50 protein-coding genes (1 of these 50 only partly in view) are annotated in these 57,671 nt (G+C 32.6%); 42 read left to right on the top strand and 8 right to left on the bottom strand.

Annotation, left to right across the window (positions count from 1 at the left end):
• On the top strand, positions 1–2 hold a 2-nt sliver of the coding sequence (clpX, locus tag BM120_RS02550) for an ATP-dependent Clp protease ATP-binding subunit ClpX (protein WP_091992956.1). The gene continues 1,270 nt to the left of window position 1, outside the view; only 2 of the gene's 1,272 nt are visible here; its start codon lies off the left edge, out of view; its stop codon straddles the left edge of the window (only 2 of its three bases are visible, at positions 1–2).
• A 92-nt stretch (positions 3–94) separates the two neighbouring features.
• Here clpX and BM120_RS02545 read toward each other — a convergent pair whose 3' ends face one another.
• Both BM120_RS02545 and BM120_RS02540 read right to left on the bottom strand, forming a co-directional pair.
• A complete protein-coding gene (locus BM120_RS02545) occupies positions 95–763 on the bottom strand; it encodes a hypothetical protein (protein ID WP_091992954.1) in 669 nt (222 codons plus the stop codon).
• Positions 764–1,348 carry a TetR/AcrR family transcriptional regulator gene (locus BM120_RS02540; RefSeq protein ID WP_091992952.1) on the bottom strand — a complete coding sequence of 195 codons (585 nt, stop codon included), beginning with the start codon at positions 1,346–1,348 and terminating at the stop codon, positions 764–766. It abuts the gene before it with no gap.
• A gap of 246 nt (positions 1,349–1,594) precedes the next feature.
• On the opposite strand from BM120_RS02540, the gene BM120_RS02535 reads away from it, so the two are divergent.
• The 10 genes from BM120_RS02535 (at position 1,595) to BM120_RS02495 (ending at position 10,232) form a co-directional block, all read left to right on the top strand.
• Positions 1,595–2,113, top strand: a complete 519-nt coding sequence (locus BM120_RS02535) for a DUF1836 domain-containing protein (RefSeq protein WP_091992951.1) — start codon at positions 1,595–1,597, stop codon at positions 2,111–2,113.
• Positions 2,114–2,249: 136 nt separating this feature from the next.
• Positions 2,250–2,804 carry a ribonuclease M5 gene (gene rnmV, locus BM120_RS02530; RefSeq protein ID WP_091992949.1) on the top strand — a complete coding sequence of 185 codons (555 nt, stop codon included), beginning with the start codon at positions 2,250–2,252 and terminating at the stop codon, positions 2,802–2,804.
• Between the two features lie 4 nt (positions 2,805–2,808).
• Positions 2,809–3,690, top strand: a complete 882-nt coding sequence (gene rsmA, locus BM120_RS02525; RefSeq protein WP_091992948.1) for a 16S rRNA (adenine(1518)-N(6)/adenine(1519)-N(6))-dimethyltransferase RsmA — start codon at positions 2,809–2,811, stop codon at positions 3,688–3,690.
• Complete coding sequence (locus BM120_RS02520) at positions 3,683–4,519, top strand: hypothetical protein (RefSeq protein WP_091992946.1); 837 nt, start codon at positions 3,683–3,685, stop codon at positions 4,517–4,519. Before rsmA ends, BM120_RS02520 begins: the two co-directional genes overlap by 8 nt.
• 101 nt (positions 4,520–4,620) lie before the next feature.
• Positions 4,621–4,752 (top strand): hypothetical protein, encoded by a 132-nt coding sequence (locus BM120_RS11185; RefSeq protein WP_278335312.1) that lies wholly within the window; start codon positions 4,621–4,623, stop codon positions 4,750–4,752.
• 71 nt (positions 4,753–4,823) lie between these two features.
• A complete protein-coding gene (gene aroF, locus BM120_RS02515) occupies positions 4,824–5,834 on the top strand; it encodes a 3-deoxy-7-phosphoheptulonate synthase (RefSeq protein WP_091992945.1) in 1,011 nt (336 codons plus the stop codon).
• A 1-nt stretch (position 5,835) separates the two neighbouring features.
• On the top strand, positions 5,836–6,651 hold the full coding sequence (locus tag BM120_RS02510) for a prephenate dehydrogenase (protein ID WP_091992943.1): 816 nt from the start codon (positions 5,836–5,838) through the stop codon (positions 6,649–6,651).
• Positions 6,648–7,880: a 3-phosphoshikimate 1-carboxyvinyltransferase gene (aroA, locus tag BM120_RS02505; RefSeq protein WP_091992942.1), complete on the top strand. Its 1,233-nt coding sequence runs from the start codon at positions 6,648–6,650 to the stop codon at positions 7,878–7,880. The genes BM120_RS02510 and aroA overlap by 4 nt, the downstream gene beginning before the upstream one ends.
• A complete protein-coding gene (gene aroC / locus BM120_RS02500) occupies positions 7,877–8,977 on the top strand; it encodes a chorismate synthase (RefSeq protein ID WP_091992940.1) in 1,101 nt (366 codons plus the stop codon). The genes aroA and aroC overlap by 4 nt, the downstream gene beginning before the upstream one ends.
• A gap of 16 nt (positions 8,978–8,993) precedes the next feature.
• Positions 8,994–10,232: a shikimate kinase gene (locus BM120_RS02495; protein WP_091992938.1), complete on the top strand. Its 1,239-nt coding sequence runs from the start codon at positions 8,994–8,996 to the stop codon at positions 10,230–10,232.
• Positions 10,233–10,453: 221 nt separating this feature from the next.
• Here BM120_RS02495 and BM120_RS02490 read toward each other — a convergent pair whose 3' ends face one another.
• Both BM120_RS02490 and BM120_RS02485 read right to left on the bottom strand, forming a co-directional pair.
• Complete coding sequence (locus BM120_RS02490) at positions 10,454–11,026, bottom strand: manganese efflux pump MntP (protein ID WP_091992936.1); 573 nt, start codon at positions 11,024–11,026, stop codon at positions 10,454–10,456.
• An 8-nt stretch (positions 11,027–11,034) separates the two neighbouring features.
• Complete coding sequence (locus tag BM120_RS02485) at positions 11,035–11,772, bottom strand: PepSY domain-containing protein (RefSeq protein WP_091992934.1); 738 nt, start codon at positions 11,770–11,772, stop codon at positions 11,035–11,037.
• Positions 11,773–12,365: 593 nt separating this feature from the next.
• On the opposite strand from BM120_RS02485, the gene BM120_RS02480 reads away from it, so the two are divergent.
• From BM120_RS02480 to BM120_RS02465, 3 genes are all read left to right on the top strand, one after another.
• Positions 12,366–13,016 carry a hypothetical protein gene (locus BM120_RS02480; RefSeq protein ID WP_091992932.1) on the top strand — a complete coding sequence of 217 codons (651 nt, stop codon included), beginning with the start codon at positions 12,366–12,368 and terminating at the stop codon, positions 13,014–13,016.
• 708 nt (positions 13,017–13,724) lie between these two features.
• A complete protein-coding gene (gene trkA, locus BM120_RS02470; RefSeq protein WP_091992929.1) occupies positions 13,725–15,083 on the top strand; it encodes a Trk system potassium transporter TrkA in 1,359 nt (452 codons plus the stop codon).
• Between the two features lie 135 nt (positions 15,084–15,218).
• Entirely contained in the window at positions 15,219–16,670 is a 1,452-nt protein-coding gene (locus tag BM120_RS02465; RefSeq protein ID WP_091992928.1) for a TrkH family potassium uptake protein, read from the top strand.
• Positions 16,671–16,882: 212 nt separating this feature from the next.
• Here BM120_RS02465 and BM120_RS02460 read toward each other — a convergent pair whose 3' ends face one another.
• From BM120_RS02460 to BM120_RS02445, 3 genes are all read right to left on the bottom strand, one after another.
• A complete protein-coding gene (locus BM120_RS02460; protein WP_091992926.1) occupies positions 16,883–17,809 on the bottom strand; it encodes a diacylglycerol/lipid kinase family protein in 927 nt (308 codons plus the stop codon).
• 74 nt (positions 17,810–17,883) lie between these two features.
• Positions 17,884–18,273 carry an energy-coupling factor ABC transporter permease gene (locus tag BM120_RS11250; RefSeq protein ID WP_143076504.1) on the bottom strand — a complete coding sequence of 130 codons (390 nt, stop codon included), beginning with the start codon at positions 18,271–18,273 and terminating at the stop codon, positions 17,884–17,886.
• Between the two features lie 27 nt (positions 18,274–18,300).
• Entirely contained in the window at positions 18,301–18,678 is a 378-nt protein-coding gene (locus BM120_RS02445) for a CbiQ family ECF transporter T component (RefSeq protein ID WP_278335317.1), read from the bottom strand.
• 248 nt (positions 18,679–18,926) lie between these two features.
• Here BM120_RS02445 and BM120_RS02440 point away from each other — a divergent pair, with 248 nt between their 5' ends.
• The 16 genes from BM120_RS02440 to BM120_RS02365 all read left to right on the top strand — a co-directional run bounded on the left by BM120_RS02440 (position 18,927) and on the right by BM120_RS02365 (position 36,579).
• Positions 18,927–20,129, top strand: coding sequence for an FprA family A-type flavoprotein (locus BM120_RS02440; RefSeq protein WP_091992922.1), 1,203 nt, complete (start codon positions 18,927–18,929; stop codon positions 20,127–20,129).
• Between the two features lie 15 nt (positions 20,130–20,144).
• The gene (locus BM120_RS02435) at positions 20,145–20,609 is read left to right on the top strand and encodes a dCTP deaminase/dUTPase family protein (RefSeq protein WP_091992921.1); all 465 of its coding nucleotides are present in this window, start codon (positions 20,145–20,147) and stop codon (positions 20,607–20,609) included.
• Positions 20,610–21,002: 393 nt separating this feature from the next.
• Positions 21,003–22,436, top strand: a complete 1,434-nt coding sequence (gene gndA / locus BM120_RS02430; RefSeq protein WP_091992919.1) for an NADP-dependent phosphogluconate dehydrogenase — start codon at positions 21,003–21,005, stop codon at positions 22,434–22,436.
• Entirely contained in the window at positions 22,414–23,790 is a 1,377-nt protein-coding gene (gene zwf / locus BM120_RS02425) for a glucose-6-phosphate dehydrogenase (protein WP_242941531.1), read from the top strand. The genes gndA and zwf overlap by 23 nt, the downstream gene beginning before the upstream one ends.
• A 111-nt stretch (positions 23,791–23,901) precedes the next feature.
• The gene (trxB, locus tag BM120_RS02420; RefSeq protein ID WP_091992917.1) at positions 23,902–24,828 is read left to right on the top strand and encodes a thioredoxin-disulfide reductase; all 927 of its coding nucleotides are present in this window, start codon (positions 23,902–23,904) and stop codon (positions 24,826–24,828) included.
• A 363-nt stretch (positions 24,829–25,191) separates the two neighbouring features.
• Positions 25,192–26,469, top strand: a complete 1,278-nt coding sequence (locus tag BM120_RS02415) for an adenylosuccinate synthase (protein WP_091992916.1) — start codon at positions 25,192–25,194, stop codon at positions 26,467–26,469.
• A 105-nt stretch (positions 26,470–26,574) separates the two neighbouring features.
• Positions 26,575–27,999 carry an adenylosuccinate lyase gene (purB, locus tag BM120_RS02410; protein ID WP_091992914.1) on the top strand — a complete coding sequence of 475 codons (1,425 nt, stop codon included), beginning with the start codon at positions 26,575–26,577 and terminating at the stop codon, positions 27,997–27,999.
• 210 nt (positions 28,000–28,209) lie between these two features.
• Positions 28,210–29,034, top strand: coding sequence for a carbon-nitrogen hydrolase family protein (locus BM120_RS02405; protein ID WP_091992912.1), 825 nt, complete (start codon positions 28,210–28,212; stop codon positions 29,032–29,034).
• Positions 29,035–29,053: 19 nt separating this feature from the next.
• Complete coding sequence (locus BM120_RS10820) at positions 29,054–29,980, top strand: NfeD family protein (RefSeq protein ID WP_091992911.1); 927 nt, start codon at positions 29,054–29,056, stop codon at positions 29,978–29,980.
• A 149-nt stretch (positions 29,981–30,129) separates the two neighbouring features.
• Positions 30,130–30,723: a DUF3867 family protein gene (locus BM120_RS02395; protein WP_091992909.1), complete on the top strand. Its 594-nt coding sequence runs from the start codon at positions 30,130–30,132 to the stop codon at positions 30,721–30,723.
• On the top strand, positions 30,710–32,143 hold the full coding sequence (locus BM120_RS02390) for an RsmF rRNA methyltransferase first C-terminal domain-containing protein (protein WP_091992907.1): 1,434 nt from the start codon (positions 30,710–30,712) through the stop codon (positions 32,141–32,143). The genes BM120_RS02395 and BM120_RS02390 overlap by 14 nt, the downstream gene beginning before the upstream one ends.
• Before the next feature lie 38 nt (positions 32,144–32,181).
• Positions 32,182–32,784 (top strand): signal peptidase I, encoded by a 603-nt coding sequence (gene lepB / locus BM120_RS02385; RefSeq protein ID WP_278335311.1) that lies wholly within the window; start codon positions 32,182–32,184, stop codon positions 32,782–32,784.
• A 54-nt stretch (positions 32,785–32,838) separates the two neighbouring features.
• On the top strand, positions 32,839–34,494 hold the full coding sequence (locus BM120_RS02380; protein ID WP_091992905.1) for a nucleoside kinase: 1,656 nt from the start codon (positions 32,839–32,841) through the stop codon (positions 34,492–34,494).
• A gap of 35 nt (positions 34,495–34,529) precedes the next feature.
• Entirely contained in the window at positions 34,530–35,174 is a 645-nt protein-coding gene (nth, locus tag BM120_RS02375; protein WP_091992903.1) for an endonuclease III, read from the top strand.
• 46 nt (positions 35,175–35,220) lie between these two features.
• On the top strand, positions 35,221–35,691 hold the full coding sequence (gene trmL, locus BM120_RS02370) for a tRNA (uridine(34)/cytosine(34)/5-carboxymethylaminomethyluridine(34)-2'-O)-methyltransferase TrmL (RefSeq protein ID WP_091992901.1): 471 nt from the start codon (positions 35,221–35,223) through the stop codon (positions 35,689–35,691).
• Between the two features lie 33 nt (positions 35,692–35,724).
• The gene (locus BM120_RS02365) at positions 35,725–36,579 is read left to right on the top strand and encodes a DegV family protein (RefSeq protein ID WP_091992900.1); all 855 of its coding nucleotides are present in this window, start codon (positions 35,725–35,727) and stop codon (positions 36,577–36,579) included.
• An 81-nt stretch (positions 36,580–36,660) separates the two neighbouring features.
• On the opposite strand, the gene pepD is transcribed toward BM120_RS02365, so the two are convergent.
• On the bottom strand, positions 36,661–38,115 hold the full coding sequence (gene pepD / locus BM120_RS02360; RefSeq protein WP_242941530.1) for a beta-Ala-His dipeptidase: 1,455 nt from the start codon (positions 38,113–38,115) through the stop codon (positions 36,661–36,663).
• Between the two features lie 268 nt (positions 38,116–38,383).
• Between pepD and BM120_RS02355 the strand changes: the two genes are divergently transcribed.
• From BM120_RS02355 to BM120_RS02300, 12 genes are all read left to right on the top strand, one after another.
• A complete protein-coding gene (locus BM120_RS02355; RefSeq protein ID WP_091992896.1) occupies positions 38,384–41,710 on the top strand; it encodes a cell wall-binding repeat-containing protein in 3,327 nt (1,108 codons plus the stop codon).
• A gap of 293 nt (positions 41,711–42,003) precedes the next feature.
• Complete coding sequence (locus BM120_RS02350; RefSeq protein ID WP_091992895.1) at positions 42,004–44,427, top strand: endonuclease MutS2; 2,424 nt, start codon at positions 42,004–42,006, stop codon at positions 44,425–44,427.
• Between the two features lie 93 nt (positions 44,428–44,520).
• Positions 44,521–44,973, top strand: a complete 453-nt coding sequence (locus tag BM120_RS02345) for a 2-thiouracil desulfurase family protein (protein ID WP_091992893.1) — start codon at positions 44,521–44,523, stop codon at positions 44,971–44,973.
• Positions 44,974–45,135: 162 nt separating this feature from the next.
• On the top strand, positions 45,136–46,836 hold the full coding sequence (argS, locus tag BM120_RS02340; protein WP_091992892.1) for an arginine--tRNA ligase: 1,701 nt from the start codon (positions 45,136–45,138) through the stop codon (positions 46,834–46,836).
• Between the two features lie 270 nt (positions 46,837–47,106).
• Positions 47,107–48,561: a carbon starvation CstA family protein gene (locus tag BM120_RS02335; protein ID WP_091992890.1), complete on the top strand. Its 1,455-nt coding sequence runs from the start codon at positions 47,107–47,109 to the stop codon at positions 48,559–48,561.
• 403 nt (positions 48,562–48,964) lie between these two features.
• Positions 48,965–51,406, top strand: coding sequence for an endopeptidase La (gene lon / locus BM120_RS02330; RefSeq protein ID WP_242941535.1), 2,442 nt, complete (start codon positions 48,965–48,967; stop codon positions 51,404–51,406).
• Positions 51,407–51,445: 39 nt separating this feature from the next.
• Positions 51,446–52,060, top strand: a complete 615-nt coding sequence (gene yihA, locus BM120_RS02325; protein WP_091993031.1) for a ribosome biogenesis GTP-binding protein YihA/YsxC — start codon at positions 51,446–51,448, stop codon at positions 52,058–52,060.
• A 271-nt stretch (positions 52,061–52,331) separates the two neighbouring features.
• Positions 52,332–53,570 carry a GspE/PulE family protein gene (locus tag BM120_RS02320; RefSeq protein WP_091992887.1) on the top strand — a complete coding sequence of 413 codons (1,239 nt, stop codon included), beginning with the start codon at positions 52,332–52,334 and terminating at the stop codon, positions 53,568–53,570.
• On the top strand, positions 53,539–54,591 hold the full coding sequence (locus tag BM120_RS02315) for a type II secretion system F family protein (RefSeq protein ID WP_091992885.1): 1,053 nt from the start codon (positions 53,539–53,541) through the stop codon (positions 54,589–54,591). Before BM120_RS02320 ends, BM120_RS02315 begins: the two co-directional genes overlap by 32 nt.
• A 19-nt stretch (positions 54,592–54,610) precedes the next feature.
• Positions 54,611–55,027: a type II secretion system protein gene (locus BM120_RS02310; protein WP_091992883.1), complete on the top strand. Its 417-nt coding sequence runs from the start codon at positions 54,611–54,613 to the stop codon at positions 55,025–55,027.
• Between the two features lie 81 nt (positions 55,028–55,108).
• Positions 55,109–56,674 carry a hypothetical protein gene (locus tag BM120_RS02305; RefSeq protein ID WP_091992881.1) on the top strand — a complete coding sequence of 522 codons (1,566 nt, stop codon included), beginning with the start codon at positions 55,109–55,111 and terminating at the stop codon, positions 56,672–56,674.
• Between the two features lie 47 nt (positions 56,675–56,721).
• On the top strand, positions 56,722–57,183 hold the full coding sequence (locus BM120_RS02300) for a hypothetical protein (RefSeq protein WP_091992880.1): 462 nt from the start codon (positions 56,722–56,724) through the stop codon (positions 57,181–57,183).
• Positions 57,184–57,671: the final 488 nt, after the last annotated feature.

Raw genomic sequence — 57,671 nt, 5'->3', positions numbered from 1 at the left:
AGTGAATAAAAAACGGCAAACTCATATAAGAGTAAGCCGTTTTTTTACTGCATTATATATCAATGTTGTGATGCTGAGATACATCTCAGGTTTTTTATCGAATTGTGGTATATTGAGTTTTTTTACCAGAGCTAAAGTAGCTATATCCCAGCCATACAATTGCAAGATACGCAAGAGTTTTCGGCAACATTAGGGCTCCGATTGCCGGAATAAAATCACTAAATAAAACTACTGGTATATAAAAAGCAAAGCTTAGAAAAATCAGTAAGCTCATATGTTTCAAGCCTGGAGTATTTTTTTTCTTGTATGTCCAAGCAATCAAAAGTAATCCAAGTATGGCAAATGGAATATTTCTATATATACCAAACAAATAATTTCCATCAGTAGCTCCCCAATTATTTTGAGGTAGTAATACCAGAATTATTCTAGCCATTGCCAATATATAGACAGTGAATTTTTTTCTATCGTCAGTATCACAGCTCAGGTTTCTATAGTAGTGATAGAATAATACATAAAAGATTGTCATTGTGATACTAGTTACAAATTGTCCCCAAGATAAAGCCACAACGTTTTTCTCAAATCCATTTGGTGTAAAATGAGAAATTATTCGAGGCACCAAATGAAAGGCGTCTCCAGCTCCCAGTAGAATTGCCATTATACCAAAAAGTCTTTCTCCTGATTTTTTGTTATTCAACAAGTTAATTCCCAATGATATTACAATAAGTAAGTATGTGATATCAAATATACTTTCAAAAACTCCCATCTAATCAACTCCTTTTATTATCCAATTAACATATTGATTATACTTTACCAAAAAAGCTTCTTTACTAAAATTCTCTTGAAAAGCCCTTTTTATGATATTGTGAATTACTGCTTTGACAAAGTTTACTTTTTCATAATTTATGTCGATATTGTCAATACAATTTTTTGAATGGTGTTTACATTCCATGGCTTGTTTTTTGTAAAACTCGATCCATCTCTTTTCAAGATCTTCATTCCAATAAAGAAATCTGTATTTGTACAGAGAATATCTTCTTTCATCAAAAATGAGATTGGATATTCTGTTGCCAAATTTTTCTAATGATTGACATAAATCGAAATTATCATCCTTCAATATTTCAATAAATAGCGAATGTATATCAGTGGTTTCCTTTAAGAGAATGGTAAAATAACTTTCCTCCAAGTCCTCGAAATATTGATAAAAGCTTCCTCTTGAGATATTCAGATTTTCAACAATATTCTTTACACTAGCCTTATTAAAAGGGTTAGAATTGAACTCCTCACGAAGAGCCTCGTAAATTTTCTCTCTTTTTTCTGGTGGTAAATTATTAAATGTATTTTTTGGCATAATAACCTCCGTCAACAAAAAATTAATAAAGTATGTATAAATTATAAGTGACACTGTGTCATTTGTCAATAGTAGTTTAAAAAAATCAGATAGATTTAATTTTCTTTAAAATGTATTTTCATGGGTATTTATGATATAATAATTTTTATGATAAAGGTAACAAAGGGTGGAATATGATAGTAAGCCGATATTTTTGTATTTTGACCTATATATTAGATACCAATTAAGGTATAGTGGAGTGTTTTTATGTATAATATATATGAAATAATAGAAAGTATAATGGAAAAAGAGGATTTGAAGGTGGAAGAGATTCCAAATATTGATCTTTACATGGATCAGGTTTTGAATATTTTTGATAAATTTTTTCCATATAATGAACAAGAGCAGGCTTTGACAAAGACAATGGTAAATAACTATGTAAAAGCTGGTATTATCAAGCCTGCAATAAAAAAGAAATACAATAAAGAGCATATTTTAATGATAATAATCATTTGTATGCTTAAGAGGGAAATTAGTCTAACTGAGATAAAGGATGCGTTTGATGATTTTGACAATTATGAGAAAATATACAAGGGATTTTTAAGAAAAAAGGAAAATTTAAATAAATTAACTTTGAATTTTTTGTCAAATGATATTGAATCATTTAACAAAGAGGAGGATAGAGATACGACAGAAAAGATGATGGATGTTTTATTATTGTGCTATTACTCAAATGTTCTTAGTGAGGCTGCAAGGCTGATAATAAATAAAGAAAAAAATGAATAAGAGTGGATGACAAATTAAGTAAAGCAAAATACATAGGAAAAATTAAGAAAGATAAGAAAAAGTAAAACAAATAAGAAAAAGTAAAATAAATGAGAATAGATATAAATGAATTCTGTAGAAAATAAGTGAGGAAAAAATGATAAAAGAAGTAGTTGTTGTCGAGGGTAGAGATGACATAGATGCGGTAAAAAGAGCTGTTGACTGTGAACTGATTGCAACAGGTGGCTTTGGATTTCCAAGGGGTGTTATGGAGCGAATAAAAACAGCTAATGATAAGAGAGGGATCATAATTTTTACCGATCCTGATTTTGCAGGTGAGAAAATTAGAAAAAAAATAGCAAGTGAAGTACCTGGCTGTAAACACGCTTTTTTACCACGTGAGAGCGCATTGAAGGATGGAGATATAGGCGTTGAAAATGCTAGTCCAGAGAGTATAAAATTAGCACTTTCAAAAGTGAGGACCGAGGTTGTGAAAAAGGAGAAATCCTTTGACAATGGCGATCTAATGAGAAATGGGCTAGTAGGATCCAAAAATGCTTCAGTGTTGAGAGATGAAATAGGAAAAATATTGGGAATAGGATATGGTAACTCAAAGCAATTTCTGAGTAGACTAAATAATTATGGAGTTACTAGAGAAGAATTTGAAAAGGCATTAAAAGACGTATTGAAATGTAATAAAGAAGGTGAATAGATTAATGAATAAGAGGCTTTCGTCACATAAAGCTACTATGGAAATTGTGAAAAAACATGAATTTAGATTTAATAAGAGTCTGGGGCAAAATTTTTTAATTGACGACAGTATTATAGATAAAATAATATCGGGATCTGGCGTGAAAGAGGGCGATAAGGTTATTGAGGTTGGTCCTGGTATTGGAACCTTAACCAAAGAAATTGCGACTATAGCAGATAAGGTTATGGCTGTTGAAATAGATAAGAATCTTATTCCAATTTTGAAGGATACAATGGAGGATTATGAAAATTTCAATGCTGTAAATGAAGATATCATCAAAGCGGATATTAAGGGGCTAATAGAAAAATACCTAGATGGTGGTCCGGTAAAATTGATTGCAAATTTACCATATTATATAACTACTCCGATTATTATGAGATTTTTGGAGGAAGAGATAAATGTGACAGATATAGTAGTCATGGTTCAAAAGGAGGTCGCTGAAAGGATGAATGCTGCTCCTGGTGGAAAGGCTTTTGGAGCTCTTTCAGTTGCTGTGCAGTATTACTGTGATACAGAGATAATTGCAAAGGTGCCAAGGCATATGTTTATTCCACAGCCAAATGTGGATTCAATCGTTATAGCGTTGAGAGTTAGAAGTGAAAAAAAATATGATGTTGACAATGAGGAATTGTTTTTTAAGGTTGTCAAAGCAGCTTTCGGTCAAAGAAGGAAAACTCTTTTGAATTCTATTTCTAGCATGGGTGTCTTGAATAAAAAAGTCATATCTCAGATATTGCTAGAGTCAAATATTGACGAGAAAAGAAGAGGAGAGACTCTTAGTCTTGACGAGTTTGCAGTTCTTTCTAATAACATTAATAGAGCTGTAAGGGAGGGAAGTAATGTTTAATAAGCTGTCGAAATTAAACAAAACTTTGTTACTTCTATTAATCATCATACTGTTCTTTGTAATTTACTTTTTTTCATTTAAGCTTTCTAGAAACTATATTCAAAGTAAAACTGGGGAAGATGTTGTTTCTATAGATACGAGGGGTGAGAAAAACAAAATAGAGGAAGATATCGAGCTTAGAAACAAGGCAGAGAGTAAAATGCAACCACTACAGAAATTTAATCAAAGCAAGAAGCTATTTATTTCTGATGACTCTGTTGAAAATATAAAAATTGAAGGTGAAATGCTGGAAAATTTGAAGAGATTATCGACATCCTTTGTAAAGGTAAGAGCTATTGAGGGTGATTTCAATCCTCAAAATAGAGGTAATACTAATAATAATGTTAAGTTTGAAACAAATTTTAATTACTTTGTTGTAGAGAGTGATGGAAAAAAAGAGAGCTATAAGGTTCCGATTTCGGTTAAAGAAGATTTTCAAGGTATGTATAAGAGGATGATCTATACATCAGTAGATTACATAAAAAATAAAGATGGAGTCGGAGATATAAGAGTTTATAAGGGGAATGAGGAGAAGGGGATTTTTCCTTGGAAGAAGGATGATTTGATAAACAAAATTTTGTATAAGAGAGAGGTTGGCAAGATTCAGCCACAAAAAGAGTTCCATAAGACAAGGATTAATTTTACAATAAAAATAGAAAAAAATGGAAATAAAATCGATATACAAACGATGGGTAAGGATTTTATTCAGGTAACAAATAATGATAATGTGGCATATTACGAGGTATACCAAGATCTTTATAACTACTTGGATAATGAAGTGTTTAAATAAAAATGAAAATAAACGCTATTAAGTTGGTTATTTTTTTATTTATGCTTTACACTAATAATTAATGATGATACAATACTAAAAAAACGAAGGGAGAAATTGTCATGAATAAGTTAAACGCACAACTAAAGTCTTACAACTATTATTACTATTTTAACTTTACTAGCAGTGGTAAGGCTTTTTCTGATGTGCAAAAACTAGATACAGTTGACTTATTCTTAATAATAGACAATTGATATTTTAGTATTTTAGCCTCTTGGATTAGCCAAGAGGCTTTTTTTATTATTTTTTATGGAGGGATTTTGGTATGATAGTCAAACTTAGAAAAAACGTAAAGCTTGAGCAAATTGAGAAGCTGATAGGATTTATTGAGTCCTTGGGATTTGAAGTAGACTGTTCTTTTGGTGAGAATACAGCTCTTCTCGGATTAATAGGAGATACATCTAGACTTGATTCGAGTATTATTAAATCGTTTGAAGCTGTTGATGAAATTGTCAGAATTCAAGAGCCTTATAAGAGAGCCAATAGAAAATTCCATCCAGAGGACACTATTGTAACCTTGGAAAATGGAACAAAAATAGGTGGCGGTAATTTTTGTTTGATAGCTGGACCTTGTTCAGTGGAATCAGAAGAACAAATTATCGCGGTTGCAAAAAGAGTGAAGGAGGCTGGGGCAAATATATTAAGAGGAGGAGCCTTTAAACCTAGAACATCCCCATATTCTTTTCAAGGAAAGGGTGAGGCTGGTGTAAAGTTATTGCTAAAGGCAAAAGAAATAACAGGGCTGCCGATAATTTCAGAAATAATGGAAATTGGACAATTACCTCTATTTGAAGGTGTTGATATACTACAGGTTGGTGCAAGAAATATGCAGAATTTCGATTTGCTGAAGGTACTTGGAAAACAGTCGAAGCCAGTCCTTTTGAAAAGAGGGTTATCTGCAACATATGAAGAATTTCTGATGGCTGCAGAGTATATAATGTCGGAGGGGAATGATGATGTAATTCTTTGTGAGAGAGGTATTAGAACTTTTGAAACTGGAGTTAGAAATACTCTTGATATAACAGCTATTCCCGTTCTTCATGAAAAAACACATCTTCCAGTTATTGTTGATCCATCACACTCATCTGGAGTGTCGAGGCTAGTGAAGCCGCTTAGCTTGGCATCAGTTGGGGCTTCATGTGATGGCTTGATAATAGAGGTTCATAATGATCCGGAAAATGCATTGTGTGATGGGAATCAGTCTTTGAGACCAGATGAATTTGATGATATGGCAAGGTCAATATTTAGATTAAAGGAAGCGATGATGGTGGTGTAGTATGAATATAGGAATAATTGGTTTGGGTTTGATTGGAGGCTCCTTTGCTAAATCCTTGAAGAAAAATACGAAGCATATGGTGTTTGGGTTTGATATTGATGGACAATCGATAGACCTAGCGCTAAATGATAATAGCATTGACTTTAAACTAGATACCGATGACCTACTCAATATTGATCTTGTAGTTTTGGCATTGAGACCAAAGGATGCATTGAGATTTGTAAGAGAAAATAAAAATATTCGAGGCTGGGTGATGGATCTTTGTGGAGTGAAAAAGAATATTTCGAGAGAGCTTGAATATTTGTCATCAAGGAATAACTTCGAATATATTGGCGCACACCCAATGGCAGGAAGAGAGATAGGGGGATATACAAGCAGTCTTGATGATTTATTCGAAGGTGCATCTATAATACTCACAAAAAGAAATATACCCAATGAGATTTTGAATATCCTTTCAGAAATGGGATTTTCGGTACAATATTGTGATGCGGATACTCATGATAGAATGATCGCATACACCTCACAGCTATCTCATATTGTATCTAACGCTTTTGTAAAATCAAAGGTGGCTTTAAAGCATAATGGTTTTTCGGCAGATAGTCTCAAGGATTTAACTAGAGTAGCAATGTTGGATGAATCTATGTGGACAGAGCTGCTGCTGGAGAATGACTATATAAAAGATGAATTAGATTTTCTGATAGACGAATTAAAAAAATATAGCGACCTTTTGGAAAAGAGGGACGAAAAAGGCTTGGAATTATTGTTGAGAGAAGGTAAAGAAAGAAGGGATTTAATGTATCCCAGAGGTGTGAAATGAAAGTAAAGCCATCGAAATTAGAGGGGAGTGTCAAAGCAATACCATCAAAATCATTTGCTCATAGGGCTATTATTTGTGCCGCTATTTCAGACGGTGTGTCGCAAATAATTTTTGATAAAACATCTGATGATATAGATGCGACGGTAAATTGTCTTAGAGCATTAGGTGCAAAAATCGAAAAATTTGAATATGGAGTTATAGTACAGGGCATATCGAAATTAGACAATATACCCACTATAGACTCAAAGGAAAGTGGCTCTACCTTTAGATTTTTGTTGCCACTTGCTTCTACTATTTATGAGCAGGCAATTTTCAAAGGTGAGGGCAGGCTGCCAAAAAGACCAATAAAGGATTTGATGGATGCAATGAGACATAGAGGTGTGGAATTTGATTCGGAGTGTTTGCCATTTAAAACAAATGGGCTTTTGACACCAGGTAGGTATGAGATAAGAGGCGATGTAAGCTCACAGTATATTTCTGGATTGTTATTTGCTGCCTTGAATCTGAATGGAAGCTCTGAAGTAATTGTAAATACAAACCTTGAGTCCAAGAGCTATGTGGATATTACGGTTGAAGTAATGAGAGCCTTTGGTGCAGATATAATTGAAAATGAAAATGGTTTTTTAGTAAATACATCGAAATTGAAAGCGCAGACCTACAAAGTCGAAGGAGATTGGTCGAATTCTTCCTTCTTTTTGGTAGCAGGAGCATTCGGTAAAGTATCGGTGAAGGGGTTAAATGTAGAAAGTAGTCAAGGTGACAAAAAAATATTAAAAATATTAGATGATTTTGGTGCTGAGGTTATTATATCTAATGAAATTATGGTATCGTCATGTGGCAGAAATTCAATAGATGTCGATTTGGCGGATATACCAGATATGTTGCCTATATTATCGATATTGGCAGCTAGTGTTGATGGAGGCGTATCGCGATTTTATAATGCGTCGAGATTGAGGCTAAAAGAGAGCGACAGAATAAAATCGACTGTTGATTTAATCACTTCACTCGGTGGAAATGTAGAGGAAAGAAATGATGAGCTGTTGGTTTATGGAACGAATGGTTTAGTAGGAGGTATTGTTGACTCACACAATGACCATAGAATAGCAATGGCTGCGGCGATAGCTTCTATAATAAGCGAGAATGATATAGTTATTAAAAATTCGAAAGCTATAAATAAGTCATATCCAACTTTTTTTGACGATTTTGTAGATTTGGGAGGGAAAATATGAGTGCGACATTTGGAAATAATATTAAAACTACAGTTTTTGGTCAATCACATGGACATTATATAGGAGCTGTTGTTGACGGATTGCCACTGGGCTTTAAGATAGATATGGATAAGCTTGAAGAATTTATGCGAAGAAGGGCACCAGGGAAAAAGTATACGACAAAGAGAATTGAAGGAGATAATGTGGAATTTATCACTGGGGTTGAAAATGCTACGATAATATCCAATACAATATGTGCTGTAATAAAGAACAAAGACCACAATTCTGCTCACTACGAAATATTCAAGGATATTCCAAGACCGTCTCACGCCGATTATGTAGCAAATATAAAATACAATGGATTGATGGATATGAGAGGTTCAGGCTCGTTTTCTGGGCGATTAACAGCACCTATTTGTATTGTGGGTGGTATTGCAAAGCAGATTCTTCAAGAGAGAGGAATACAAATTGCTTCGAGGCTCAAGCAAGTTGGAGCTGAGATTGATGAAGAAATTGATATCGCAAAGCCGGATATGGGAAGGCTTGAAGAAATAAGTCGAAAAGATATTCCTGTTATTTCGAAGGAAGTCGAAGCTAGAATAGATAAATTATTAGAAGGTGTAAGAGAAGAAAAAGACTCAATCGGTGCTAAGATAGAATGCTTTGCAACCGGAATTCCAATTGGTCTGGGAGAGCCAAATCAGGATGGTATTGAATCTATTTTGTCGAGTAGAATTTTTTCCATTCCTGGAGTCAGAGCTATAGAGTTTGGATTAGGTGTTGAGGCTGCACATATGAAAGGCTCTGAGCACAATGATGAATTTGAAATTAGAGATAAGCGAGTATCAACCGTTACCAATAATGCGGGTGGAATAGTCGGTGGAATAAGTAACGGTATGCCGATTAACTTTACTGTAACTATGAAACCAACGGCATCAATTGGAAAGCGACAAAGGTCATTTTCTATGTCGAAAAAGGAATCTAAATATTTGCAAATAGAGGGAAGACACGATCCATGTATAGCTATTAGAGCATTGCCGGTGGTTGAAGCTGTATGCGCAATTGTCCTTCTGGATTTGATAGATATTTTTAAAGACTGTGAGTATATTTTTAGGTAATTATGTGGGGTATGATATGAAATACGGATTGTTGGGAAGAAAGCTGGGGCACAGCTTTTCGAAAAAAATACACAATTTGATAGATGGATACGACTATGATTTGTATGAAAAGGAGTTGGATCAAATAGAGCAATTTGTTAATGGGGATATAACAGGCTTCAACATTACTATACCATACAAGATAGAAGTCATGAAATATATTGATGAAATGACCAACAGAGCTAAGAAAATAGGATGTATAAATACAGTAATCAAAAAAAATGGAAAGGTAATAGGTGACAATACGGATTATTTTGGATTCGAGTATATGTTAGATAGTTTAGAAATCGGTGATATAAAATCTGCTTTAATTCTTGGAGATGGTGCAACATCCATGACAGTGGGGGCAGTGCTAGATGATAGAGGTATAACGTACACCAAGCTATCTAGAAAAACAGAGCCCTACTATTCGAGGTACTTGGATTACAAGGATGTCGAATTGCTGATAAATGCCACTCCTGTCGGTATGTATCCAAATAATGGAGAAAGGCTAATAGATATAAGTGAGTTCAATAATCTAAAAGGAGTTATAGACGTGATTTATAATCCAATGTGTACAAGGCTGCTTTTTGACGCAAAGGAAAAGAACATAAAATGCTGCAATGGACTTACTATGTTGGTTGCACAGGCTGCTGAGGCATATAATGTATTTTGTGGAAATAAGGTTGAGGATAGAAAAATGGAGAGGATAATAGAAAAGCTTTCGGTTGAAGGGAATATAGTGTTGATTGGAATGCCTAGTACAGGCAAATCTACCATTGGAAGGATAATATCAGAAAATACAGATAAACACCTAGTGGATTTTGATGAGGAGATTGTAAGAAAAACTGGTAAGAGTATTGAACGAATTTTTTTAGAAGATGGAGAAGCATATTTTAGGAAGCTAGAAAGTGAAATGTGTAGAGAATTTGGGAAAATGAATAATTTGGTAATAGCTACAGGTGGAGGCGTGGTTACTCAAATGGAAAATTATGAGCATTTAAAGCAAAATGGTAAAATATATCTTTTGAAGAGAAATTTGGAAGAGCTTGAGCTAGAAGGCAGACCACTTTTAAAGGATTTTGATAGTGTTTTGAAATTATGGGAGGATAGAAAGGACAGATATCAAAGCTTTTCTGACAAAGAGGTTGAAAACATTATGATAATGGAAGCCTCAAAAAAGATAATTGATGATTTTTACGGATATGATTATACAAAATGTGAGAATAGAATATAGTATTATCGTACTATGTATTTCTTGTGGATAAAGGAATCGTTGCGGAGCCAAAGTCAAAATAGTAGACTTGAGGGCAAAATATCTTTATGTAGAAGAAGTGAACGCTGAAGTATTAGATGATAAGGATGATGTTGCAGATTAATAAGCTACAAGCGAAGAAGCTCGCAAATTTGGGTAATTTCCCAAATAAATATTGCGAGCTGTCTTTGCTTGTATGTTTTTTAAAGTAAACCTTCCAATAAGATTTTTATTCCAATTATTATTAGAATTATTCCACCAAGTTTTTCTGAAGTATTTTTGTACCTCGAACCGAATTTGTGTCCAATATATACTCCAGCAGATGAAATGAAAAATGTTAGTATCCCAATGACAGAGGCTGCTTTTATAATATTAATATTTAGTAGAGCAAAGGAGAATCCAACTGCTAGTGCGTCTATGCTGGTTGCCACCGATAGCATTATCATATCCCTGATATCAATTTCCATAATTCCAGAAATATTGCAACAGACCTCCTCTTGGACAGATTCCTTTGATTCTCTAAGCATTTGGATTCCAATGATAGTCAGCAAAATAAATGCTATCCAATTGCTTATTCCGCTGACTAGGGAATAAAAATGACTACCTATAAAATATCCTATTATCGGCATTGCAGCTTGAAAAAATCCAAAAAACAGACCGATTATGATGGAATTTTTCCAGTTCATTTTCTTTTGACAGAGACCCTTACAGACGGACACAGCAAATGCATCCATGCTTAGTCCCACTCCAATACTGATTAAGTTGAAAAAGCTCATATTATTGTTTATTCTGCCTGAGAGCTTGTATCACTACTAGTAGATGTCGAACCAGAATCTTGTGTAGTGTCTGAATTTATTGATGTATCAGATGATGACTGAAGTGTGCTTGGATCTACAACTTTTCCAGTTTCAGCATCAATTGTTATTTTTTCGAAGCTTTTAGTTTGCTTTTCAGAATTGTCATTTTTGTTTTCGGTTTTAGTATCATTTTCGAATTTCACAGTACCATCGGCAAGCTCAAATTCATATAGATTTTGACCATTTTTTGAATATAGCTTGTAAGATATTACTTGTACATTTTCGTTTTTAGATTTTGAGATAGCGAATTTTGCTGCCTTATCAAGATCTAAGACTGGAACGAAATCTATTAAATTACGTTTTTTACTACTATCCAATGTAGCTTCTTCTGTATTTGTAATTTTGCCTGTTGATGCATCAATTGTTAGAATTACATTTTTTTTCTTTTTCGATATTGCATCAATCGTATATACATACTTTCCGTTTACAGGCTCAAGCTTGACAGAGCATATGCTTCCAGCCTTGTTTTCTGTGGTGAATTTCAGCATTGCAGATTGCATTGAAATGATCTTTGCAGTTCTAACATCCATGAAATTTTCAAGCTTTGGAGTGTTTACCTCCTTTTCTTCATTGTTATTGCTGGAGCATCCCATCAACGAGCCTCCAATCAATAAACAAACTGTAAATACTATAGCCTTATTTGAAATTTTGTTTTTTATATTCATATTTCTTCCCCCTCGAAAAAAATTATCACTATATAAGATTATACAATAAATTATGAAATAATTGAATGTTATTGAACAATGTTTTTTTATAATTAAGCTGAAATTTTGAATAGTATCTTGAAAAGAGAATATATCAATTTGCGAAAATAGGGAACAAAAGGCTGTTAAAGAGCTATATATTTGCAGATAAAGATTACGTACACACTCATAAGCCTAATAAAAAAGAGGAAGCATGAAAATTAACTACTTTGATAATTAGTATGAAAAAACTCCATAAAAAGTTGACACTATCACAAAATAACAACATATCAAATACGAAAAAATTGACCAATATTTATTTTGAATGATATAATAAAACAAATAAAAAGCTATATCAACATAATGTGAGTAACAAATTCATAGAAGTAAGATTAAAGAAGCAAGAGTTGACTCAAATTAAGCTATTAGATAAGCTTTTTCGATTTTTTGTTAAGATACATTAAGTGAGACGCAATTTATAAGAAACATAAAAAATCTAAGGAGGGAGACTTAGATCTGTACTTTACTTAAATTCAGTATTATTAATAAAAAAAATAATAGGGGTATTGTAGATTATGAGAAAAAAATTAAAAACAAAAATGAGAGTAGTCGCACTTACAGGGATAATTATGTCAACAACTCTGTCAACATCGGTGTATGCAGTTGATAATTATTATTACAAAAAATTAAAAAATTATGAAATAACTTCAGTAGATGATAGTAGTATAGTCGTTAATTCTGGAAATATAACCGAAAAAATCACAGTCATTGAAAATAATAATATGAGAAAAATAACGATTTATAATACGAACACTGGAGGGGAAAATTATCTGATTTTTAATAAAGCAGATAATTCAATTTATTCGTCAATTACAGATAAAACAACTTTTATCGAAGAACAAGATTCAAATATAACTACGTATGCAGACAGGCATTATAGTACGGTGTTTATTTCTTATGCAGAATTTAAAAACTCTATAGGAAATACTGCAACAGTTGGGGGTGTTCTAGGATTAATATTAGCTAAAGTTCCAGGGGCACAGGCAGCTGGTGGTGTAATCGGAACTATTAGTACACTAGTGGGTGGTGGCTCATTATTTATTCCTAATGATTCTAAACATGGACTGAAGTTTGGGATTGAAACAGTTAAACGTTATAGATACAGATTAGGGAAGAGACATGTGTATAGAATAGATAAATATATTACATCAGTTAGCCGTTACTAGGAAAGAGGTGTTTATGATTCAAAAAATTTTAGGTTTACTATATTTAATTGCTACAATCATGATGGCACTAATATTTAACAACAAAATAACTAACAACAAGAGTTTAGCTTTTATGATTTATATTTTGCAAGCTACAAGCTTCTTTGGATATATTTATCTGACTAATATAGAGAAAAAAATTAAGATATGTATAGGTTTGTCTTTGCTTGTTTTTAGCTGTATTTTCTTAAGATATATGCTGATAAAAGGATAGCTATAATAGTTAATCACGTATTTAAAAATCAGATAAATTTTACAAAAAGAGATAGTTGTGGTAATAAAATAAAATATAATTGGAAAAGAGCTCCTTTATAGGAAAACTTTGATAAAATTTTTAATGCTATGGTTTCAAGCCCATTTGAGCTTGATCTGTAGCATATTTTATTTATTTCATAACAATACCTTTGGTCTCAAAATTCTAAATCCAAGCGATTATTTTTAAGTATTTTATTTACTTTGTTTCGAATTGCATGGATTAATTTATTATTTTAAACTCAAAAACGATATAATCACAAAATAACAATTATTTAGAGATATTAATATACAACATATGCTTTACATGGTATAATCACTAATGAAAGAATTAAGTATGGTTACGATTAGATATAAATATTGAAATAATAATATTTGTGAATTTGTTTTTTAAAAAATATTTGAGGAGGATTTGTTTTGAAGATAGTAGTTATAGGTGGAGGAAAGGTCGGAAGAAAAATTTCTGAAGAGCTGTCTCAAGATATGCATGATGTGACTGTTATAGATCAAAATATGGATGTAATTAATAAAATTAACTCTTTTCAAGATGTAGCCTGCTTCAATGGTAATGCTATAGACTACGAAGTACAAAAGGAAGCTGGTATAGATAGTGCGGATTTGGTTATAGGCTGCACATCTTCTGATGAAATAAATATGTTTTCGTGTCTTTTTGCAAAGAAATTTGGGGCTAAAAATACAATTGCCAGAGTTAGAAATCCACTTTATTACAATCAATTAAATCATATTAAAAATGATTTGGGATTGAGCATGGTAATAAATCCAGAATTTGTGGCGGCAAACGAAATATCGAGAATTATCAGATTTCCATCGGCGCTGAAGGTAGAAACCTTTGCAAAGGGTAAGATAGAGCTATTGGAATTTAAAATTTATCAAAGCTCACCACTTGTGGGCAAAAATCTAAATGAGATAAGGAACGAATACAAAATCAAATTTCTTATCTGTGCAATCCAGAGAAAGGATGCAGTGATAATTCCAAAAGGAAACATAGAGCTAGAGGTGGGTGACAAAATAAGTATTGCAGCATCACACGAGGATTTGGAGTTGTTTTTAAAGCGAATCGGTGGATTGAAAAGAAAAATAAAAACTGTAATGATTATAGGTGCAAGTAAGATAACATACTATTTGTGCAAAAGTCTGGAAGGTATAAATATAAAGATAAAAATAATTGAAAAGGATATAGAATCATGTAGACAAATCGGTGAATTATTACCGAATGTCGATGTAATACATGGTGATGGAACAGATATACAATTACTGGAAGAAGAAGGGTTTGATGATGTTGATGCATTTATTTCATTGACAGGAATAGATGAAGAAAATATCATTCTTTCAATGCTTGCAAATGGAAAAAATATTCCAAAGGTCGTTACAAAGGTTAGTAACACAACGTTCAAAGATTTAGCAAATAATTTTCAGCTAGATACGGTCGTGTCTCCAAAGGATTTGACTAGTGCTATAATACTAAGATATGTAAAAGCAATGAATAATTCTTATGGTAGTAAATTGAATTATTTATACAGAATAGTAAATAACAGGATTGAGGTTCTCGAATTTACTGTTAGTAGAGAATGCAAAATAATAAATACACCTCTTAAGGACATGAAGATAAGAGATGATTTATTGATTGCGTGTATTGTAAGACAGGGAACATTGATAATTCCTCAGGGCAATGATACGATACAAGAGGGCGACAATATCATAATAGTAACTTCAAATCTGAATATCAGTGAAATTACCGATATTGTGAGCAAATAAAATAAAATTTATCCTATTCTTTGTATTTTTAAAATGGCTAAAATAGCAAAATATTTGTAAAATATTGAGTTAAATGAATTTATTATATTTTGTTTTTAGTGGAAATTTGGATAAATATTTTGTAGAGGTAAAAAAATGAATTATGAGATGATGAAATATGTTCTGATGAGCATATGTAAAATTGAAGGGCTTTTGTTGCTCATACCTGTTTTTGTATCCATTATTTATAAGGAATATCAAATAGCAGGGAAAATGGCAATAGTTGCAATAGCATTTGCTCTTATTGGTATGGTGTTTACTAGAAAAAAACCAAAAAAAATAGATATTTTTGCAAAAGATGGATTGATAATCGTAGGTATAACTTGGATAATATTTTCGATAATAGGAGCTATCATTTTTTATGTAACGGGTTCAATTCCAAGCTTCGTAGATGCATTTTTTGAGACTGTTTCAGGGTTTACTACAACGGGATCGACAATATTGACAGATATAGAATCTCTTTCCAAAGGAATATTGTTTTGGAGAGCATTCACTCATTGGATAGGTGGAATGGGGGTATTGGTGTTCGTTATGGCAATCATACCTCTTGCAGGTAGAAACTCAATGAGTATTATGAAAGCCGAAGTTCCTGGTCCAACTGTTGATAAATTAGTTCCAAAGGCAAAGCAGACAGCAAAATTACTGTACATTATCTATATTGGATTGACAGGATTGGAGGTTGTATTGCTGATGATAGGCAAAATGCCTCTCTATGACAGCATTGTTCATGCCTTTGCAACAGCTGGAACTGGAGGATTTTCAATAAAATCTGCTAGTGTAGGTTATTACCAAAGTGCATATATAGACTGGGTTGTTACAATTTTTATGGTATTGTTTGGAATAAACTTTAATTTATTTTATTTAGCAATTTTAAATAATTTTAATAGGATAGTTAGAAGTGAAGAGCTGAGAGTATATTTGGCGATAATAATAGTGTCGACACTATTGATATCAATCAATGTATACAATATGTATAACTCTATTTCAGATTCCTTGAGATATTCAGCGTTTCAAGTTGCATCCATTATCACTACTACTGGATTTATGAATACTGATTTTAATTTATGGCCACAATTTTCAAAATCAATTCTTTTGATTTTGATGATAGTTGGAGCCTGTGCTGGTTCTACTGGAGGTGGCATAAAGGTTTCAAGAATTATTATTATTGCAAAGCACATGAGAATAGAATTGAAAAAGATAATACACCCAAGATCGGTTTCAAATGTAAAGGTAGATGGAAAAATAGTTGAAAATAATGTAATCAGAAGTGTATCTGGATATATAATGATATATTTTATGCTTATTTTGTTTTCATTTCTGCTGATATCAATAAATGGATTTGATTTTGAGACATCAATAACATCTGTTATAACATGTATTAATAATGTTGGTCCTGGATTGGGTAGCTTAGTTGGTCCGGTTGGAAGCTTTTCAATGTTTTCAAGCTTTTCGAAAATTGTGCTGTCAATAGATATGCTACTTGGAAGACTTGAAATATTTCCTATACTGATATTGTTTAGCCCTAGAATATACAAGAGAAGATTTTAGACGATAAATTTATACATGATGAAAGAAAATAGGTTTGATTTGAGAGTATTTATGACTCGAAAGTAGTTCTATGCAAGAAGTATCCTACATTCTAAGGTATGAAAATGAATGTGGATACTTTTTTGTATAGAACTTTTTTGTTATAATTTTATAATTATTTTTAGATCGAAATCAACTTTTCATATAGTGTTATTTTCACTTTGTATATCAAATTACCTGCATATCCAAAACGGATATTTTTCAAGTTCGAATTTCATATTTATTATTTCAGGTGATTGTGATTCTCCGTCTGCTTGTATATATTGTGGAACTCTTGTTTTTACAATCATCGAGGCTGAACCAAGCCTATTTATTTTTTCATATCTTTCGAAATGATCTCCAAATTTAAGTATTCTATATAGAATCATAACAAGGTCAGTAAACTTTATTTCATTTGCCACAACAAACCCAAGCTCATTGTTATTGCTTGTTGAGTGTGGATCTATTTTAACCCCACCACCAAAATATGGATGATTGGTTACTAAAGCGAGTATACAGTTGTCAAACCTATACTCCTTATTATTAATTTCCAAGGCTACGTCAAAATTTTTGTGCTTTCTAACTGCACTTACAATATAGTGGAAATATGATAGTTTGCCAAGACCCATTTTTTTTAATAGGCTTTTTCCTGTGCTGACACTACTTAGATATATTATAATTGCATCAATACCAAATCCAATACTGTTTATTGAATAGCCAACATTATCAGAATTAAGATTTGTAAATTTGATTATTTCCAATTCTTCAGGCGCTTCTAGCTTTAAAAGTGAATCTATAAATTTCTCAGGATTGGAGGTTATTTTTAGTTCTCTGGCAAAATCATTACCTATGCCGCTTGGTAAATACGCTATTGGTTTTTTGCTGTCAATCATTTTAAGTGCATTAACTGCTTCGTGGAGAGTTCCATCTCCACCAATTAGCACAAGCTTTTCATTCTCAGTCGATAGCTTTTTTACCAGCTCAATGGTGTGACCCTTATATTCAGAAATATTTACCGAGTACGAAATGGATTTTTTGTCGCAGTATTCCAATAGGCTTTTTAGAGTTTTTTTCCCTGTATTTCCACCTGCTCCTATGTGTGAAACTATGTTTATTTTCATGTTATTCTACCTTACTTTATGTTTATTTTATTTTTTCTTCAGAAAGTTTCTTTTGATGAGTCCTTTCTACAAATCTACCCATGAAAAAAGCAATTATTCCAACTCCAATTCCGGTTTGAACACAAAACAGGAGATTTTCTAGTTACGCAATATGTAATCAGGTCGCCGAGGGCAGCTGCAAAAAAATTTGATATATGATTATTTATTTTTGCTTTTTTGCAGATATAATAAATGCCGTATGTGACAAAAGGTCCGGCTATAGTCATTGAGAATATACTTGCTCCCAATGTCTTCAATCTACAATGTGCCAAAAATGCTAGACAGACAACACTCCAGGAAATACAAAACATTGGTAGAAGGTATCCCTCCATAATGTACATTGCATTTGAATCAGGAAACATAAGTAATATAAATGTAATTGCGAGTGTAAAAATAATTGCTTTCCTTTCTCTACTATTATACATTTTTTACCTCCATTCTAAAATATTTTTTTATAATAAACTTGAAAAATCTGCCTTTATTTCTGTTTCATAAAAATTCAATCTGCCAGTGTAGCATCTGGAATCCATTGATCTGTTGTATAGCTCAAGTTTTTGCAGTGATGAAACAAATAGGCTACTCATGATATTTCCAAATGTTTTGCATGATGTAAAGAAGCCATTATATCCATTTCTTGATTTGGCTGAATATTTCATTTGTGTATATGTACTAAAAAAAATAAAAACAAATCTGTACATAAAATACATAATATCTACTATCAATTTTGGTATTTTAAATTTGTTTAGTGATACTATTATTCTATGCATTGGTGTTGTCAATATCAGCATCTGCATACAGCTAACTGCTTCAAATGCCTTGAAAAAAAAGATTTATAGCAATCCAAATTTGTGAATGAGATGTGGTTATATATATTCGTCCGATTTTGACAATGATAATCCCAGCTTGAGGTTGAGATTGCTATAATTACAATGTTTTAAGCAAGTAAGAAGCATATAGAGTATCTATATTTTGTGTTGTATAATGTGTTCATTCTATTGTATAATGTAAATTAAGTGAGATCGCATTTATTTATTAATTCACATAAGCTATAGAGCATGGAATTGAAAGGAGAGTATTAATGAATACAGTTTCAGTAGAAATATTAAAAGATTTATTTTACATGGGAGTAAATGATAGAGAAACAAATTTATTTGAGAATATGTGGCCACTTCCACAGGGTGTTTCTTACAACTCTTACCTGATAGTGGATGAAAAAACAGCACTTATGGATACCGTAAAGATTACAAAAGTGGATGGATTTATCGATTCGTTGAAGGATAATTTAAATGGTAAAAAGTTGGATTACTTGGTGATTCATCATATGGAGCCAGATCATTCTGGATGCATTAAGACTGTTAGAGAGCTATATCCCGATGTCGTTTTAGTTGGAAACAAAAAAGCAAGAGGAATGATAAGTGACTATCTTGATATTGAGATAGGGGATAATTTCTTGGAAGTCAAAGATGGAGATGTACTAGAGCTAGGTAGACGAAGGCTTACTTTTGTAAATACTCCAATGGTTCACTGGCCTGAATCTATGGTAAGCTATGAGCCAAATGATAAGATATTGTTTTCACAAGATATTTTCGGCGGATTCGGAGCGTTGAATGGAACTATTTTTGATGACGAAATGAATTTTGATTTCTTCCAAGATGAAATGAGAAGATATTATTCAAATATAGTTGGGAAATACTCAAAGCAAGCTGTAAAAGCATTGGAAAAAGTAAGAAATCTTGATGTAAAGGTGATTTGCCCTGTTCACGGTATTGTGTGGAGAACAAATCCAGAAAGGATAATTGAAGAATATGTGAGGTATGCCAATCAAATAAACGAAGAAGGTGTGGTAGTCGTATATGGTTCAATGTATGGAAATACTGAAAAAATGGCAGATATTCTAGCTAGATTCCTTGCTGAAGAAGGTATAAAAAACGTAAAAATATTTGACGTTTCAAAGACACATGATTCATATATTTTGAGTGAAATATGGAAATATAAAGGCGTTATTCTTGGTAGCTGTACTTATAATAACTCAGTTTATCCTAATATGAATCAGCTGTTGTATACTTTGAAGATGAACAAGATTAATAATCATATACTTGGTATATTTGGTTCCTATGGATGGAGTGGTGGAGCTGTTAAGGAGCTTTCTGAATTTGCTTCTGAAGGTGGTAATTTTGAAGTGCTACCAACAATAGTTGAAACAAAGGGTACTGCTAAAGATGAAGATATTGAAGCTTTAAGACAGCTAGCAAAAGAAATGGCTCAGGCTTTAAGAGCATAGATTGAAGGTAGAAATATGGTTAGAGGCTTTGAATTAGTGGATGATAAATTTAGAAAGCATCCAGATTTAGAAATAAATTTACCTGTAAGAGGTACTTCAAAATCGGCAGGATATGATATAGTTACACCAGTCGATATAGTTATTCCTCCGAGAGGCAATTCTGGTGTAATATTTACAGATATAAAGTCATATATGCTGGAAGATGAAGTTTTAACAACTCATGTCAGAAGCTCAATCGGTATGAAAAGAGGCTTGGTGTTGGCTAATACTACGGGTATTATCGATTCGGATTATTACTCAAATCCCGACAATGATGGGAATATTGGCTTTATGCTAAGAAATTTAACTGATAAAGAGGTTGTTATAAAGGCTGGAGAAAGAGTTATTCAAGGAATATTCATCAAATATCTCACAGCTGATGATGATATGCCTGCTTCGGATATGAGATTAGGTGGAGTAGGATCTACGGGTAGAAAATAACAATCACTTTGCTATAAAATGAAAATTATGATATAATGTAGCTAAGTTCATAATGATATGCCTAAAAACAAATATAATAGAGTGAACGATATCTCTATTATGTAAGCTTCTACGCAGATGCTTACACAGAAGAGCTTGCATATTCCGTGAAAAATACTGTCGGATGCTGCAAGCTCTTTTTATATTTTGGATTGTTTTAAAGAATGATGTTTTTTACAAAAAAATGAATTAACCTGCAAAATAGGTTTTGTGATTGAAAGCATATAAAAAAGTGTATCATATAATTGAGAAAAGCTTTTAATGTGTTTTAGGTTTTTTAATACAATTTAAAAAATGACATGATGTAAATAACAATAACGTATAAAAAATATTTGTTTAGATAGGAGAAAAATTATGAAAAATAATATAGGTGTAATTGGATTATCGGTAATGGGAAAAAATTTGGCATTCAATTTTGCAGATAATGGATACAGGGTTTCGATATTTAATAGAACTATAGCAGTTGTTGATACGGCAAAAAGAGAATACTCTGGAGAAAATATATATCCAACATATTCGCTAGAGGAGTTTGTAGGCTCTCTTGAAAAACCTAGAAGAGTTTTTATTATGGTAAAATCTGGACAGCCTGTTGATTCAATGATTCAACAGCTATTAGATTATATCGAGGAGGGTGACATAATAATCGATGGTGGAAATTCATATTTTAAAGATACTATCAGAAGAACGAAGGAGCTGAGCGAAAGAAGGATTAATTTTATTGGAGTTGGGATATCTGGAGGAGAAGAAGGCGCACGGTTTGGACCTGCTATTATGCCAGGTGGAAAAAAAGATGTGTATGATTATGTGAGCGAAATGCTTGAACGTATTTCGGCAAAGGCTTATGGTGAACCTTGTTGCAGATACATTTCCGAAGACGGAGCGGGTCATTATTTAAAGATGGTACATAATGGAATAGAATATGCTGATATGCAGCTTATTAGTGAGGCATATTGGATTCTTAAAAATTTGGGAAAAATGGATAATAAAGAGATACAAGAGGCTTTCAAGGATTGGAATAAGGGAGAATTAGAAAGTTATTTGATTGAAATAACTTCAAATATACTTGGAGAAAAAGACGGAGATGACTATTTACTGGACAAAATTTTGGATAAGGCGTATCAGAAGGGAACTGGTAAGTGGACAAATTTGGAAGCCATCAATCTTGGAGTGGATATTTCTGTAATAACATCAGCTCTTAATGCCAGATTTATGTCTAATCTAAAGGATGAGAGAAAAATTGGAGAAGAATTATTTGGTAGAAGCTTGGGTGTTTATAATGGTCAATTCAAAAATATCGATGCGAGTACAATAGATAGAGAATTACTTGTGAGACTTGTAAAAAACTCACTTTACATCTCAAAGATAGTAGCATACGCTCAAGGCTTTAAATTGCTACTGTCTGCTCAAAAGGAATATGGTTGGAGATTGAATTTTTCTGAAATAGCAAAAATATTTAGGGGTGGATGTATAATTAGAGCAAGATTTTTAAATGATATTTCTGATGCTTTTTTGAGAGCTGGAGATATAGATAATTTGATATTCACAGATATATTCTCAGAAGAAATAAGAAAAAGAATAGATGATTTTAGAGAATTGATGTCTAAAGTAGTGGCTCTTGGGATTCCAGCAAATGCCATGAATTCGGCTTTGGGATATATTTATTCTTATTCAAATGGAAATAGTAGTGCCAATTTGATTCAGGCTCAGAGGGATTATTTTGGAGCCCATACCTTTGAGAGAATCGACAAAAAGGGGGTACATCATAATGAATGGAATAATGAAAACTAAAGGAATAATTATATTCGGTGGAACTGGAGATTTGGCATATAGAAAATTATTTCCCTCGCTATTTAATTTATACAGCCTTAATCAATTGGAAGACGGCTTTAAAATAGTTGGTGTTGGTAGGAGAAGCTTCACAAATCACCAATATAGAGCTATAATAAAGGACTGGATTATTAAATTTTCCAGAGTTGGTCATACTGAAGAAAAAGTAGAGCTTTTTTTAGATATGATACATTATTATGAGATGGATATGAACGATATCGAGATGTATGATGGTTTGGGAGAATTTTTAGGAAAATCAAATATCAACACAGACAGCTTGATTTACTACTATGCTGTATCTCCTCAATTGTTTACTCCTATAACCGACGGATTGAAATTGTCAAATTTGACGAACGATGCAAAGGTCATGATTGAAAAACCATTTGGAGAAACCTTGGAACTTGCTGAGAAGCTATATTTTAATTTGAAAACCTATTTTTCAGACAAAAACATATTTCATATAGATCACTATCTTGGGAAAGAGATGATTATAAATATTATGACTTTGAGATTTTCGAATGCTGTTTTTTATGGTATATGGAATAAGGATTTTATTGAAAGTGTTGAAATTAATGCATATGAAACACTTGGAGTGGATAGCAGAGGTGGATATTATGACAAGAGTGGGGCATTGGCAGATATGATTCAAAACCACCTGTTTCAAATAATGTCGATTGTGGCAATGGAAAAACCAGCTGATTTTTCCAGCACCTCTATAAAGGCTTCTCAGAGCGAAGTATTTAAATCCTTGAAAAGAATTGATTTTCGTAAAATTGATGAAAGTATAGTTATGGGTCAGTATAAAGGCTATTTAGAGGAATCAAAAGTATCCAAGGATTCTAAAACTGAAACGTTTGTGTCTATGAAGCTTGAAATACAAAATGATAGGTGGAATGGTGTTCCATTTATTCTGAGAACTGGAAAAAAGCTGGAAAGACGTGAAAGTGAAGTAGTGATAAATTTCAAAGCTATTGACAATAGAGAAAAAGGAAATACATTGGTAATAAAAATTCAGCCTGATGAAGGTGTAAAATTTGATTTTAATATTAAAAAGCCGGGAACTGAAAACAGCATTCAAGAGGTAAGTATGGATTTTTGTCAGAGCTGTATTTTGGAAAATAGAATGAATACACCTGAAGCCTATGAAAGACTGATAAAAGCTTGTATGGATTCTGATAAGAGTCTGTTTTCAATGTGGGATCATATTGAGTTAAGTTGGAAATACATAAATGAAATCGTATCAGCCTATAAAAAATACTCAAACAAGCTATACATTTATGAGCAGGGCAGCTTGGGACCTGATGAAAGTTTATAAATAAGTGTGTTCTATATGCTAAAAAAGGGTATAATTTAGTTATAGAATATAAAAAGTTGTGGAACATATTGATCTATATAATATAAAATTAGTTGCTTTGGAGGTAGAAAAATGAGTGATAGACAAATTTATGATATAATTATTGTTGGAAGTGGACCAGGTGGAATGACTGCGGGGATATATGGTGGAAGAGCGCAGCTGAAGACGTTGATACTAGAAAAGAATTTTCATGGTGGTCAGATGGTTTCAACTAGCGAAATTGAAAACTTCCCTGCCTTACCAGATACAAATGGAATAGAGCTATCAAATAAGATGCTTGAGCATGCCAAGAAATTTGGTGCAGAGATAGAATATAAAGGAGTTGACTCAATAGAAGTATTAGAGAATGGGTTAAAAAAATTGATATCTGGAAATGATGAATTTTTAACTAGAACTGTGATTTTATCGATGGGTTCTACGTCGAGAAAATTGGGAATTGATAATGAAGAAAAATTAACTGGAAGGGGAATTGGATATTGTGCTATATGTGATGGTGGCTTCTACAGAAATAAGGTGGTAGCTGTAAACGGTGGTGGAGATACTGCGGTTGAAGATGCCCTATATTTATCAAGAATCGCATCGAAGGTATATATTATTCACAGAAGAGATGAATTTAGAGCGAATAAAACTCTACAGACTAGATTATTTGAATCAGGTGTTGAGCCAGTATTAAATAGCACAATCAAGGATATTGCAGGTCAAGATAAGCTTGAATATATTACTACAGTAGATAAAAATAATGGAGAAGAAAGAAGATTAGACATTGACGGATTATTCGTTGCAATAGGAGGTATTCCTACTTCTGATCTAGTTAAGGATTTGGTTGAATTAAATCCACAGGGATATGTAATTACGAATGAGGATTGTGAAACTAGTGTTCCAGGAATTTATGCTGTTGGAGATATAAGACAAAAATCTTTAAGACAGGTTATAACAGCAGCTGCAGACGGTGCTATAGCTGTTCATGCGGCGGAAAAATATATACTTGAAAATAAATAGAATTGATGCTAGATGGCTAAAGCATATATTACTCTTGACTCGCACATTCTTTAAAATAGATTGTGCGAGTTTTAAAATACGAACATATAATTTAACGTATTTAAAATTATTCGCAATTTGCTCTTTACTAATTTACCCTTGACGTGATATAATTTATTGGTAATAGGCAGTGTTCTTGTGGGAAATTTTGTTTGTTGCAATATAAAATTTCATATCCATATAGGACACGATTTTTTTTGAAATAATAGTGGAAATGATCATTCAAATTAGTGCACTCATAGCTATGCTTCAATTGGATTAGCTCAATGAATCATAGTATTTGGTTACAAAATATTTTCATGAGGTATGGAAAGGACGTATATTATGTTAACAGCGATTACAGGAATAAATTGGGGAGATGAAGGTAAGGGAAGAATGGTAGACCTGCTTTCAGAAGACTATGATATTGTAGTTAGATATCAAGGAGGAAACAACGCAGGTCATACAGTAGTTAATGAGAGAGGAAGGTTTATACTTAATCTTCTACCTTCTGGAATTTTACGTTCAGATGTTGTCAATGTAATAGGTAATGGTGTTGTAATTGACATAAAGCACTTGGTAAATGAAATGAATAAGCTTATTGATTCGGGAATTGAAATATCACCAGATAACTTAAAGATAAGCGATAGAGCAGTAATAGTAATGCCTTATCATGTACAGCAAGATTGCTTAGAAGAGGAAAGATTGGCTGATGCTAAGTACGGTTCTACAAAGAGAGGTATAGCTCCGGTGTATGGAGATAAATATATGAAAAAAGGTCTGAGAATGGGGGAGCTTCTTGACAGCGAGGAAGATCTAAAATCTAGACTTAAAGGAATTATCGAATGGAAGAATTTGATGATTGAAAAGGGCTATGGTCAGGAGCCTATATGCTTTGATGAAATGTGGTCATATCTAAAAGAGTATGGTGATATAGCTAAGAAATTTGTTTGTGATACTGGTGTATATTTAAATGAGGCTAATAAAAATGGAAAAAATATAATGTTCGAGGCACAGCTGGGCGCATTGAGAGACATTGATTTTGGAATTTATCCTTTTACATCGTCATCTTCTACAATTGCTCCGTATGCTCCAATAGGTGCTGGAGTTCCAAACTTAAAATTGACAAAATCAATAGGTATTATGAAGGCTTATTCAACTTGTGTTGGTGAAGGACCATTTACTGCAGAGATGTTTGGAGAAAAAGCAGAGGAGCTTAGAAAAGCTGGAAATGAATACGGTGCTGCTACAGGAAGACCGAGAAGAGTTGGTGGGTTTGATATACTTGCATCAAGATATGGTGTAAGAGCTCAGGGCTCCGATGAAATAGCACTCACTAAATTGGATGTTCTTTCATATTTGGAAGAAATTCCTGTTTGTGTGGGATATACATACAATGGAGAAAAATTATCAGAATTTCCGATTGGAGAAAAATTATTCAAAGCAGAACCAGTTTATGAGTATAGAAAAGGTTGGATGAAGGATATTTCTGATTGTAGAGAGCTAGAAGAGCTTCCAAAAGAGGCAATAGACTATATTAAGTATATTGAAGAGGCTGTAGCCTGTAAGATAAAATATGTTTCAGTTGGTCCTGAAAGAGAACAATATATAGTTATGCCTTAGTCAATGGGTTAGCACATAAATTATTATAGAAAAATAAAAAGATGCAGATATTCAATTTTATCTGCATCTTTTAGAAATATGTTTTGTAGATTATGGAGGCTTTTGATGAAAAATACGTATGAATCACCACTTACATCTAGGTATGCAAGTAAGGAAATGCAGGAATTATTTTCTCCTGACAAGAAATTTAAGACTTGGAGAAGGCTGTGGATAGCATTGGCAGAAACCGAAATGGAGTTAGGTCTTGATATTACACAAGAACAGATAGACGAGTTAAAGAGTTTTAAGGACGATATAAATTATGATGTCGCAAAGGCAAGAGAAAAAGAGGTTAGACATGATGTCATGAGTCACGTTTATGCCTATGGTGTTCAGTGCCCAAAGGCGTCAGGAATCATACATTTGGGCGCTACATCTTGCTTTGTAGGAGATAACACTGACTTGATAATTATGTATGAGGCTCTTGAGCTGGTAAGGAAGAGATTGGCAAAAGTTATTTTGACACTATCAAAATTTGCTGATGAATATAAATCATTACCGACATTAGGGTTTACTCATTATCAGCCAGCTCAACCAACAACTGTTGGAAAAAGGGCTACTTTATGGATTCAAGATTTTTTGTTAGATCTCGAAGCTCTGAATGATTTTTTACAGAGAAAAAGACTGAGAGGTGCAAAAGGAACTACTGGAACTCAGGCTTCATTTTTGGAATTATTTGATGGTGATTTTGAAAAGGTTAAAAATCTAGATAAGACTGTAGCAAACAAGATGGGATACGAAGACGTATTTGCCATAACTGGTCAGACGTATTCTAGAAAGATAGACAGCCAGGTGGTGAATATATTGGCTGGTATTGCTCAGTCTGCAACAAAATTCTCTAATGATATCAGATTGCTACAGCATTTGAAAGAAATCGAAGAGCCATTTGAAAAAAATCAGATTGGCTCCTCTGCTATGGCATATAAGCGTAATCCAATGAGAAGTGAAAGAATTGCATCACTTTCAAGATACGTAATAGCAGACATGATAAATCCTGCAATGACTGTTTCAGGACAATGGTTTGAGAGAACACTTGATGATTCTGCAAATAAGAGAATATCTGTACCTGAAGCATTTTTGGCGATTGATGCAGTGCTAAATCTGTGTTCAAATGTAAGTGATGGACTAGTTGTTTATCCAAAGGTTATTGAACAGAGATTGATGAAAGAGCTACCTTTTATGGCAACTGAAAACATAATGATGGATTCCGTTAAGAGAGGTGGAAATAGACAGGAGCTTCATGAAAGGATAAGAGTACACTCCTTGGAAGCTGCTAGAATGGTAAAGGTAGAAGGCAAAGAAAACGACTTGATTGATAGAATAGCAAATGACTCAGAATTTGGAATAACAAAGGATGAGATACTACAAGTGTTAAAGCCAGAGCTTTATGTTGGATGTGCTCCAATGCAGGTTGTAGAATTTTTGGAAAATGAAGTCAAGATGGCGTTAGATGGAATTGAAATGATTGATGATGCAGAGATAACTGTATAATTTGTTATTGGATAGAAATTTACACTGACATTATGAAAATTTATTGACAGGATTTGCATAATGTTGGTGTTTTTTTATTGCTTTGAAAGAGGAAATAATATATTTTTCAGAATATTTCCTTTAATATAAAGAATCTAAGTGACTGTTAGTTCAAAATGTAATATAATAAAGCTAATGGTAAATGAGTTAATAGGTTGAGAGGTGGTTATAATGAAGGACTTTAAGGTCGCAATATGTCAGATGTTGACAACAGATAACAAAGAAAAAAATATAAGTAAAGCCGTTCAATTGATTGAGGAAGCTGCTCGGAATGGTGCGGCATTAGTTGTATTGCCGGAAATTTTCAATAGTCCGTATGATAACGTATGTTTTCCTGTGTATGCGGAAGAATTTCCAGGAGATACCTCTGTAGCTATGATGGAGGCTGCTAGAAATTGTGGAGTATATTTGGTAGCGGGTTCTATTCCTGAAAAAGATGGTGGAAAAATTTATAACACTTCCTATTTCTATGATAGACATGGTGAATTGATAGGAAAACACAGAAAAATGCATTTATTCGATATTAACATTGAAGGTGGTCAATATTTTAAGGAAAGTGATGTACTGTCTCCAGGTGACGACTTTGCAGTATTTGATACGGAGCTTGGGAAAATTGGTATTGGTATTTGTTATGATATTAGATTTCCGGAATATTTTAGAGTGTTGTCGGAAAAAGGGGCTGAGCTAATAGTATTGCCTGCAGCCTTTAACATGACTACGGGACCGGCTCATTGGGAAATATCAGTTAGAATGAGAGCAGTTGACAATCAAGTATATATGGTGGCTGCATCTCCTGCAAGAGATGAAAACGCATCATATGTTTCATATGGAAATTCCAGAATAGTTGATCCTTGGGGATCTATATTAGCTTCTGCGCATACAGAGGAGTGTATTATTTATGCGAATGTTTCAGGGGAAAAATTGTCTAGTATAAGAGCTCAGCTTCCACTGATTAAACATTTGAAAAGAGATAAATATGGCATAGAAATAAAATAAAAAATGTGGGGGAATGTTTATGCTGTCAGGAAAAGAAATATTAAAATTAAGCAGGACTCAGATTAGAGGTAATAGAATTCTATTTTATCTTTATTCATTTATGTTGATGGTAATAAATCCTATGATACTGTTGCTACAACACCCGAAGATAAACGTGTTTTTATTATTGTCGATAATTATTATTGAATTCTACTTCTATGCAGTAGTCATAAGCTGCGCATTAAAGGCTGGTAACAATCAGAAATTAAAATTTAAAGATATTGGGATTAATTTTAAAATATATTTAAAAATTATTGGGTTTGGAATAATAATGGGATTGATAATGTTGTTCGTTGGAATCATCATGCTAATTATTACATCATTTATGATTTCAATTTTACTTGTTGTTAACTCTGTAGATGAATTTTCATTGGTTGCAATGCTTCTTGTAATATTTGTTATAACTATATTTATAGGATTTACGATAGCCACTAGATATGTATTTTCTCCGTATATTATAGTCACTAATTTTGAAAGTCTTGGTATTGTAAAATCTATGAAGATTTCAAGATATCTTTCAAAGGAGTTGAAAGGCAAGATTGTAAAAATGTTTTTAGGCATTTGTATAGTGTCGACCATATTTTTCATAATTTGCGCTGTAATTTTGTACAAAGTAAGAAGCATTTACTTATTTTACGGTTTGATAGTAGCTTACCTGACACTTATTACTCCAGAAGTAGTTACATATTTTTCAAACGTGTATTACGAAAAACTATTATACAATATTGATGAAATAAGAGAAAGGCTTGAAATAGATGCCAGTAAAGAAATATATATAAGGAAAATCAACGTGGATGAAATATTTGGGAATGAAAACCAAAATGAAAATTATAAAGAAGGTCACAATGAAAATCACAATGTCGAAACAACGGATAAAATTGATGATGTAAAAAGTGACGAAAGTTAAGATAATTGATGACTAAGATATAGATCAATTTAAGCTATAATAAAGTATACGAATATATAATCGTTGTAATAATTATAATTTAGGATAAGGCTATTATTAGTGAATTATTATACTAATATTGTTGACAAATTAAGTTTGGAGGAATCGTTATGTCTGATGATAAGGTAATAAGCTTTAATAAACGAAAATCAAAGGTTAAATCGTCTGATGTGGATAAATTTGAGGAATTTATTAGTGATTTGATGTACGGATTCAATATAGGTGAAGTAAGTATGTTTGAAGTTTCGAGAAGATTAAATAAGTATATGAATGAAAATAACTTTTCAGCCGTTAAATTTGATGAGATTGAAAAGCAGCTCCTATTAAGATATGGACTGGACATTGATAGTATACAAGATAACATAAAAGAACACCTATTTACCGATAACGAAGTTATTGGTGATATTGGAGCACTAAACAAAGATGAGAGAGAAAAAAACCGTGCAATGTTGAACAGGCTAGGATTTTATGATCTATATGAGGATTGCCTTGAAGAGCATAAAATACTGGAATTAGTCATTAAGAATGATGTAAATGATATAAGAATGCTGTTAGATGATGATAAAGTGACATTGATAAGTGAGAAAAAGATAGATTTTAGCGACGATAGTGTCAATAGAGCTCTGGCTTATTATAGATCTTCAACAGAAAAGCCTATAAAAGTTACTATTTGCGAGGCGACTAGTCAGTATGAGTATCATTAAGGAAATCCTTCCAGTAGAATTTAAGGACGAAATGAAGACACTGCTTGGAGATGAATATAGTGATTTCATTTCTACATATGACAAAAATAAAACCAATTCAATTAGAATTAATACATTGAAAATAACTGCAGATGAGTTTAAAAAGCTTTCACTTTTCAATATTGATTACTCATATGAATCGGATGATTTTGTTGGATGGTCTGATGAAGGATATTATGTGAGTGAAGATGAAATTCCGGGGAAATGTTATTTGCATGATGCTGGTGCATACTATATTCAGGAGCCATCTGCAATGAGTGTGGTTGGAAATACAGTAATAAAGCAGGGTGAAAAGATACTTGATTTATGTGCTGCACCTGGTGGAAAATCGACATATATATTGTCTAAATTGAATGGTACCGGTATTTTGTTTTCAAATGAAATAAATACGACTAGAATAAGAGCTCTTGGAGAAAACCTGGAGCGATTTGGAGCTATTAATTCGATAATAACTAATTCCAACTCAAAGGAGCTGTTAAAGTTTTTTAAAGGTTATTTTGATAAAGTTTTTATAGATGCACCTTGCTCTGGTCAGGGGATGTTTAGAAAAGATGAATATGCAATAAAGGACTGGTCAGTCCAAAAAGTTGATGAGTGCGTTGAAATTCAAAAATATTTGATTAGAGATGGATATGAAATGCTGAAGCCTAATGGAATTTTAATATATTCAACATGTACCTTTACGAGGAGAGAAAACGAAGCTATTATTGATGATTTTATTAGAGAGTCTGATGCAGAGCTATTATCTATGGATAGAATTTGGCCTCATAAAGACCGTGGAGAGGGGCATTTTTGTGCCAGATTGATGAAGCGTGTTGAATTAGATGATGCGTTAGACAGGGATACAAACGCATATTTACAGGAATCCAAATTGAAGGAGAGCAAAAAAGGTTCAAAAAACAGTAAACGCCAAAATCAATGTGAAAATATTTCCAGAAATGAGGAGAAATTGTTTTTAGATTTTCTAAATCAGAGTATTATAAGAGGTTCTTCATTTTTCAAAATTTTGGACAAGGGTAGAATTGTCAAGAAGAATACATTGTTGTATTTTTACCCAAAGGAATTTGATGCTGTTAGAGATCTCGAAGCTGTAAAGACACTGAGAGTGGGGTTGCAATTAGGTGAATTGAAGAAGAATCGATTTGAGCCATCTCATTCTCTGGCAATGGCACTTAAAACCAATGATGTGAAAAACTTTGAATCGTTTAGTCATGACAGTGAAGAGATAAAGAAATTTATAGCAGGTGAATCTATTGAATCTGGGAAATCTAGAGGCTGGGTGTTAATTGCCGTTAATGACGTTTCCATTGGATGGTGCAAGGAATCGGATGGTGTTTTAAAGAACAAGTATCCGAAAGGGCTTAGAAAAATTATAAAATAAAAATTTAGAATGCAAATTTCTGAAGAGAGGAGAAGTCGTTGAGAAGTGAAAAGAGTAAAGGATTATTCCATGAAATATTTGAATTGATAAAAATGTTTGTTATGGCTATAGTCCTTGCAATGATAATAGTCCAATTTATAAGACCGACGAGGGTAGATGGGTTGTCTATGTATCCGACATTAGATAACAATGATTATTTGATTATAAATAGAATAAGTAGATACACTGGAGTTGAAAGAGGTTCAATTGTAGTATTTGATAGTACGATGCCTATCAACACGACGAGTGCTGAAAAATCTTCTGTATCAAAGATTATAGACTTTATTTTACAAGATGACAGCAGCACAAAAGATTTGGTAAAGAGAGTGATTGCTGTTGGAGGAGATCATATCGTGATAAAAAATGGTGTGGTAAAGGTAAATGGAGAAATCTTGAAAGAAAGCTATATATCCTCTGACAATGTAACTGAGGGTACAGTAGATACAGTAGTACCTGAAGGACATTATTTCTGTATGGGTGACAATAGAATGAGGAGCTTGGATAGTAGATATCAGGAGGTCGGTTTTGTACCACAAGAAAGATTACTTGGAACCGTATTAATTAGATTGCTTCCATTCAGTAATATAGGTAAAGTAAATTAGTTTTTTGAGTTCAAGATTTTGTGTCTTGAACTTGTTTCATAAGAGGAGAAAAGTATGTCAGGATTAGTTTTTAATATTGATGGTATGGAAATAAGGGTTGATGAAAGCAAGATAAGGCTGAGTGAGCTGGCAAAGCTCGTTGAGGAAAACTACCAAGGTCATATTTGTATGGGAATTATTGATAATAGACTGTATGACCTCAATAGAATAATATACAAAAGCTGTAGTATAAAATTTTTGGATACAACTACCGAGGATGGAACTAGGCTATATTTTAGAGGGTTGTCCCTTTTGCTGGTAATAGCATCCCAAAATTTATTTGGAAAGAGTAGGGTATCAATAAAGCATTCATTGGGAGATGGATTGTATTGTGAGATCGAAAATGGTCATCTACTATCAGAGGATGATATAGCTAATATAAAAATGGAAATGATTAATGTTGTGAAAAATGATTATCCAATTGTTTGTAAATATATGACAAATGATCAGGCGATTAATTTATTTGAAAATTTGGGTCGTATTGAAAAATCAGAGCTTCTAAAATATAGGAAGGATGATTTGACGAGGGTTTATGAATGTAATGGCTATATGGATTATTTTTATGGCTATATGTTTCCGTCAACTGGTTATTTGACAGATATCGATGTAGCAAAAATGTCTAAGGGACTTATAATATTGGGACCGAAAAATGGAGTTAAAGGGACTACTACCGAGCTAAAAGAACATATAAAATTATCTGAAATATATAATGAAAGTGAAGCATGGTCAAATACGCTAGGAATTTTCAATGTGGTAGATCTCAATCAGATTATTGAGGATGGTCGCTATGGTGAGATGATTAGAACTGTAGAAGCTCTTCATGAGAAAAAGATAGCTGAAATAGCTGAAAAAATTGTAGAAAAAAATAGTAAGGTGATATTGATAGCTGCTCCGTCATCATCTGGTAAAACCAGTTTTGCGCAGCGATTATCGATTCAACTGAAAGTGATAGGTTTAAATCCATTACCAATTTCTCTCGATGATTATTTTGTTGATAGAAAGCTTACTCCATTGGATGAGTACGGAAAATACGATTATGAGTCGATTTATTCGATTGACTTGGAAAAATTTAATGAAGACTTAGATAAGCTGATTAATGGTGAAGAAATAGAAAGAATAAGGTTTGATTTTATAGAAGGAAAAAGAGTTTATACTGGAGAAACATTATCAGTAAAAAAAGGACAGCCGATAATTCTTGAAGGAATTCATTGTTTAAATCCTATTTTGACAAAGAAAATAGATGACGAATTTAAGTTTAAAATATATATTAGTGTCATTACTCAGGTCAATTTGGATGACCATAACAGAATTTCAACCTCAGATTTAAGGCTGTTGAGAAGAATGGTTAGAGATAATTCGTCCAGAGGATTAAATGCTGAACAAACCATTGAAATTTGGCCATCGGTTAGAGCTGGTGAAATTAAAAATATTTTTCCGTATCAAGAAGAAGCTGATATAATGTTTAACTCTGCAAGTGTTTATGAGCTATCTGTACTCAAGCCAATTGCGGATAATCTTTTAAAAAGCATCGATACGGAGAGTCCTAACTACCTAGAGGCCATGAGATTGAGAAAAATGCTTCAGTATTTTGATGAGATTACAGATTTGGAGGACATAGGTCCGACATCAATTATTAGAGAATTTATTGGTGGTAGTAGGATTCTCGTTTAATTAACCGATGAAAAAATGACAAAGGATATTTAATAATGGCTAGAAAAAAAACAAAAAAAGAAAATATTGAAATTTTGGATAGGCTGATGCTTATGCATCCAAATGCCCACTGTGAGCTTGAATATAGTAGTGCCTTCGAATTACTGATAGCTACTATACTTTCAGCACAATGTACTGATGTCAGAGTCAATATTGTAACTAGTGAGCTGTTTAAAAAATACAACACTCCAGAGGCTTTTAAAAGCCTTCCAATAAAGACCATAGAGAATGAAATAAAAACCTGTGGACTATATAAAAGCAAGGCACAAAAAATTAAAGATACTTCACTGATGATATGTGATGAGTTCAATGGAAATGTTCCTAATAATTTGGACGATCTAGTGAAATTACCTGGTGTAGGTAGAAAGACTGCGGGTGTTGTTCTGAGCAATGCTTTTGATGTTCCGGCAATTGCTGTGGATACACATGTGTTTAGAGTGAGCAATAGAATTGGAATAGTTAAAGAAAATACTCCTGAGAAGACAGAGTTTGCATTGATGAAAGCAATACCAAAGGATAGATGGACACATTCACATCATTTGCTTATATTTCATGGAAGACGAATTTGTAGGGCGAGGAAACCGGAATGTGAAAAATGTAATATAACAGAGTATTGTAATTTTTTTAAGAGTAATGTTTAAATAATATACTATGTATTAATTATAAGTGAAAAAGGAGCAAATAGCTATGGCTTTAAATATAGTTTTATATGAACCAGAGATTCCTCATAATACCGGAAATATAATCCGAACCTGTGCTAATACGGGTGCAACTCTACATCTGATAAAACCGCTGGGGTTTTCATTGGATGACAAGCATTTAAAAAGATGTGGATTGGACTATTGGGATATAGCGAACATACAGTATTACGAGAATTTTGAAGAATTAAAAAGAAAATTTCCAGATGCAAAATACTATTACTCTTCAATAAGGGGGAAAAAAGCTCATTCTGAAGTGAATTTTGAAGATGGATGTTTCTTGGTTTTCGGAAAGGAAACAAAGGGATTGCCAAAGGAGATTATTGAAGCAAATATTGATAACTGTATGAGAATACCTATGCTGGGAATTGAAGGTGCTAGGTGTTTGAATTTGTCAAATTCAGTTGCAATTGTAGTATATGAGGCTTTGAGACAGTTGGGATATCCGGAAATGGTATAATCATTACTGTAAAAAGAGGAGGAGATATATTAAATGGAGAAAATAAAAATAATATGTGATAGTCTTTCTGATATTACGCAGGAGTACATTGATAAGTATGATATTGAAATGATTCCTCTTAATGTAATAATAGGTGACAAGCAATATAAGGATAGAATTGATATACAACCAGATGAATTTTATAAAATGATAAGGTCTGATAAAATACTACCCAAAACTTCTCAAATTACTTATTCGGACTTTTATGAAGCATTTAAAAAATATACAGATGAGGGTTCAAAAATAATTTATATTGCAGCATCTTCAGCATCTACAGGCACTATACAAAGTGCTATGATAGCAAAAAATGAAATAGAAGAGGGTGACATAAGAATAATAGATTCTAATTCATTGTGCTTTGGAATATCATTGTTGGTTATAAGAGCTGCTGAGCTGGTTCGAAAGGGTAAAAATATAGATGAAATAGTAGAAGAAATAGAGAGCATAAAGGATGACGTGTATGTATCTTTTGCGTGTGATGATCTAGAGTATTTGACTAGAGGAGGGAGAATATCATCAACAAAGGCAATTATAGGTAATGTTTTGGGCATTAAGCCAATATGTATAATAAAGGATGGTTTGGTTGAGAATGTCCTAAATGCAAGAGGTAAAAATAACCTAGCTTCAAAAATTGTTGAGCTTGCAAAGGCAAATGGAGTAACTGATTTATCAGAGCAGACCGTGTTTATAGGGTATACTGATGATATAAAAGAAAGAGAAAGACTTGAAGAAAAAGTTGTTCGAGAATTAAATCCAAAAGAAATAAAGCACTTCCAAATTGGCTGTGGAATAGGAACACATGGAGGTGCTGGTGTTACAGGTGTAATAGCCTTTAAAAGTAAAAAATAATAATAACCCTTCTAGCATAGAGTATTTAGATCGATATGATGACTCTAAATATTTTATGTGGGAAGGGTTTATTTTTGTGATTTATAAATTTTTTAGTATTTCAATTAAGTAGTCCCATATTTTACCAACTGATGATATCTCAACATATTCATCAGGAGAATGGACATTAAATGTATTAGGACCGATTGAAATCGACTCGGCTTTTTGTTTTAATTTACTAAGTAAGATTCCACTTTCAAGCCCACAGTGCATAACTACAACCTCTGGTTTTTTTGAGAATAATCTGCTATAAATATCTACAGATATTTTCTCCAAGCTTGAGTTAGCATTGTGCTCCCATGCTGGATATCCAGGGGTAATTTCAACCTTAGCATTAAATGATTTTGCAGCGGTTTCTATTAAAGTAGTTACATAATCCTTTTTTGATTGCATAGAGCTTCTTGTGAGATTTAAAAATTCAATTGAGGTTGAAGTTTCATTTATAATAGCAAAGTTAGTAGATGTTTCCACACAATTTTCTATTGTAGTAGACCTCGAAATTACTCCATTTGGAATCAATAACATCAATCCTATAATTTTTGACTTGCAATCCTCAGTAAATACCTTAAAAGATGTTGGTGCAGATCTTCTCAATTCTATTTTTAGATTTGGATCAGCAGTATATTGCTCTTTTTGGATCTTTGCAGATATTTTCTGAATTTCTTTTACAATATTTTCAAGAACATCAGGATTTACAGATATGACTGCTTCGCTTTTTCTCGGAATTACATTTCTTTTTGAACCACCATTTATGGCAAATAAATCAAAGTCATACGTGATAGAACTAAGAATTCTACCAAGTATTACATTTGAGTTTCCTCTTTCTTTATCTATGTCCATTCCAGAGTGACCGCCAGTTAGACCCTTTACATTGATTTCGAGAGCGATATTGGAAGGTATGGATGGTTTGTATTCTTTTTTTAATGAAACTATCGAGTCAACTGCACCAGCGCAACCAACCAAGATAAAGTCTTCCTCTTCAGAATCCAGATTAAGTACATAGCTTGATTCAAGATCTGAAAAATCCAATTTAGTAACTCCTACAAGCCCGACCTCTTCATCAGCTGTGAATATCAATTCAAGATTTGGGTGTGATATGTCTGAGCTCTCGATAATTGACATCATGTATGCTACACCTATTCCATTATCTGCTCCAAGAGTAGTGTTGTTGGCACGTAATTTATTGCCTTCAATTATCAGCTCGATTGGATCTACAATGAAGTCGTGATTTGATCCCTCACCAGCTTCTGTAACCATATCTATATGAGCTTGTAGCATTACTGTGTTTTTGCTGTCATTTGTGGCTTTCTTCTTAACGACAACATTGTTGTGTTCATCCTGTCTCACGAAAAGCTTGTTTTTCTTAGCCAATTCAACAATGTAGTCACTAATTGCTTTTTCGTTTCCAGAGCCTCTTGGAATTTTTGAAATATCTTCGAAATTTTTAAATACCTTTTCTGGATATAGTCCATTTGTAACGTATTTCAATTCATACACCCCCTCTAAACATTGATATAATGAATTTTTATTAATCAATAATGTATATACTTAAATTATAATATATACACGATGAAGTAACAACTAAAATAAAAGAATAATAAAAAATTATTATGTTTTTATCAATAGTAAAAATCTATTTCTCATCTTGTAATTATTGTTTATGTCTATGTTGCATAAAATGGGATTGAATCTATTTTTTTTATGGATTAATATTATATATAATTGTGAAACAACAATTTAGATAATTATTTTAAGGAGAAAAAGTATGAAAAAATCAGTATCAGTGTTAATGAGTGCTGCGATATTAACTAATAGTGCTATCAACTCTTCAGTATTTGCAGAAACAATTGCAAATGAAATGTGGGGAGTAAGCTATCCAGATAGCCAAATGATAGTCGAAGCTTCTGAATTTTTGAAGGATACAAAAAATACTGAGGGAGAGAATGTAGTTGAAGATGCTAATTTGAGGTATATGATTAATATCATGTACAAGAGGGAAGGTACAGAGGAACAGTTAAAAGAAATTCCTGTTACAGCAAAGATGGTTCAGAATCTACGAATTCTGTCACCAGAGCAGTGTAAAGCACATAATCTAAATGAAAAATTATTTATGCTAAATTCTCTAAAGGGCTTGGAATATGCTGAAAATCTAGAATGGCTTTCTCTGGTAAACCAACAAGAGGATTCAATAGAGCCATTAAGAGGATTAAAAAAATTAAAGTTTTTAGATATTAGAAATAACAATAATTTAAAGGATTTGTCACCTCTAGAAAACATTACTAGCCTAGAAAGTCTTAATATTCATACTATTAAAGTAGATAATTTTGATTTTTTATCAAAGCTAGTAAAGCTTAAATATTTGGACGCATTTTCATGTCAGTCAAACGATATTTCAGGTTTAAAAAATTTGACAAACTTGAAATATTTAGACATTTCTCGCAATACTTTTGATAATATTGAAAGTCTTTCTAACATGAAAAATTTAGAGAGCTTGAATATTTCCAAATCAGCGTTCAGTTTGACTGATATGAAAAAGGTTGTATCTCTAGATCCTATAAAAGAGGCCACAAAGCTGAGGTTTTTAGATGCATCGTCGAATGAAATTAGTGATATTAGGGCTCTTTCAAATATGTCAAATTTAGAAGAGCTTTATATGAATAATAATTTGATAAAGGATTGGTCACCTGTTAACAAATTGCCAAAATTAAAAAATGTTTTCTCATCAGGAAATCCTGTTGAGTTTTCTAAAAATAACGGTGATGAAAATTCAACCTATGAAGGCGATTTACCTCAGATGCAAGATAAATATACTGTTGAAGATGTAGTTAATCCAGAAATGATAATAGTAAATGACAAGGATGAAATTAAATATAGATTACCTAAGACAGTTAACATATCGATAAAAAAAGTTGAATCAGAAGAAACGAATAATGGGTCGAGTGGAAATACAAATGATAGTTCTAGTGATAATCAAAATGATATATCAGCTGATAATGAAAAAGATATTGCTGTTGAAGGTAGTTTGGAAAATAGAAAAATTAATTATATTGTTAGGGATACCGATGGTAAAATTGTAAAAATACCATTGAAATTTGAGGCTACTACTCTTGAGGCTGGTACAGAGAGTTCATATACGTCAGTTGATGGAATAGTTTCAATAAATTTAACGGGTATGATGAGAGATGCTACAATAGAACTGAAGGATAGTAGATACGAATTAGTAAGTAAAAATAAATTCACTGAAACATATGATTATGATAATGGAAAAGTAAAATATATTTCAAAGCTTGAAAGAGATGGTGAGGTTGTAAGACCAGTTTATGATGAAAACTCAAATGTCAGCTTGCCAGAAGGAAAAAACAAGGTACTGGAACTAACTGTTAGAGAGAAAATTGCAGAATCATCAGTTGAAGATTTGTCAAAGATGGGAGTAAATAAAAATAGGATTACATATGTGATTAAAGATAAACAAGGTCAAATAATTACTGATGAAATAAATTTTACTGTTGAGGATGAAGAAGGCTTTTATGGGAAAAAACAAAAAAAATCCTCAGGTGGATATCTGGAAATTGAAGATAATGAGGGTCTGGAAGCAAAATATGTAGTGAAGGTAGAAAATCCTTACTTTATAGACATTAATCATAGCTTTGATACAAAATATGCAAGTAATAAAAACTCAATAACTAGAGTTTATAAGGGCGATTTGGAAAGAAAAGATGTAACAGAAGGTGTATTGAGAGCAACTGAAGATAATAAAAATCTATTTACAATTACTTTAGATAGATTTGATGAAAATGGTGGTGTCTTAGATAGTAATCCTTTTCTACCGCCATTGATGGTGTCCGGTCTTTACAGAAGTGCAATATCATCCGTAGCTTCAAGCCCTGCTCAACCATCAGAAAATATTTTAGGTGTTGATTTAAATGAAGCTATTAATACAAATAAGAACGATGAGCTATTAACAGAAGTAATTACAAAAGTAAATTGGACTTTGAATTTAGAGGAAAGCAGAGAAGATGATGGGATATATGTTTATAATGGAACTCTAGAGCTTCCTGAAGGCATATCGAATCCGAAAAATATTACTGCAAAAATTATCGTAAGGGTTGAGAAAAAAGTAGATGCTAAATTAGATAATAATAGTGGTACTGGAGTAAAGCTAGATAATGATAAAATAAATATTGTTAGTTCTCAAAATATAGCTTTTGGATATACATCAAATTCAAAGGCAAATGTTGATAGAGTAAGCGGAAAGGACCGAATACAAACATCGGTTGAGCTTAGTAAAAAGTACTATAAAAAATCTGATACTGTAATAATAGTAAATGGATTCAAATTCCCTGATGGACTAGTTTCGTCTTCTTTAAGCTCTGCTATTAAAGCACCAATTTTGCTTATTGACGGAAACAGTATAAATGATAGTATCAGAGACGAAATCTCTAGGCTTGGGGCTAAAAACATAATCTTTGTTGGTGGAGAAGCATCAATAAATACAGAGATGGTTTCTTTAATGAAGAAGGATTATTCGGTTGAAGTAATTTCTGGAAAAGATAGATTTGAAACCTCGAATGCAGTATTTGACAAGTTAAAATCAATTAATAAAATTGGAAAAAAGGCTGTAGTTGTTTCGGGTGAAAATTACTCTGATGCATTGGTATCAGCAACGATAGCAGCTTCAGAGGTGACACCGATAATATTAGCTAGAAAGAATGAAATTAGTAAGGATGCTCTTAATAGACTTTCTTCTAGTGATGAAATAACAATAGTTGGAGGAGATTTATCTGTGTCAAAAGATGTTGAAAATAGACTTAGAGGAAAAGTTAATAGAATCGCTGGAGAAAATAGGTACGAAACCTCTGTTTTGGTTTCAAAATTTGTTTATCCAAGCTCAAAATCCGTTTTCGTTTCAAGTGGAGATGAGTATGCTGATACTCTAGCTTTAGGTGGAATATTGCCGACAGTCAGACAACCAATAGTGCTAACAAGCAAGCTTAATAAGCCTAAAGTGCTTCAAGAATATTTGGAAAAAATGGAGAATATTACCATAGTAGGAGGCATTGGAGCTATAAATTTTAGTCAATTCAATAAATAAGCTTTTAATAAATAATTTAAAAAAGATATTTTTGTTCAAGACATTAATAATAAAGAAACGGCTAATTCGATATGATTTATATCAAAGCTACTGATTAAAGTAGGTTTAATATATTTTACGTAGAGGTAAAGCCGTTTTTTTATGTTTATTTTTTTATGAATCAAGAGTAAGGCTTTTTTATTTAATAGATTGTAATACTGTAATATTCCAGAGAAATTTTGACAAAACTTATATTTCAAGAAAAATAAATATGTTATAATGTAGATTGATAAATAAAAGAATGGATGGTGAATATGGATAAAAAGTATTATAGAGTTTTAGAAATTGACAAAATACTAGGTATGCTTAAAGACAAGGCATCCTCGTCTTTGGGCGTAAATATAATTGAAAATCTAAATCCATTTTCAGATTACAATGCTGTGAAATATGCTCTTCAGGAAACGACTGAGGCTCAATCCATATTGATAAAAAGAGGACACGTACCTATTCAAGGTATTCATGATATAATCAATCAAGTAAAAAGGGCGGAGATAGGTGCCACATTAGATCCTAAAAATCTGATTATGATAGCTGACACCATGAGGACTACGAGAATTATATCAAATATTTTGAGTGGAGATATCAAGGTAGATAATTTTGGTAATGGTGCAAATTCAAAGGATGAGGATTCTGATGACAACAAATATCCAATAGTGAATTCTTTAGCAAGCTCGCTATATGTTCATAGAGATATTGAGGATGCAATTTTAAATGCAGTGGTTAGTGAAATTGAAATATCGGATAATGCTTCTAGTGAGCTTAGGAGTATCAGAAGAAAAATTGTTCAGAAGAATCAATCGATAAGGTCTAAATTAAACGGTATTATCTCCTCTGCAACATATCAAAAGTACTTGCAGGATGCTATTATTTCTGTGAGAGGAGATAGATTCGTCGTTCCGGTAAAGGCGGAATATAGGTCTATGGTATCTGGTATCATTCATGACCAATCATCATCGGGGGCAACACTTTTTATTGAACCGATGTCAATTGTAGAAATGAATAATGACCTAAGGCGGCTAAAGCTTTCTGAGAATGAGGAAATAGAGCGAATTCTTTCAGAGCTGTCATCAATGGTCGGCGAAGCTAGTAGAGAATTGATAAATAATCAAGAAATACTTGCAAAAATAGACTTTATATTTGCAAAGGGCAAGCTGTCTATTGCTATGAAGGGCATTGAACCAAGACTTAATGAAGAAAAAAAATTTAAAATTGTAAATGGAAGGCATCCTCTATTAGACAAGAAGTCAGTCGTTGCGAATACAGTTGAATTGGGATACGATTATTCGACGCTACTGATAACAGGACCTAATACAGGCGGTAAAACAGTTACTATTAAAATGATAGGACTGTTTGCATTGATGACTCAATGTGGTCTTCATATTCCTGCTGATTACGGAAGTAATATGTGTGTTTATGATCACATTTTTGCGGATATTGGAGATGACCAAAGTATTGAGCAAAATCTTTCTACATTTTCATCACATATGACTAGAATTGTAAATATTTTGAAAAATACAACTGAGGATTCCTTGGTTATTTTTGATGAGCTAGGAGCTGGTACTGATCCAGAGGAAGGTGCTGCGTTGGCGATTGCAATTCTGGAGCAAATCAGGAGTATTGGAGCCTCTTGTATTGCAACCACTCACTACAGTGAGCTGAAAAAATATGCTCTTGCAAAGAAGGCTGTTGAAAATGCGGCTGTTGAATTTGATATGGAATCCTTTTCGCCTACGTATAGATTGTTGATTGGAGTTCCAGGCAAATCAAATGCATTTGAAATTTCAAAAAAATTGGGTCTGAGTGAATTTACGATTGAAGAGGCAAAAAAATATCTTACATCTGAAGATATAGAATTGGAAGAAGTATTACAAGGTGTGGAAAAAAATAGATTGAAAATTGAAGAAGAGCTAAGGATTGCCGAACAAAATAGAGAAGAAGCCGAAAAATTGAAAAGTGAATTTTTTGAAAAGCTGGAGAAATTTGAGAAATCCAAAGCTAAAGCTATAGAAAATGCTCGGAGTGAGGCGTTTTCAATAATCAGGCAGGCAAAGGAAACTACCGATAATCTGATTAAAGAGTTGAGAAAAATTGAAAATGAAAGAGCTTCAAAGGAAAAGGATAAGAGAATTGATGAAATAAAAAAAGAGATTTCTCAATCCATGGGAAGCTTACAGCCGAGTGTTGAAAGCATGATTGTTCCGAAGCTTTCATCAAGTGAAATTAAAAATCTGAAGCCTGGTGAAGATGTAGATATTATAGCCCTTAGACAAGAGGGTACAATTATTTCTTCTGATGACAAAAAGAAAGAAGCAGTTGTTCAGGTTGGAGTAATGAAAATGACATTACCATACAAATCTCTTAAGAAGATTTCAAAAAAGAAAAAAAGCACTGTGACCAAGGCTACAAGAAAAGTAATTAAATCCAAATCCGGAAATATTAAAAGGGAGGTAGATTTAAGAGGAATGAAGCTTGAAGAGGCAATTTTTGAGGTGGAAAAATACTTAGATGACGCAACAATGGCTGGACATGAGGAAGTGACGGTAATTCATGGTGTAGGGACAGGTGTTTTGAAAAAGGGTATCGCTGAAATATTAAAGACAAATCCACATGTTAAATCTATGAGAAAAGGTGAATACGGTGAAGGTGGAATAGGTGTGACAATAGTTACAATTAAATAAAATATAAAATAACGCAATACTCAATAGGATATGAAATAAAAATAATGGAATTTGGAATATAAACGCACTGTATTTAGACAATGGAGATTTAAAATGAAAATAATAGTTTCAGGATGCTTGCTGGGAAATAATTGCAAATATAACGGTGATAATAATTATAATGAAGATGTAATTAAATTTCTGGAAAATAAGGATTATATTGTTATTTGTCCCGAAGAGATGGGAAAAATGAATACACCTAGACCTCCTTCAGAGATACAATTTTCAAAAACTGCCGATGAAGTATTTAGAAACGAAGCGAAGGTATTGAATATAGAGGGTGTTGACGTTACAAAGTATTTTGTTGATGGAGCGAATATGGCTTTGGAAATCGCAAGGAGAAATGATTGTAAGCTGGCAATATTGAAGGATGGAAGTCCTTCGTGTGGCTCAAATTATGTATATAACGGAAATTTTGAGGGGAAAAGAATAAATGGCAAGGGTGTTTGTGCGCAGCTGTTTGAAAAAAATGGTATCAAGGTAATAAGTGAGTATGATGTGCTTTAGAATACTATAGAATAATACTATTTGGATGTATGTAGTCGCTGTAGCTTGATCGAACGATAATTTTTATAAAATATTGATATTTCAGCTTTGACAAAGCATATTCAAATATGATAGTATTAGTTTGGTATTTTGTAATATTTGAGTGAAGTAGTAGGAGGAAAAATGATAGATTTTAAAGAAGTGATATCTGAGAAATTGGGAAATAACATAGATGTTTTAAAAAATGACGAAATAAAATCGCTAATAGAGGTACCACCAAATAAAGAAATGGGAGACTATGCATTTCCATGCTTTAAGCTGGCAAAGGAATATAGAAAATCTCCAATGGCAATTGCAGAAGAAATTTCAAAGTCTATTCCAGCTGGAGAAGTAATTTCAAAGGTAATAAATGTTGGCGGATATGTTAATTTTTTTGTGAATAAAGAAGCCTTGGCAAAAAAAGTTATTACACAGGTCTTGAGCGAAAAAAAGGATTATGGAAAGAGTGATATTGGCGAAGGGAAGAATGTTTTAATTGATTTTTCCTCTCCTAATATAGCTAAGCCATTCCATATTGGGCATATCAGAACCACTGTAATTGGAAACGCATTGCATAGGATTTATGCTTCACAGGGATATAATACATTCAGAATAAATCATCTTGGTGACTATGGTACTCAATTTGGAAAGCTGATTGTCGCTTATAAGCTATGGGGTAATAAGGATGTAGTAGAATCAAGTCCTATAAAGGAGTTATTAAAGCTATATGTAAAATTCCATGATGAGGCTGAGGTAAAGCCTGAAATGGAAGCTGAGGCGAGAGCATGGTTTACAAAGCTTGAAAATGGTGATGAGGAAGCCACAGAGCTATGGAGCTGGTTCAGGGAGGAAAGCTTAAAGGAATTCCAGAGAGTATATGATCTTCTTGATATACAGTTTGATTCTTATGCTGGCGAAAGCTTTTATTCAGATAAGATGCAGGCTGTAATAGATGAATTAAAGGAAAATAATCTTCTTGTGGAATCAGAGGGTACGATGATAGTTGATTTATCTGATGAAAATTTACCACCTGCTTTGATTCAAAAGACTGATGGATCTACTCTTTATTTAACAAGAGATTTGGCAGCAGGCTTTTACAGAAAGAAAACCTACGATTTTGAAAAATGCTTATATGTAGTAGGCTCACAGCAAGAGCTGCACTTTAGACAATATTTTGCTGTAATTAAGAAGATGGGATACGATTGGTACAATAATATGGTACACGTTCCATTTGGTATGGTTGCTCTTGAAGAGGGAACAATGTCTACTAGAAAAGGAAGGGTTGTATTTTTAGAAGATGTCTTAAATCAGGCAATAGATAAGACAAGAGAAATCATAATCGAAAAAAATCCAGAAGCAGGAGATATTGATAAGATTGCTAGAGAGGTTGGTGTTGGAGCGATAGTATTCCAAGAGCTTTCCAATAGTAGGATAAAGGATTATACTTTTTCATGGGAGAGAACTTTGAGTTTTGAAGGTGAAACTGGTCCGTATGTTCAATATACTCATGCAAGATGCTGCGCAGTTCTTAGAAAGGCAAATCAAGCTGTAACTTCTGAGGTAAATTTTGACTTGATTTCTGATGAAGATTCTTCAGAGGTTTTAAAGGTTATTGAAACCTTCAATAAATCAATACTTCTTGCAATGAGTAAAAATGAGCCTCATATCGTAACAAGGTTTGCACTAGATTTGGCTCAGGCTTTTAACAAGTTCTATCATAACAATCCAATAGTTGTTGAAGCTGAGGCTGTGAGAAATGCGAGATTAGCATTGGTTGAAGCCACTAGACAAGCTTTAGAAAATGCATTAGCTATACTTGGAATAAATGCACCTGAAAAGATGTAAATTTAACAAATGGATGCTATTTCAAGTCTTAGCATGATAAATAAATTGCAGGCAAAATCTGAGAAATAATTAGTAAAATAAAATAAATGGTTAGTAAATAAGGATAATTTGATGATGAAACTAAGTTGATTCATAAAAAATTCATATTAAAATCAATTATTATTTAACAATATATAGTATACTTAGAGTAGGATGGAATGCGTGGGGAATTTACGCTGAAATCCTACTTATATTTTTATAAAAATAAATAATTTTTTTGGAGGTATTATTATGGCAACTTTCTTAATAGGGTTAGTTATCCTTTTTGGTGGCGGATTGTTGTATGGTAAATTCGTGGAAAAAATTTTTGGACCAGACGACAGACCAACACCGGCTGTAAGCATTAATGATGGTGTAGACTATGTACCTATGAAAAAAGGCAAGAATGCACTTATTGAGTTATTAAATATTGCTGGTACTGGACCTATTCTTGGACCAATACAGGGGATTTTATTTGGACCTATCGCTTTTATTCTTATTCCTATAGGATGTGTATTGGGTGGAGCAATGCATGATTATCTAAGTGGTATGATTTCTATTAGAAGTAATGGAAAGCAGATGCCTGCTTTGATAAAAGATCATCTAGGCGGAAAGGTTTATAAGGTATATAATATTTTTATAATTTTCCTAATGATATTGGTTGGTGCGGTATTTATCTACACACCTGGTGACTTGATTGTTGTAAACATCTTAAAGCAACAATCTGTTGTCAACAATCCAATTGTTTGGATAGTTTATGGTTGTATATTTGTTTACTATTTGGCTGCAACGTTATTCCCAATTGATAAGATAATTGGTAGAGTTTATCCTATATTTGGAGCTATCCTACTACTTTCTGCAGTTGGTATATTCTTTGGCTTATTCATCAAGGGATACAAATTAGACAACTTAACTGCGGCTAACTTTGCTGGTATTCATCCGGCAGGTTCTCCTCTTCTTCCAGTGTTCTTTGTAACTGTTGCTTGTGGTATAGTTTCTGGATTCCATTCAACTCAGGCTACATTGATTGGTAGATCTGTAAGTGATGAGAGAGAAGGTAGACATACATTTTATGATATGATGATATTAGAAGGATTCATCGCTATGATTTGGGCAGCTGCTGCTATGGGTATTTACTATAAAGGTGTTCCAGCAGAGCTAATAGGTAAACCTGCTGTTATCGGTATGGTTGCAAATGATATGCTTGGATCAATTGGTGGATTTATTGCTGTTTTAGGTGTAATCGTATTGCCTATCACATCAGGAGATACATCTTTACGTGCTGCAAGATTGATGATTGCTGATGCAATTGGATATGATCAGTCTGTTGCTAGAAACAGAGTTATACTTACAACAGCTATATTTATACCTGTTATAGCTATATTGGTGTTTGCCAAGGTTAATGCACAAGGCTTCAACATCTTATGGCAGTATTTTGCATGGGCAAACCAAACAATCGCTGTATTTGCATTTGCAATGATTTCATTGTATTTGTACAAACTTAAGAAACCATATTTGGTAAGCTTGATACCAGGTATGTTCTATATATTCATAATATCTGCGTATATATTGGGTGCTAAGATTGGTTTTGGTTTACCTCAGAATATAGCAAATATAATCGGTGTTGTACTTGCATTAGTTTATGCTGGATTGCTTATAAATACTGGTAAAAAGGAGCTTTCAAATGTTGAAAGACTAAGTGCTTAAATTTTAAATAATTTAGTTTAACATATTATGATACAACGTTGGTCGAGAAGATTTAATAATCTGATTGATCAACGTTTTTAGTTTTTTGGCAAATATTTTCATATAAGAAGCTAAAATTTGCATTTAAATCCTATTAAGAAACAAAAAATTGCAAAAAAAATGAATAAAATTCTTTTTTGTGTTATTTTGTGTTATAATGATAATTAAATTTGGTATATAGTATAATGGAATATAATATCAAATTAGTAATTAAGATTATAACTTTATATAACTGATAGAGAAAAGTTGTACTTTGCCATTTAATGGTACATAGAAAGGATGTGTTATAATGACAGGTATTAAGGATCATAATAATTTAGAAAAGAATATAGAGGATATAATAGTTTATGGTGAATCAGTTGAAATGCCTATGATTCCATTGAGAGGTATTTCTATATCTCCAAGTATTTTACAGTCTTTTGACATAGGAAGATTAAACTCCATTGAGAGCTTTGAACTTTCTATGATTAATGATGAAAAAATTTTCTTGGTGAGTCAGTTTGATTCTGCGATTGAAGAACCTACAATTGGAGAGCTTTATACAATTGGTACAGTATGTAATATAAAACAAGTTATTAGAACCTCTGATACATCAATAAGAGTTTTAGTTGAAGGTGTCAGCAGGGCGAAGCTAGATGAAATGTGGATTGATGAAAATGATGCTTGGATAGGAAGAATACGTCCAATATCATTTGATGAAGAGCAATTATCAGACGAGAAGAGATTTACATTGGAAGCATATTCTAGAAAGCTGATAAAAGGCTTTGATGAGTATGTAAGTTTGGCAGTTGATATACCTTCTGATGCTGCAATGGAGTTAAATGATGCAGAGGGCTATTCGATGCTTGCAGATATTGTATCTTCAAGCTTATTTTTAAAGTTTTCTGATAGACAGAAGGTGTTAGTAACTCTTGACATTGAAGACAGAATGAAGATGCTGTATGAGCACCTCCTTGAAGAAATTGAAGTAATTAAAATTGACAAGAAGATTAATCAAGATGTAAGAAAACAGATGAACAAAATTCAAAAAGATTACTATCTAAGGGAACAGATGAAGGCAATTCAAAAAGAATTAGGTGAATCTGCTGGTGATGATGAAACAGGTGAATATCGTGAAAAATTAAAAGAAATCAAGGTTTCAAAGGAAACCTATGAAAAGATAGAAAAGGAAATTGATAAATTTGAAAGAACTCCAATAGGCTCACCAGACTATAATGTTTCAAAAAATTATCTAGATGTAATATTTTCACTGCCATGGAATAATGAATCTAGAAATAGATTTGACATTAAAAAATCTGAAAAAATACTAGATGAAGATCATTTTGGTTTAGATGATGTAAAGGAAAGAATTTTGGAGTATTTGGCAGTTAGAAAGCAATCAAAAAATCTAAAGGCGCCAATTATATGCTTGGCAGGGCCTCCAGGTGTGGGTAAGACTTCAATAGCGAAATCGGTAGCAAGATCTTTGGGTAGACCATTTATAAGAATTTCCTTGGGTGGAGTTAGAGATGAGGCTGAAATAAGAGGGCACAGAAGAACTTATATAGGTGCAATTCCTGGTAGAATAATAAATGCAATGAAAGAAGCAAAGGCTAGAAATCCGGTTATTCTTTTGGATGAAATCGACAAAATGTCAAATGACTTCAAGGGAGATCCGACCTCTGCGATGCTGGAGGTTTTGGATCCAGAGCAGAACAAATACTTTGTGGATCATTATTTGGAATTACCATTTGATTTATCAAGGGTGTTGTTTGTGACAACTGCCAACGATTTGAGATCAATTCCAAGACCTCTTTACGATAGAATGGAAGTGATTGAGATTGAAGGGTATATTGAAGAAGAAAAGCTTGAAATTGTAAAGAGGTATATACTTAGAAAACAGCTAAAGGAAAATGGACTAGCAAAAGGCTTCGTAATAATGGACGATGACGTGATAAAATTTGTGATAAGCAGATATACTAGAGAATCAGGAGTTAGACAGCTTGAGAGAACTATCGGTAAAATTTGCAGAAAGGTTGTCAAGGAGATGGTAGAAAATCCAAAACTAGAGCCTGTAAAAATCACAAAGGAATTGGCTGTAAAGTATTTGGGAACAGAAAAATTTAAAGAAGAGCCTCTTGCATTGAAGCCTCAGGTTGGTGTTGTAAATGGTCTAGCTTGGACTGCTGTTGGTGGGGTTACTCTTGAGGTTGAGGTAAATGTCGTGCCAGGAAGAGGAAATATTGTTTTAACAGGTATGATGGGCGATGTTATGAAGGAGTCAGCTAAAACTGGAATTTCATACATTAGATCTGTTGCCGATATTTTAAGCATAGAGTCAGATTTCTATAAGGATAAGGATATTCATATACATATTCCTGAAGGTGCAACGCCTAAAGACGGTCCATCAGCAGGTATCACTATGACATTGGCGACTATTTCTGCGTTGACTGATAGAGCTGTTCCAGGAAATATTGCAATGACAGGAGAAATAACTCTTAGAGGTAGAGTATTACCAGTTGGAGGCGTTAGAGAAAAGGTTCTTGCTGCATATAGAATGGGTATTAGAAAAATAATTTTACCAAAAGATTGCAGGTCTGATTTGGACAGAATTCCAGAAAATATAAAAGAAGATATAGAGTTTGTGCTAGTTGAGCATATGAATGAAGTTCTTGAGGTTGCATTGATGGAGGATGATGGAAGCAGCAATCAGGCAAGTACGACCACAAAAAAATCAACAAAGGTAGCGAAAAGGAATGTAGCTAGTAGGTCTACATCAAAAAAGACTTCTAGTAAAAAAGAAAGCTTATCAGATGATGATAAATAAGCGAATAGTTGAGTAGGAGAGAAAATGTCAGAAACAAAGATGAAAATTAGAAGCTCAGAAATTACAATGAGTGCTGTCAATAAAAAACAATATCCAAGTGAAGGTGTACCAGAAATAGCATTTGCAGGAAGATCAAATGTTGGTAAATCTTCGGTAATTAATGGATTACTAAATAGAAAGAATTTCGCTAGAACATCTTCAACTCCTGGAAAAACGAGAACAATTAACTTTTATTTGATAAATAACGAATTTTATTTTGTCGATTTGCCTGGTTACGGATACGCAAGAGTATCAAAAACCGAAAAGGAAAAATGGGGTAGTATTATGGAAAGGTATCTAGAAGATAGAGAAGAATTATGTGCCATATTACTGCTTGTTGATGTAAGGCATGAACCGACTGCTGACGATAAAATGATGTATGATTGGATCAAATACTTTGGATACAACTGTGTGGTTGTCGCAACAAAAGCGGATAAAATTTCGAGAGGACAGCATCAAAAACATATCAGCGTCATCAGAAAGAAGCTGGAAATGCCGAAGGAAGAAAAGGTAATTGTGACATCTTCATCAAAAAAAACTGGAATTGATGAATTATGGGACGAGATAGTATCTCAATATGAGGAGCATGGCTATACCATAACGTATGGCGAATAGCATTGTAATAAATAATGATTTTCGGACTGACTCTGTGCTGAGTAGGTATGATCTAAATAATCTATTGATTTGATTAAAAATCTCTATGCCGTAGGTAAAAAATTTGCCTACGGTTTTTTTTATTCCAAATATTTTTGTGAGCTTACCAATATTTTTGATGTTCAGATTTGACTAATTAAATATTATAAAAAAAATTAAAAAAATATTATCAAAAACGGTTTATAAAATAACTGAATCTGACTAATATATTTTGAGTAAGGAGTTGAATGTTGTGGAAAAAATTTTGACGTCGATTATTTCCGAAGATTTTGCGAGAAAAAACACTGTTTTTCCTGTTGAGCTTTCAGATAAAAAAATGACTGTATATATGAAAAAATTTGATATCAATATAGTAAACAAGCTGAGGCTAATGTCGAATAGAGATGTAATCATAATCGAAAAAAAAGAAGAGGAGATAATGTTTCTTATCGACGAAAACTATCATTCACAGAGAGTTATGGATGGTGGCTCTAATGAAGACTTGTTTAATGAAATAATTGAAAAAGCCTGTGAAAAAATGGCAAGTGACATTCATATTGAGCCATTTGAAGCTGAGGCAAGAATAAGATTCAGGATTTTTGGGGAATTGTTATTTGAAAACAGAATTTCTATCAAGGACTACTATGGACTGATTACCATAGTAAAGCTAAAGGCTTTGTGTGATATTGCAGAAAAGAGGATTCCTCAGGATGGAAGATTCAGTATATCGTCTAAAAAATACGATATAGATATTAGAGTTAGTACAATTCCAACTGTTTATGGAGAAAAGGTTGTTATGAGATTATTAAATCATAGAAATTTTCTTAGAACTAGAAAGGATTTGGGGTTTTCTGATAATGCTAACGAAAAAATAGACCAAATTATATCAAAGGGAAGTGGGATGCTTATTGTGTCCGGAAATACGGGAAGCGGAAAATCGAGTACAGTTTACTCTATACTCAATGAGTTAAACAAAAGAAATATTAATATTACTACTATTGAAGATCCAGTTGAATATAGATTGGATGGAATTAATCAAATTCAAGTGAATGTAAAGGCAGGGATAACCTTTGAAAATGGTTTAAGGGCGATTCTAAGACAGGATCCAGATTGTATTGTATTGGGTGAAATTAGAGATTTGGAGTCTGCTCAGATAGCTATAAGGGCTGCTGTAACAGGACATTTTGTGATTGCTACACTTCATACGAGAGATGCGATATCGACGATATCGAGGTTAAGGGATATGGGTATCGAAGCCTTTATGATAAATGCAGCTCTTTCAGGAGTTATTTCTCAAAAATTGGTCAAGAAGAAGCTCTTATTTAAAACCTATAATGGAGAAGACAGAGCCTTGTTGTATGAGGTTTTGGTGATAGATGAAAAGATAAAATATGCAATAAAGCATGGCAAACAAGATGATGAAATAAGGAAATTAGCATTGGAAAATGGGATGATAACATATGAGGATTCTATCAACGAAAAAAATTTCTGAAAAAGAATTATCGGTATTATGTAGACAAATGAAAATAATGTACAACTCAGGGTGTGATATAATTAATATTCTGGAAATAATTGCAAAATCTTCCTCTGAAAATTTGAGTAGGGCTTTGATGAGGACAAAGAATGGGATCGAAAGTGGAAAAAACATTACAGATTCCTTCAAGTATTCAAATTCTTTTAACAAATTTTTTATCTATATGATAAATGCAGGAGAGGTTAGCGGAAGAATTGATTATGTGTTTGAACAATTAAGCGACTACTATGATAAGGAAAACAAGCTAAAAAGAAAGCTAATCGCAGCGATGGTCTATCCAGTAGTACTACTTATCGTTATGCTTTTTACATTTCTATTTATGTTGTTGTTTGTAATACCCAATTTTGAAATGGCATTTGACTTTGATGGAATGAATTTACCGATAGTCACGAGGTTTATCTTTTGGTTATCTAAATTTCTACGTGGAAATTTATTATTTATCTTAATATCAATAATGATTACTGTTTTTATGTTTTACAGGTTTGCTTCTGAGAGCGATTATTTTAAAGTTGTGTTTGATAGAAAAAAATTTGAGATTCCGAAGATTGGAGAACTCTTTAGATTAATTATTTCTGATAAGCTTAGTAGAGTTCTTTTCATATTGATGTCAAGTGGCGTGTATATAGGAGAATCCTTAGAGCTAGCAGTTCAAATATTAAATGATTCATATGTGGAAAAAAGATTGATTTCAGCAAAAACAAGGATAGAACAAGGAAATGGAATATCAGAATCCTTGAGGCTTACTGGTTTATTTCCAGATATGTTTATATCCATGATATTATCTGGAGAGGAATCTGGAAATTTTGAAGAGAGTCTTAGGCTTGTCAGTGAATATTATTCAAATGAGCTTGATTTGAGGCTGGAATATTATGTGAAAATGATAGAACCATTGATGATTGTAATAGTTGGAATTATGGTTGGCGCAATGGTGATTGCGATATTATCTCCTATGTTTGAGCTAATTTCAACTATTCGTTAAGTATATTGAGGAGAATAATATGGAAAATAATTTATTAATGGAAAAATTGGTTAGTTCAGAGACATATAATGATGATGTAAATAGCTTATCTAAATTTAGGAAAAGAGAAGGCTTTACATTGATAGAAATGCTTTTGGTTGTGGCGATAATTGGTATTTTAGCGGGAATTGTTGCATTAAAATACGGAGATGTTCAAAAAAGAGCAAAAGAGAATGCAGATTATGCCAATGCATCAAGTATTGCAACTGCAATATATATGGGGCAGAGTGATGGTAAATCTGATGATGAGCTGGATACAGTCGCTAAATTAGTAAATCTGAAATATTTATCTAACGAGCCAAAGCCACAGAGTGCGGAGGGACAATTTGTGATTACACTAAGTAATGGAAATGTGGAGGTTAAGATTGGAGAAAAAAAGCTATACCCAAAGGAATAGTTGATTAAGAGAAATGCTACGATAGATTTATCTATTGATAGATTTTTAGATTGGATATTTGGTTGAAAAGGGGAAGAATTCATGAAAACAAAGATTTTTTTGACAATTGAGTCGAGGGGTTACGAGATTTGTTATATTACATTAAGAAAAGGTGTAATTGATAGCAAGAAAGAATTCTTTCCCTTTTTCTATGATAAGAGAGCTGAAGGCTACTCGAAAAATATTTCCATTTCGATAGTCGACAATATAAAAAAATTTGAAGACAGAAACAAACTAAAGGTCAAACACATAGTTATTGTCGAATCAAATGTAAATTCATCATATAAGACAATCGAATTTCCAAAACTGGCAAAGCAGAGGGAAATAAGGCGAGTTGGCAAGGATGAAATTGAGGCTAATACGAGTGATGATTTTGTTTGTTCGTTGGTAAACTATAAAATAAAAAAAGAAGAAAACGGATATGTAAAATATGGTATATTTAGCTTTGACAAAAACACCAGTGAGATAATTAAATACATTGAAAAATATGGGAAAATATACTGCAAGGAGGTTTATTTAAATTTTCAGGTCATTCAATATATAATAAGTCGTTATCAAGGTAGGGATGATATGCTGGTGGTTAAAGACGAAATGACTATTTTGGAAATTAGAAATACAGATTCAGTAATTTACTCGATTATAGAAGGTGTTGTCAAAAATACAATGGTTATAGATGCTGAAAATTATTCGGATGGAATCATTAATTACTTAAATGAACAGTCTAGAATAATTATATTTGGAAGTATCAGCGATGCTTGGTGCGAGATCATAGAAGGAATTGACCATAAGGTATTGCTAAATAATAGCGAGAATATAGTAATTGATACGATTATTGGAAATACTGGTTCGATTGATAATATAGGCTTAATATATAATGCTGATTCGGTCGATGATGCGTATTTAAACTATTATGTTGATTCAGTCGAGAAGTCCTACTTAAACGAAGTAGACTCAATTGAAAAAAAAGAACAAAATAAGAATAAAGCAAATGATGATTACATTAAAGATCGTTTATTTTCAAGCTATGATAGCTATAATCTAAAGCCTATAAATATTTTAAAAAGGGTGAAACGTAAGGAAAATGTGTATTATAAGGTGTTTATTAATATATCGATTATCGTACTTGTATTGCTATTTATAGAGTTTTCACTAGCATATAGAGAAAATGTTAAATTATCAGAGTCGCTTTTGGAAAAAAATGACAACACAACGAAGATTTATAAAAAATCGAATAAGAAGATTAAAGGATACGAGAATATATATGGTGTAGATGTTAGAAAAATAATATCCTTTATCAATTATCTAAATGGGAGAATTTTAAGTATAAAGGGCGAGTATAATTCAAAGCTGGTTATCACTTTTTACATAGATGATTCTGATAAATTTCAATCTTTTTTTGATTCCGATATTATGAAAAAAGTGAAAATAACGTCAATAAATATCGATGAAATTATAGAGGAAAATACCGTCGAAGAAATTCAAAATCCTGATGATGGTAATATAGCCAGCAGAAATGAGGATAATAAGAAAAACGATGAGCTGTTCAATGAAATAAAAAAAATCAAAGTAGTAAAAAAAATAATGAAGATTGAAATTGAGCTAGAGTGAAAGTATTCGATAGCTTTGAAATTATGTAAGATAATAAGGGTGTTAACATGAGCGGTAAAAAAAATATATTAATGGTAGTATTAATAGCTATTACAATTATTCTTGTAAAATTCTTTGTCATATATCCGTTGAAAAAAGATAATGACAGGCTAGAAAAAAATATTTCTGAGTTGAAAAGAAGAAATAAAATTGAGGCGCAGATTGAGGATTACATATTTGATGGTATTAATGAGAGGAGTATTAGAACGATTGACGAAATAAATGTCATTTCAAAGCTAGGAAAAAATATTAATATAAAAGAAATAAAATCTAATAAAGATAACTATGGTCAATTATTTACGGTAAAATTTATTGCAGATGAAGATGGTTTTGGAAAATTTATTAGTTCTCTGGCAAGTATGGAATATAATTTTTTTGTGAAAAAGGTTCTTTATGAAAACAAGGGAGAAGCATATGGACAAAAAAAATGCGTTAATTCTGAGTTTGAGGTCGAGCTTTATATTAAATAAGCAATATGCTTTTACTTTTTCATTTTTCATGATATTCTGATATATGTCGTTATATCAAAATGAAAATACAAACAAAACTAAAAGAAAAAATAATTATATAAATATTAAAGGAAAAGTATTGATTTTCAATTTCCTTAATGTTAGAATTTTATAAAGAAAGAGTTTGTTATTATTTAAATATAAACCTTAGCATTTTGATATGCTTGGTTAAAATTTAGAATACAAGAAATAATGAGTGCTACCTAAAAGGGTGGTATAATACAGGTGTACAAATGAAAACTGTTCGATATTCAATATATCTAGGGCAATAAAAGGGAAGAGTTGCAGTTCTTCCCTTTAAACGTTATTTCCTTTTAGTGTTAGGTATTTATAATGCAATGTAAGAGCGATGATTATAGGGTAAATAACATTTACGACTATGAAAAGTGCTAAGTTAAACAATATAGTGATAGACAATGAGTCGCAAATTTGTTATAATGTAGTGTGAT

This window comes from Peptostreptococcus sp. D1 (genome assembly GCF_900112955.1).
Classification (GTDB): domain Bacteria; phylum Bacillota; class Clostridia; order Peptostreptococcales; family Peptostreptococcaceae; genus Peptostreptococcus.
Note: the sequence above shows the minus strand (reverse complement) of the source record. Positions and strands in the feature narration are given on the sequence as shown.

Bases quoted from the DNA above. Each gene is read 5' to 3' on its own strand.
- BM120_RS02545 (WP_091992954.1), bottom strand. From the start codon at position 763: ATGGGAGTTTTTGAAAGTATATTTGATATCACATACTTACTTATTGTA.
- BM120_RS02540 (WP_091992952.1), bottom strand. From the start codon at position 1,348: ATGCCAAAAAATACATTTAATAATTTACCACCAGAAAAAAGAGAGAAA.
- BM120_RS02535 (WP_091992951.1), top strand. From the start codon at position 1,595: ATGTATAATATATATGAAATAATAGAAAGTATAATGGAAAAAGAGGAT.
- rnmV (WP_091992949.1), top strand. From the start codon at position 2,250: ATGATAAAAGAAGTAGTTGTTGTCGAGGGTAGAGATGACATAGATGCG.
- rsmA (WP_091992948.1), top strand. From the start codon at position 2,809: ATGAATAAGAGGCTTTCGTCACATAAAGCTACTATGGAAATTGTGAAA.
- BM120_RS02520 (WP_091992946.1), top strand. From the start codon at position 3,683: ATGTTTAATAAGCTGTCGAAATTAAACAAAACTTTGTTACTTCTATTA.
- BM120_RS11185 (WP_278335312.1), top strand. From the start codon at position 4,621: ATGAATAAGTTAAACGCACAACTAAAGTCTTACAACTATTATTACTAT.
- aroF (WP_091992945.1), top strand. From the start codon at position 4,824: ATGATAGTCAAACTTAGAAAAAACGTAAAGCTTGAGCAAATTGAGAAG.
- BM120_RS02510 (WP_091992943.1), top strand. From the start codon at position 5,836: ATGAATATAGGAATAATTGGTTTGGGTTTGATTGGAGGCTCCTTTGCT.
- aroA (WP_091992942.1), top strand. From the start codon at position 6,648: ATGAAAGTAAAGCCATCGAAATTAGAGGGGAGTGTCAAAGCAATACCA.
- aroC (WP_091992940.1), top strand. From the start codon at position 7,877: ATGAGTGCGACATTTGGAAATAATATTAAAACTACAGTTTTTGGTCAA.
- BM120_RS02495 (WP_091992938.1), top strand. From the start codon at position 8,994: ATGAAATACGGATTGTTGGGAAGAAAGCTGGGGCACAGCTTTTCGAAA.
- BM120_RS02490 (WP_091992936.1), bottom strand. From the start codon at position 11,026: ATGAGCTTTTTCAACTTAATCAGTATTGGAGTGGGACTAAGCATGGAT.
- BM120_RS02485 (WP_091992934.1), bottom strand. From the start codon at position 11,772: ATGAATATAAAAAACAAAATTTCAAATAAGGCTATAGTATTTACAGTT.
- BM120_RS02480 (WP_091992932.1), top strand. From the start codon at position 12,366: ATGAGAAAAAAATTAAAAACAAAAATGAGAGTAGTCGCACTTACAGGG.
- BM120_RS02465 (WP_091992928.1), top strand. From the start codon at position 15,219: ATGAATTATGAGATGATGAAATATGTTCTGATGAGCATATGTAAAATT.
- BM120_RS02460 (WP_091992926.1), bottom strand. From the start codon at position 17,809: ATGAAAATAAACATAGTTTCACACATAGGAGCAGGTGGAAATACAGGG.
- BM120_RS11250 (WP_143076504.1), bottom strand. From the start codon at position 18,273: ATGTATAATAGTAGAGAAAGGAAAGCAATTATTTTTACACTCGCAATT.
- BM120_RS02440 (WP_091992922.1), top strand. From the start codon at position 18,927: ATGAATACAGTTTCAGTAGAAATATTAAAAGATTTATTTTACATGGGA.
- BM120_RS02435 (WP_091992921.1), top strand. From the start codon at position 20,145: ATGGTTAGAGGCTTTGAATTAGTGGATGATAAATTTAGAAAGCATCCA.
- gndA (WP_091992919.1), top strand. From the start codon at position 21,003: ATGAAAAATAATATAGGTGTAATTGGATTATCGGTAATGGGAAAAAAT.
- zwf (WP_242941531.1), top strand. From the start codon at position 22,414: ATGAATGGAATAATGAAAACTAAAGGAATAATTATATTCGGTGGAACT.
- trxB (WP_091992917.1), top strand. From the start codon at position 23,902: ATGAGTGATAGACAAATTTATGATATAATTATTGTTGGAAGTGGACCA.
- BM120_RS02415 (WP_091992916.1), top strand. From the start codon at position 25,192: ATGTTAACAGCGATTACAGGAATAAATTGGGGAGATGAAGGTAAGGGA.
- purB (WP_091992914.1), top strand. From the start codon at position 26,575: ATGAAAAATACGTATGAATCACCACTTACATCTAGGTATGCAAGTAAG.
- BM120_RS02405 (WP_091992912.1), top strand. From the start codon at position 28,210: ATGAAGGACTTTAAGGTCGCAATATGTCAGATGTTGACAACAGATAAC.
- BM120_RS10820 (WP_091992911.1), top strand. From the start codon at position 29,054: ATGCTGTCAGGAAAAGAAATATTAAAATTAAGCAGGACTCAGATTAGA.
- BM120_RS02395 (WP_091992909.1), top strand. From the start codon at position 30,130: ATGTCTGATGATAAGGTAATAAGCTTTAATAAACGAAAATCAAAGGTT.
- BM120_RS02390 (WP_091992907.1), top strand. From the start codon at position 30,710: ATGAGTATCATTAAGGAAATCCTTCCAGTAGAATTTAAGGACGAAATG.
- BM120_RS02380 (WP_091992905.1), top strand. From the start codon at position 32,839: ATGTCAGGATTAGTTTTTAATATTGATGGTATGGAAATAAGGGTTGAT.
- nth (WP_091992903.1), top strand. From the start codon at position 34,530: ATGGCTAGAAAAAAAACAAAAAAAGAAAATATTGAAATTTTGGATAGG.
- trmL (WP_091992901.1), top strand. From the start codon at position 35,221: ATGGCTTTAAATATAGTTTTATATGAACCAGAGATTCCTCATAATACC.
- BM120_RS02365 (WP_091992900.1), top strand. From the start codon at position 35,725: ATGGAGAAAATAAAAATAATATGTGATAGTCTTTCTGATATTACGCAG.
- BM120_RS02355 (WP_091992896.1), top strand. From the start codon at position 38,384: ATGAAAAAATCAGTATCAGTGTTAATGAGTGCTGCGATATTAACTAAT.
- BM120_RS02350 (WP_091992895.1), top strand. From the start codon at position 42,004: ATGGATAAAAAGTATTATAGAGTTTTAGAAATTGACAAAATACTAGGT.
- BM120_RS02345 (WP_091992893.1), top strand. From the start codon at position 44,521: ATGAAAATAATAGTTTCAGGATGCTTGCTGGGAAATAATTGCAAATAT.
- argS (WP_091992892.1), top strand. From the start codon at position 45,136: ATGATAGATTTTAAAGAAGTGATATCTGAGAAATTGGGAAATAACATA.
- BM120_RS02335 (WP_091992890.1), top strand. From the start codon at position 47,107: ATGGCAACTTTCTTAATAGGGTTAGTTATCCTTTTTGGTGGCGGATTG.
- lon (WP_242941535.1), top strand. From the start codon at position 48,965: ATGCCTATGATTCCATTGAGAGGTATTTCTATATCTCCAAGTATTTTA.
- yihA (WP_091993031.1), top strand. From the start codon at position 51,446: ATGAAAATTAGAAGCTCAGAAATTACAATGAGTGCTGTCAATAAAAAA.
- BM120_RS02315 (WP_091992885.1), top strand. From the start codon at position 53,539: ATGAGGATTCTATCAACGAAAAAAATTTCTGAAAAAGAATTATCGGTA.
- BM120_RS02310 (WP_091992883.1), top strand. From the start codon at position 54,611: ATGGAAAATAATTTATTAATGGAAAAATTGGTTAGTTCAGAGACATAT.
- BM120_RS02305 (WP_091992881.1), top strand. From the start codon at position 55,109: ATGAAAACAAAGATTTTTTTGACAATTGAGTCGAGGGGTTACGAGATT.
- BM120_RS02300 (WP_091992880.1), top strand. From the start codon at position 56,722: ATGAGCGGTAAAAAAAATATATTAATGGTAGTATTAATAGCTATTACA.